This window comes from Ruminococcus sp. 210702-SL.1.03, assembly GCF_020559915.1.
In the GTDB taxonomy this organism is placed as follows: domain Bacteria; phylum Bacillota; class Clostridia; order Oscillospirales; family Ruminococcaceae; genus YE71.
In genome coordinates this window covers 57,672-102,494 of sequence record NZ_JAJCLZ010000010.1, presented here as the reverse complement: position 1 = coordinate 102,494, position 44,823 = coordinate 57,672, and the positions used below count along the sequence as shown (strand labels likewise).

55 protein-coding genes, 2 tRNA genes, 1 other RNA gene and 1 pseudogene (1 of these 59 cut by a window edge) are annotated in these 44,823 nt (G+C 44.9%); 6 read left to right on the top strand and 53 right to left on the bottom strand.

Going from position 1 to position 44,823, the window contains the following annotated elements:
* From LI114_RS07280 to LI114_RS07265, 4 genes and pseudogenes are all read left to right on the top strand, one after another.
* A pseudogene (locus LI114_RS07280) lies at nucleotides 1-2,121 on the top strand (tetratricopeptide repeat protein); the annotation flags it as partial.
* A gap of 26 nt (nucleotides 2,122-2,147) precedes the next feature.
* The gene (locus tag LI114_RS07275; protein WP_227220109.1) at nucleotides 2,148-4,649 is read left to right on the top strand and encodes a VirD4-like conjugal transfer protein, CD1115 family; all 2,502 of its coding nucleotides are present in this window, start codon (nucleotides 2,148-2,150) and stop codon (nucleotides 4,647-4,649) included.
* Nucleotides 4,636-5,379 carry a helix-turn-helix domain-containing protein gene (locus LI114_RS07270; protein WP_227220108.1) on the top strand — a complete coding sequence of 248 codons (744 nt, stop codon included), beginning with the start codon at nucleotides 4,636-4,638 and terminating at the stop codon, nucleotides 5,377-5,379. Before LI114_RS07275 ends, LI114_RS07270 begins: the two co-directional genes overlap by 14 nt.
* Nucleotides 5,380-5,644: 265 nt before the next feature.
* A complete protein-coding gene (locus tag LI114_RS07265) occupies nucleotides 5,645-6,817 on the top strand; it encodes a site-specific integrase (RefSeq protein WP_227220107.1) in 1,173 nt (390 codons plus the stop codon).
* 135 nt (nucleotides 6,818-6,952) lie between these two features.
* Here LI114_RS07265 and LI114_RS07260 read toward each other — a convergent pair whose 3' ends face one another.
* From LI114_RS07260 to LI114_RS07250, 3 genes are all read right to left on the bottom strand, one after another.
* The gene (locus LI114_RS07260) at nucleotides 6,953-8,113 is read right to left on the bottom strand and encodes a leucine-rich repeat domain-containing protein (protein WP_022126588.1); all 1,161 of its coding nucleotides are present in this window, start codon (nucleotides 8,111-8,113) and stop codon (nucleotides 6,953-6,955) included.
* Between the two features lie 869 nt (nucleotides 8,114-8,982).
* Nucleotides 8,983-9,058, bottom strand: a tRNA-Trp gene (locus tag LI114_RS07255).
* Between the two features lie 161 nt (nucleotides 9,059-9,219).
* Complete coding sequence (locus tag LI114_RS07250) at nucleotides 9,220-10,704, bottom strand: glycoside hydrolase family 43 protein (RefSeq protein WP_227220106.1); 1,485 nt, start codon at nucleotides 10,702-10,704, stop codon at nucleotides 9,220-9,222.
* A gap of 238 nt (nucleotides 10,705-10,942) precedes the next feature.
* On the opposite strand from LI114_RS07250, the gene LI114_RS07245 reads away from it, so the two are divergent.
* Entirely contained in the window at nucleotides 10,943-12,901 is a 1,959-nt protein-coding gene (locus LI114_RS07245; RefSeq protein ID WP_227220105.1) for a SpaA isopeptide-forming pilin-related protein, read from the top strand.
* Nucleotides 12,902-13,194: 293 nt separating this feature from the next.
* Here the strand turns inward: LI114_RS07245 and ssrA are convergent.
* Nucleotides 13,195-13,553: a transfer-messenger RNA gene (ssrA, locus tag LI114_RS07240) on the bottom strand.
* A gap of 3 nt (nucleotides 13,554-13,556) precedes the next feature.
* Complete coding sequence (smpB, locus tag LI114_RS07235; protein WP_022128015.1) at nucleotides 13,557-14,027, bottom strand: SsrA-binding protein SmpB; 471 nt, start codon at nucleotides 14,025-14,027, stop codon at nucleotides 13,557-13,559.
* A 214-nt stretch (nucleotides 14,028-14,241) separates the two neighbouring features.
* On the opposite strand from smpB, the gene LI114_RS07230 reads away from it, so the two are divergent.
* Nucleotides 14,242-14,317: transfer RNA gene (locus LI114_RS07230), tRNA-Ala, on the top strand.
* Nucleotides 14,318-14,502: 185 nt separating this feature from the next.
* On the opposite strand, the gene LI114_RS07225 is transcribed toward LI114_RS07230, so the two are convergent.
* The 48 genes from LI114_RS07225 to LI114_RS06995 form a co-directional block, all read right to left on the bottom strand.
* Complete coding sequence (locus LI114_RS07225; protein WP_227220104.1) at nucleotides 14,503-15,192, bottom strand: hypothetical protein; 690 nt, start codon at nucleotides 15,190-15,192, stop codon at nucleotides 14,503-14,505.
* Between the two features lie 2 nt (nucleotides 15,193-15,194).
* Entirely contained in the window at nucleotides 15,195-15,410 is a 216-nt protein-coding gene (locus LI114_RS07220; protein WP_227220103.1) for a hypothetical protein, read from the bottom strand.
* Nucleotides 15,410-16,369 carry a hypothetical protein gene (locus LI114_RS07215; RefSeq protein WP_227220102.1) on the bottom strand — a complete coding sequence of 320 codons (960 nt, stop codon included), beginning with the start codon at nucleotides 16,367-16,369 and terminating at the stop codon, nucleotides 15,410-15,412. Before LI114_RS07215 ends, LI114_RS07220 begins: the two co-directional genes overlap by 1 nt.
* Complete coding sequence (locus LI114_RS07210; protein WP_227220101.1) at nucleotides 16,366-17,403, bottom strand: siphovirus ReqiPepy6 Gp37-like family protein; 1,038 nt, start codon at nucleotides 17,401-17,403, stop codon at nucleotides 16,366-16,368. The genes LI114_RS07215 and LI114_RS07210 overlap by 4 nt, the downstream gene beginning before the upstream one ends.
* Nucleotide 17,404: 1 nt before the next feature.
* Nucleotides 17,405-18,253 (bottom strand): phage distal tail protein, encoded by an 849-nt coding sequence (locus LI114_RS07205; RefSeq protein ID WP_227220100.1) that lies wholly within the window; start codon nucleotides 18,251-18,253, stop codon nucleotides 17,405-17,407.
* Nucleotides 18,254-18,256: 3 nt separating this feature from the next.
* Complete coding sequence (locus LI114_RS07200; RefSeq protein ID WP_227220099.1) at nucleotides 18,257-21,373, bottom strand: hypothetical protein; 3,117 nt, start codon at nucleotides 21,371-21,373, stop codon at nucleotides 18,257-18,259.
* Between the two features lie 236 nt (nucleotides 21,374-21,609).
* On the bottom strand, nucleotides 21,610-21,933 hold the full coding sequence (locus LI114_RS07195; RefSeq protein WP_227220098.1) for a hypothetical protein: 324 nt from the start codon (nucleotides 21,931-21,933) through the stop codon (nucleotides 21,610-21,612).
* Nucleotides 21,934-21,964: 31 nt separating this feature from the next.
* On the bottom strand, nucleotides 21,965-22,582 hold the full coding sequence (locus LI114_RS07190; protein WP_227220097.1) for a major tail protein: 618 nt from the start codon (nucleotides 22,580-22,582) through the stop codon (nucleotides 21,965-21,967).
* A 14-nt stretch (nucleotides 22,583-22,596) separates the two neighbouring features.
* On the bottom strand, nucleotides 22,597-22,947 hold the full coding sequence (locus tag LI114_RS07185; protein WP_227220096.1) for a hypothetical protein: 351 nt from the start codon (nucleotides 22,945-22,947) through the stop codon (nucleotides 22,597-22,599).
* A gap of 3 nt (nucleotides 22,948-22,950) precedes the next feature.
* Nucleotides 22,951-23,388, bottom strand: coding sequence for a hypothetical protein (locus LI114_RS07180; RefSeq protein ID WP_227220095.1), 438 nt, complete (start codon nucleotides 23,386-23,388; stop codon nucleotides 22,951-22,953).
* On the bottom strand, nucleotides 23,388-23,741 hold the full coding sequence (locus tag LI114_RS07175) for a hypothetical protein (RefSeq protein ID WP_227220094.1): 354 nt from the start codon (nucleotides 23,739-23,741) through the stop codon (nucleotides 23,388-23,390). The genes LI114_RS07180 and LI114_RS07175 overlap by 1 nt, the downstream gene beginning before the upstream one ends.
* A complete protein-coding gene (locus tag LI114_RS07170; protein ID WP_227220093.1) occupies nucleotides 23,741-24,022 on the bottom strand; it encodes a phage head-tail connector protein in 282 nt (93 codons plus the stop codon). The genes LI114_RS07175 and LI114_RS07170 overlap by 1 nt, the downstream gene beginning before the upstream one ends.
* Before the next feature lie 22 nt (nucleotides 24,023-24,044).
* Nucleotides 24,045-24,461 carry a hypothetical protein gene (locus LI114_RS07165; protein WP_227220092.1) on the bottom strand — a complete coding sequence of 139 codons (417 nt, stop codon included), beginning with the start codon at nucleotides 24,459-24,461 and terminating at the stop codon, nucleotides 24,045-24,047.
* Between the two features lie 20 nt (nucleotides 24,462-24,481).
* Entirely contained in the window at nucleotides 24,482-25,804 is a 1,323-nt protein-coding gene (locus tag LI114_RS07160; protein ID WP_227220091.1) for a phage major capsid protein, read from the bottom strand.
* Between the two features lie 13 nt (nucleotides 25,805-25,817).
* Nucleotides 25,818-26,465: an HK97 family phage prohead protease gene (locus LI114_RS07155; protein ID WP_227220090.1), complete on the bottom strand. Its 648-nt coding sequence runs from the start codon at nucleotides 26,463-26,465 to the stop codon at nucleotides 25,818-25,820.
* Entirely contained in the window at nucleotides 26,458-27,588 is a 1,131-nt protein-coding gene (locus LI114_RS07150) for a phage portal protein (RefSeq protein WP_227220089.1), read from the bottom strand. Before LI114_RS07150 ends, LI114_RS07155 begins: the two co-directional genes overlap by 8 nt.
* Nucleotides 27,589-27,732: 144 nt before the next feature.
* A complete protein-coding gene (locus tag LI114_RS07145) occupies nucleotides 27,733-28,266 on the bottom strand; it encodes a hypothetical protein (RefSeq protein WP_227220088.1) in 534 nt (177 codons plus the stop codon).
* Between the two features lie 153 nt (nucleotides 28,267-28,419).
* Nucleotides 28,420-30,138, bottom strand: a complete 1,719-nt coding sequence (locus LI114_RS07140; RefSeq protein WP_227220087.1) for a terminase large subunit — start codon at nucleotides 30,136-30,138, stop codon at nucleotides 28,420-28,422.
* Nucleotides 30,132-30,458, bottom strand: a complete 327-nt coding sequence (locus LI114_RS07135) for a hypothetical protein (RefSeq protein WP_227220086.1) — start codon at nucleotides 30,456-30,458, stop codon at nucleotides 30,132-30,134. The genes LI114_RS07140 and LI114_RS07135 overlap by 7 nt, the downstream gene beginning before the upstream one ends.
* A 94-nt stretch (nucleotides 30,459-30,552) precedes the next feature.
* The gene (locus LI114_RS07130; RefSeq protein ID WP_227220085.1) at nucleotides 30,553-31,236 is read right to left on the bottom strand and encodes an HNH endonuclease; all 684 of its coding nucleotides are present in this window, start codon (nucleotides 31,234-31,236) and stop codon (nucleotides 30,553-30,555) included.
* A 39-nt stretch (nucleotides 31,237-31,275) separates the two neighbouring features.
* The gene (locus tag LI114_RS07125; protein WP_227220084.1) at nucleotides 31,276-31,704 is read right to left on the bottom strand and encodes a hypothetical protein; all 429 of its coding nucleotides are present in this window, start codon (nucleotides 31,702-31,704) and stop codon (nucleotides 31,276-31,278) included.
* 11 nt (nucleotides 31,705-31,715) lie between these two features.
* On the bottom strand, nucleotides 31,716-32,060 hold the full coding sequence (locus LI114_RS07120; RefSeq protein WP_227220083.1) for a terminase small subunit: 345 nt from the start codon (nucleotides 32,058-32,060) through the stop codon (nucleotides 31,716-31,718).
* Nucleotides 32,057-32,848: a GH25 family lysozyme gene (locus tag LI114_RS07110; protein WP_319638295.1), complete on the bottom strand. Its 792-nt coding sequence runs from the start codon at nucleotides 32,846-32,848 to the stop codon at nucleotides 32,057-32,059. The genes LI114_RS07120 and LI114_RS07110 overlap by 4 nt, the downstream gene beginning before the upstream one ends.
* 5 nt (nucleotides 32,849-32,853) lie before the next feature.
* Nucleotides 32,854-33,036: a hypothetical protein gene (locus LI114_RS07105; protein WP_227220082.1), complete on the bottom strand. Its 183-nt coding sequence runs from the start codon at nucleotides 33,034-33,036 to the stop codon at nucleotides 32,854-32,856.
* A complete protein-coding gene (locus LI114_RS07100) occupies nucleotides 33,026-33,244 on the bottom strand; it encodes a hypothetical protein (RefSeq protein ID WP_227220081.1) in 219 nt (72 codons plus the stop codon). The genes LI114_RS07105 and LI114_RS07100 overlap by 11 nt, the downstream gene beginning before the upstream one ends.
* 215 nt (nucleotides 33,245-33,459) lie before the next feature.
* A complete protein-coding gene (locus LI114_RS07095; protein WP_227220080.1) occupies nucleotides 33,460-33,669 on the bottom strand; it encodes a CopG family transcriptional regulator in 210 nt (69 codons plus the stop codon).
* Between the two features lie 100 nt (nucleotides 33,670-33,769).
* On the bottom strand, nucleotides 33,770-33,898 hold the full coding sequence (locus LI114_RS14150) for a hypothetical protein (protein ID WP_264468243.1): 129 nt from the start codon (nucleotides 33,896-33,898) through the stop codon (nucleotides 33,770-33,772).
* Between the two features lie 208 nt (nucleotides 33,899-34,106).
* Nucleotides 34,107-34,424, bottom strand: a complete 318-nt coding sequence (locus LI114_RS07090) for a hypothetical protein (protein ID WP_227220079.1) — start codon at nucleotides 34,422-34,424, stop codon at nucleotides 34,107-34,109.
* A gap of 376 nt (nucleotides 34,425-34,800) precedes the next feature.
* A complete protein-coding gene (locus LI114_RS07085) occupies nucleotides 34,801-35,184 on the bottom strand; it encodes a hypothetical protein (RefSeq protein ID WP_227220078.1) in 384 nt (127 codons plus the stop codon).
* Nucleotides 35,162-35,371, bottom strand: a complete 210-nt coding sequence (locus tag LI114_RS14365) for a Lar family restriction alleviation protein (protein ID WP_227220077.1) — start codon at nucleotides 35,369-35,371, stop codon at nucleotides 35,162-35,164. Before LI114_RS14365 ends, LI114_RS07085 begins: the two co-directional genes overlap by 23 nt.
* Nucleotides 35,368-35,610 carry a hypothetical protein gene (locus LI114_RS07075; RefSeq protein WP_227220076.1) on the bottom strand — a complete coding sequence of 81 codons (243 nt, stop codon included), beginning with the start codon at nucleotides 35,608-35,610 and terminating at the stop codon, nucleotides 35,368-35,370. Before LI114_RS07075 ends, LI114_RS14365 begins: the two co-directional genes overlap by 4 nt.
* On the bottom strand, nucleotides 35,607-35,972 hold the full coding sequence (locus tag LI114_RS07070; protein WP_227220075.1) for a Lar family restriction alleviation protein: 366 nt from the start codon (nucleotides 35,970-35,972) through the stop codon (nucleotides 35,607-35,609). The genes LI114_RS07075 and LI114_RS07070 overlap by 4 nt, the downstream gene beginning before the upstream one ends.
* Nucleotides 35,973-35,974: 2 nt before the next feature.
* Nucleotides 35,975-36,250 (bottom strand): DUF3850 domain-containing protein, encoded by a 276-nt coding sequence (locus tag LI114_RS07065; protein WP_227220074.1) that lies wholly within the window; start codon nucleotides 36,248-36,250, stop codon nucleotides 35,975-35,977.
* Nucleotides 36,237-36,359, bottom strand: a complete 123-nt coding sequence (locus LI114_RS14145; RefSeq protein WP_264468241.1) for a hypothetical protein — start codon at nucleotides 36,357-36,359, stop codon at nucleotides 36,237-36,239. Before LI114_RS14145 ends, LI114_RS07065 begins: the two co-directional genes overlap by 14 nt.
* A 2-nt stretch (nucleotides 36,360-36,361) precedes the next feature.
* Nucleotides 36,362-36,646, bottom strand: coding sequence for a hypothetical protein (locus LI114_RS07060; RefSeq protein ID WP_227220073.1), 285 nt, complete (start codon nucleotides 36,644-36,646; stop codon nucleotides 36,362-36,364).
* Nucleotides 36,647-37,244: 598 nt separating this feature from the next.
* Nucleotides 37,245-38,066, bottom strand: a complete 822-nt coding sequence (locus tag LI114_RS07055; RefSeq protein ID WP_227220072.1) for a hypothetical protein — start codon at nucleotides 38,064-38,066, stop codon at nucleotides 37,245-37,247.
* Nucleotides 38,067-38,263: 197 nt separating this feature from the next.
* Nucleotides 38,264-38,824, bottom strand: coding sequence for an HD domain-containing protein (locus LI114_RS07050; protein WP_227220071.1), 561 nt, complete (start codon nucleotides 38,822-38,824; stop codon nucleotides 38,264-38,266).
* A 2-nt stretch (nucleotides 38,825-38,826) separates the two neighbouring features.
* Nucleotides 38,827-39,384 carry a hypothetical protein gene (locus LI114_RS07045; protein ID WP_227220070.1) on the bottom strand — a complete coding sequence of 186 codons (558 nt, stop codon included), beginning with the start codon at nucleotides 39,382-39,384 and terminating at the stop codon, nucleotides 38,827-38,829.
* Between the two features lie 11 nt (nucleotides 39,385-39,395).
* Nucleotides 39,396-39,809 (bottom strand): hypothetical protein, encoded by a 414-nt coding sequence (locus tag LI114_RS07040; RefSeq protein WP_227220069.1) that lies wholly within the window; start codon nucleotides 39,807-39,809, stop codon nucleotides 39,396-39,398.
* Complete coding sequence (locus LI114_RS07035; protein ID WP_227220068.1) at nucleotides 39,806-40,021, bottom strand: hypothetical protein; 216 nt, start codon at nucleotides 40,019-40,021, stop codon at nucleotides 39,806-39,808. Before LI114_RS07035 ends, LI114_RS07040 begins: the two co-directional genes overlap by 4 nt.
* Nucleotides 40,022-40,041: 20 nt before the next feature.
* Nucleotides 40,042-40,242 carry a hypothetical protein gene (locus tag LI114_RS07030; protein ID WP_227220067.1) on the bottom strand — a complete coding sequence of 67 codons (201 nt, stop codon included), beginning with the start codon at nucleotides 40,240-40,242 and terminating at the stop codon, nucleotides 40,042-40,044.
* Nucleotides 40,243-40,259: 17 nt separating this feature from the next.
* Nucleotides 40,260-41,600, bottom strand: coding sequence for a ParB/RepB/Spo0J family partition protein (locus LI114_RS07025; protein ID WP_227220066.1), 1,341 nt, complete (start codon nucleotides 41,598-41,600; stop codon nucleotides 40,260-40,262).
* Nucleotides 41,601-41,623: 23 nt separating this feature from the next.
* Nucleotides 41,624-41,770, bottom strand: coding sequence for a hypothetical protein (locus tag LI114_RS07020; protein ID WP_227220065.1), 147 nt, complete (start codon nucleotides 41,768-41,770; stop codon nucleotides 41,624-41,626).
* A gap of 10 nt (nucleotides 41,771-41,780) precedes the next feature.
* On the bottom strand, nucleotides 41,781-43,148 hold the full coding sequence (locus LI114_RS07015) for a phosphoadenosine phosphosulfate reductase family protein (RefSeq protein WP_227220064.1): 1,368 nt from the start codon (nucleotides 43,146-43,148) through the stop codon (nucleotides 41,781-41,783).
* Between the two features lie 22 nt (nucleotides 43,149-43,170).
* Nucleotides 43,171-43,407: a hypothetical protein gene (locus LI114_RS07010; protein WP_227220063.1), complete on the bottom strand. Its 237-nt coding sequence runs from the start codon at nucleotides 43,405-43,407 to the stop codon at nucleotides 43,171-43,173.
* On the bottom strand, nucleotides 43,404-43,865 hold the full coding sequence (locus LI114_RS07005) for a hypothetical protein (protein WP_227220062.1): 462 nt from the start codon (nucleotides 43,863-43,865) through the stop codon (nucleotides 43,404-43,406). The genes LI114_RS07010 and LI114_RS07005 overlap by 4 nt, the downstream gene beginning before the upstream one ends.
* Before the next feature lie 45 nt (nucleotides 43,866-43,910).
* Entirely contained in the window at nucleotides 43,911-44,267 is a 357-nt protein-coding gene (locus tag LI114_RS07000; RefSeq protein ID WP_227220061.1) for a sporulation initiation factor Spo0A C-terminal domain-containing protein, read from the bottom strand.
* Between the two features lie 5 nt (nucleotides 44,268-44,272).
* Nucleotides 44,273-44,823: the 3' portion of a hypothetical protein gene (locus LI114_RS06995; RefSeq protein ID WP_227220060.1), read on the bottom strand. The gene runs 61 nt beyond the window's last position; only the last 551 of its 612 coding nucleotides appear in the window; the start codon falls outside the window, past its right edge; the stop codon is at nucleotides 44,273-44,275.

Below are 44,823 nucleotides of genomic sequence, written 5' to 3'. Positions count from 1 at the left end.
TCTGAAAAAGAAGTTGACATAGAGTATAGCTATTCAGAAGCCGACGTCCCGCCTGCTGATGATGAATACTATGCAGAAAATGTTCCGTATCTGTCTGAAAAAGAAGTTGACATAGAGTATAGCTATTCAGAAGCCGACGTCCCGCCTGTTGATGATGAATACTATGCGGAAAACGTGCCGTATCTGTCTGAAAAAGAAACAAGTAATGACTGTTATATAAAGTGGAGTAAAGATTACAAAGAAACAGCCCGACTGGTGTACAAAAAAGATTCGAGCGCAGAAGATATAAAGCGTGCAGCCGTACTGTATAAGTCAGAAGCCTCTAAAGGTAATCTGCTTGCTGTATTTGATCTTGGTAAGCTGTATGCCTCCGATCTGCTGCAACGGAAAGATGATGAGCTATCAGCTAAATATTACAAACAAGCTTTAGATGGATTTTTGAAAATAGAGCCTACTGCCGGCGATATGACGGCGTATATACAATATCGTATCGGTAAAATGTACTGCTATGGGTTGGGCACTGAAAAGGATCTTAAACAAGCTTTTGATTGGTTTTCAAAATCTGCTGTCAAGGGAAATAAGTTTGCGCAATTCAGCTTAGCGAATATGTACTACTACGGAAACGGAGTTGAAAAGGATCTTTCAGAAGCATTTCGATGGTACAGTAATGCTGATAAGCAGGGACAGCCATACGCAGCATATGCAATAGCTCAGATGTACAGTAACGGCGAGGGCGTAGCCGCGGATAAAGATCTGGCGCATATCTATTATCAAAAGGCGCTGAACGGATTTCTTGATCTTGAAAACAAAGACCGTGCCGACGATAATCTATTTTACAAGATCGGTATGATGTATAAAAACGGATTGGGAACTGAAAAGGATATTGCAAAAGCTGTTGATTACTTTAAGCGGTCGGCTTTAATGGATAATAAAAACGGTCTGTATGAATACGGAAAAACGCTCATAAGCAGTGACTACGAAAAGCGAGATGTTGAAAAGGGATCATCATATTTGAGAAAAGCAATAGAATATGGCAACATAAATGCAAAACGTTTTTATGCCATGCAGTATATCAGCGGAGAAAATATCGATCAGGATATAGACACCGGACTTAAAATGCTCCACGAGGAAGCAGATAAAAATGAAGCTGCCGATACCCCTTCTGCTCTTTGTTTAGGCAGACTTTATTTTAAGAATGACTACGGTATACCTTTAGACATTGATAAAGCAGAATACTACGCCATAAGAGCTGAAAAGGGCGGCAATGAGGCAGCATGGTATCTGCTCGGAAAAATCTATTCAGATTCAAACAGCAATAAATACGATATTGAGAAAGCGATCACATACTTTAAGAAGTCTGCTAAATGCGGAGATCCAAATGCACAATACCAGTTGGGAAAGATCTATCTTTCCGCAGATGACAAACGGACTGCTTATCAGTATTTTAAACAGTCTGCGGAAAACGGCAACACATTTGCAGCTTACTATGCAGGCAGGATCTTATTAGATAATAATGCTTCTGCAGATATAAAAACAGGTATTGAATTTTTGCAGCAGGCAGCGTTAGATAACTTCGACCCCGCTTTTTTCTTTTTAGGCAGATATTACAGCAAATTTGATGATACCGACAGCCGTTCTAAGGCTAAATACTACCTTGAAAAGTCTGCAACAGAACACAATAACTCAAATTCACAATATTTGCTAGGAAAGGTCTATCTGTCTGAAAATAAAACAGATAGAGCGATGGAGTATTTTAAAATGTCGGCGGAAAGGGGCAATCAGAACGGTCAGATCGCGTATGCGCTAATGTTGTATAAGCAAGGGCAGAGAATGGCTGCCACGCTTTGGATAAAAAATGCAGCGGATAATGGCAATAAGACAGCCAAAAAGATCATGCGCCAATTTGATAAGCAGAGGACATATGCCGTCGTGAGAAGCGCCAATATCGCTCAAACAGTGATAAGTAAAGGCATATCGCAATCATCAGTACTTAAACGCACTAACAATATGCTGCGCAGCACGCTAAAATCAGAAGAGGCTCGCACCGCTCGTCTAATGAGAGAGTTTGAAAAAGATCAGGAAAAACAGAAAATACAGAACAACAGCTCTGTAAGCCTATAACCCCATAATTGAAAGGAACGTCCGGTATGGAAAAATTAAAGAAGATAGTAAACGCCTTGATAGCCAAAGTATTATTTGTTTATGGCTGGATATGGGATCTTTGCATGAAGGCTCTTAACGCTGTAAGCAAAACACCGATAGAAACGGATAAGGAACGCCGAGACGTGCGGGTGAAACAATTTGCCACAGCCTCGATCATCTTTTATTGTGCAAGCAACAGCTGCCTGAAATTTATCATAAAATCATTGCATAAAGTAATGAAAAACAGCAGCTTTATATCAAGTCATTTTATGCCCTGGGATATTATCATACCGGCGAATATCCAACTGTTTATCCTGCTCGTGCTGCTCTCGCTTGTCGTTGGGCTTGGTGCTTCTGTCAAGCTGCACACGTTGTATCGTATGAAAAATGACAGCAAAAATATAAAGGGCGATAATAAATTCATGACGGAAAACGAGCTCGCGGAGCATTTCTATCCGGTCAAGATGGACGATATAAAGTCTGCCGAAAAAGCAGGACTGCTTATCGGTGAAAAAGACGGTGTTTACTATATCGAGCCTGATACGTTTAACACAATGATAGTAGGCGCTACAAGATCGGGTAAAGACGAATGCTTTGTACTTCCCTCTATGCGGCTGATGGCAAATTCAAAGGCGAAGCCCAGCATTATAGCAAACGATATGAAAGGCGAAATGCTCGAGCAGACATATACCGACTTTGTGCGCAACGGATATAAAGTTCTCGTGCTGGATCTGATCGATACAGACCACTCGCTGCACTGGGATCCGTTATTCATCATAAAAAGCGAATATATCTCAGCAAGAGAAAGCGACGGAGATCTTTCAGATACGTCAAAACTCGTTGAATCATATGCTCACTGCCTTACAGACGATGAAAAATCAGAAGCAGTATGGACTGACTCTTCCCGCTCGCTGCTCTGCGCCATGATATATTATTTTTTAGACAGAGGATATGAGATGAACAAAATGCAATTGGTAAATATGTTTAGCATCTATAACTTTTTCCTCGAATTTGGCACATACAACACCGTAATAACAGACGCAAACGGTCAGAAAAGAATGGCAAACGCGCTGGACGAGCTATTCAGTAAACTTCCTACCGGTTCGCTCGCAAAGCTGGCATACACCACCTCAAAGTTTTCTGAGGGTGAAACGAGATCATCTATTTTTACCGTACTGTCCTCAAAACTCGCAATATTCGGTACTGATATGGGCATACAAAAGATCACCGCTTTTAACGACATAGATTTCAACGACCTCACTAATGAAGAACGTCCCTGCATAATCTACCTTGTTACACCGCATGAAGAAAAGTCGCGTCATATCATAGCCTCCATATTTATCGACCAGTGCTACATGATGTTAGCGAAAAATGCTCGTAATCAGCCAAACGGAAAATACAAACGCAGAATAGAGTTTTTTCTGAACGAATTTGGTCAAATGCCGCTGATACACGAGCTTTCACAAAAGCTAAACGTATGCGCCGGCTGCAATATACTTTTTAATCTGTTCTTGCAGGATCTTGGGCAGTTAAAACGATATAAGAATGAAGAAGATTCGATCTCAGGCGGCTGCGGTATACAGATCTATATCAATTCTTTGTCTAACAAAACAAACAAGTATTTCAGCGAGGGACTTGGAAATAAAACCGTCGATTACTTGACGTTCAGCGGAGATGTTTACGGCTTTCTAAATCATCAAGGCGAGCGTATCGATGGGAAAGCCCTGCTGGACGCTTCGCAGCTCTCACGCCTAAAATTCTGTTCTGCCGTTGTTAAAAAGCAGCGCTGCGACCCTATCAATACCGTTATCACTCCGTATTTTAAGATCAAAGACAAGCCGGCTCGAATACCCAGAATGCAGATACCACTGAATGTATCTGACTGCAGTTTAGATACGATCCTGTTCCCGCTGGATAGTATATGGGACGATCTGGGCGATATAGGATTGCAGTATCGCCTCGATCAGCTGCAGCACAAAGCTAATGAGTATATCAATAAACAGTATGCGATCATGAGCCGTATCCGAACCATGCAGGAAAACGGCGACAACGTACCGGAGTCGATGTATACTGAGGCACTCGAATACGAGAAAAAGGCAAGCGCTGCTCAGCGCGACGTGTTCGTATATCAGGAAGAAATGAAAAACAAACGTGAATTTCGCGAGAACGAGAAGCGCAAGATCTTTGCTGACGCTTACGGCGAGTCTTTTGTTCAAAAAGCAGATGATGGCGATGAAGAGTACGCAGATGATTATGTAGCCGGCAGTCCCTATGAATACGGCGACGAACGCAGCTATACCGACGCCGAAGCCGCTGTAAGCAAGCTCAATATGCTTACCTCCGGCGAATTCCAGTATTATCTGGATCAGTCGCTGTACACCGATCTGCGAGCATACGTCAAAAAGATACAGAAACGTCCCACGATACGCAGCAACTTTACTGACGACGAATGGGCAGCAGTAGAAAAATACATAAACGACGAGGAAATGAAATATGCTGATACCTAATTTTTTCTTAGACAGATATACTAAAGCAACAGATCTGATGATAGCCTGCAAGTTTTACAGCATGATAGGCAGCTTCACAAAGCGCAACTCAAAGGGCTATGAATTATCTATCAAAGAAAAAACGCTTGCTGATATATGCGGCTGCTCAGTTGCTACTGTGCGCCGCTCTATGCAGCGTCTTTGCAACGATGGGTTAGTTATCTCCATGCACCGCCCCCACCGCTCAAACGGCACTCTGGGAACGTATATATACACAATAAAAGACTTTGCCTGCGACAGAGGTTATTTCTCCATAAACAAAAGAGCCTTTGAGCAGCTAAGCCCAAAAGCCTTTCAGATATATGTATGGTTCTGCCGACTCAGAGGCGGCAGCTGCAATAGTTTTTATCAAAGCCTTTCTGATCTGCAGCGTATCACCGGTGTCAGCCGCAGCCGCATATCAGCTATCATAAATGAACTGGTAAGGCTCAGACTGGTATACAAGCAGCGCAAGAAAACACGCTGCGGCGACTATACCGACAATACATATTTCGTTGTGGTCTACATTCGCAGCAAAAGGATATATAAAAAAATGAGCCATCGCCTTAGCGGAGCGATGACTCAAGCGTATAAGTCTATGACCTATACCAATAAGAAAAAACTTATATATTATGTTACAGATATTTGCAAGAAAAGTCTTGCTCATTATATTAAGTTTTTGTATATAAATAAAGAACGATGTAGACCATGATCTATATAGGGGTAGGGGCTGATCTGTAACCTCTGTTTGTAACCCACTATCTCTATATCTGTCAAAGAAAAAAAACATGATCTAAATTACTATACACAGTATAGATATATTACGTTCGGGCTATATATGACGCTTACTCTGCCGCCTATTGAATGAGCCGCGCGGGCTTTTTTCTTTTAGACAGATAATAAAGCTTGATTATGGTCGAATAAAGTGATATTATATCTATGTTTCACATTTTTTCAATTGTAGGGAGATATTGATAATGAAAATAAAAAGTTACATAAAATTATCGGCTTATATTTTAGAACACTGGCTGCCGAGAAAGAAAAACGAGATCAAAGCAAGTACATATACGCGCTACGAGGGACTTTGCGTGCGTATAACTGAATATCTGGGAGAAGAGCTGCTTTCAGAGCTTACGCCTGCCGACGTATATTATTTTTACGACGAGCTGAGAGAATGCAAACGTTTAGACAGCAGATTCATACCAACAAAAGAGTGCGTCCACATACTCAAAAGCCGCTATACAAGACCCGAGATAGTTAATAAAGCAGGGGTAGGCATGGGAACAGCCGATTCTTTGAGAGCGGGCAAGAAAGTAAAGCCCAAAACAGCCGAAAAGATCGCAAAAACGATCGGTATGCCGGCAGAGAGTCTGTTCACACAGCAGAGCGGCAGACTATCTCCACAGACCATAGTCCATTACCACAGACTGCTCTACTCTATAATCAAAGACGCGATGTTTGATGAGCTGATACAGGACAACATAATGCTGCGTGTAAGACCGCCGAAGCTTGACGAAGCTGCCGAAGCGAGATACCTTGAAGCCGACGAAGCCAAAGAGCTTATGCGGCTGCTTGACGGCTACGGAGCATACCCGTATGCCGCGATATTGAAGCTGATAATGTTTACAGGTATGCGGCGCGGAGAAGCCTGCGGTCTGGAGTGGCAGGATATAGACTTTGAGCACGGCTCGCTGAGTATCAGACGCACGAGCAACTATCTGCCTGCGAAGGGCGTTTATACCGACACTCCAAAAACACGTCAAGGCAGACGCACCATAGCCTTTGGAACAGCCGTCGCCAAACTCCTCGATCTTCATCGTGAACGCCAGAACAAGCAGCGCGCAGAATACGGCAGCGGCTGGATCGAAACAGGCAGACTCTTTACCACCGACGATGGACGTCCGATAAACCCAACGTCTGTAACGAAGTACTTTCACCGTTTTGTTGAGCGGCACGGACTTCCCGACTGCTGCGTACATTCGCTGCGGCACACTAACGCCTCGCTGCTCATTGCTGCGAACACACCGATAACAACGATAGCGGGCAGACTGGGACATTCAGATCCGAGTATTACACTGCGTATCTATTCGCATCAGCTCAGCGCCGAAAACCGCAAAGCCGGCAAAGCTATCGAAGGAATATTTGAATAAACAAAAAGTAAATGACAGTTTAATTTAAGACATGAAAAATGTGAAACACAAAAGTCGCTGACTGGAAGAATTGTCGGCGGCTTTTTCTTAGGCAACTTCTTCCCCAGTGGGGGAGAAGTTGATTATGTCAGCCTATCATTTCTTTTTCTTCACATTCACAACCGTACATATCACTATTACGGCTGCTAAAGTAAATATTGAGATTATCAGAACTATGTATATTGTATTGTTATCAGCCTTATCATCTGCAGCTTTAGAGCTTTCATCTTTAGTATCTAATCTATCAGTGGGTGTCGATCCAATTTCGGATACGCTTGTGATAATTTCAGAACTACTGCTATTTAATGACTCATTAGGCTCTGAATTATCGTTCAAACTTTCCGCACTATCTGTCACACTACTATCCATTACCACCGAATCATCTAAAACCTCATATGATAACTCATTCTCTACGGCATATTGCTCCGCCGCAGAGTCTTTATAACAATAAATCGTAAAATTGTCCAGAGCAGTACGAACACTTGCGGTCATTTCTCCAGAATCGGAAAGAACAAATTCGCTGCCGAATCCTAAATTTCCGAGATCACTAACGCTTTTAGGAACGGTAACACTTGATATATTATCAGAAGATGGGATAGCGGCGTTTGCAATTGTCGTTACATTATCAGGTATCACAACATCACCTGTGCACTGAGAACCGTCTATCAGAACCCCGTTTACCACAACAATGGGGTTTTCATTTATTCTTTCCGACAGCCATTTTGTCCTTTTAAAAGCACCGGCACCAATTTTTGTAAGACTTGCAGGTATTGTTATATTAGAGAGCGCAGCACAATTATAGAATGCTCCGTATCTTATTTCCTGCAATGTACTCGGCAATGAAACTTCGTTCAAAGAAGAACAGCCGAAAAACGCCGCCCCATCAATATCTGTAACGCCTTCCGGCACAACAACTTTAGTAATAGAATCTCTGATATTGCTGTTAAAAAACATTTTTGTTCCCAAAGTCGAAACCTTCTTGCCGTCAATGTTATCAGGTAAAACAAGTTCAGTATCAGAGCCGGCGTATAAATCGATCTTGACTGAATTATCCGGCATTAACTCATAATAATAATCTCCGGATTGAAGCTGATATGAGGTCGAAGCAGTCGTTTCATGGGGATCATAATAGGTGTTATTTGGATCGACCGCCACCATAGCGTGCGTCTTGATAATAGTGCTTCCGCCAAAAGAGAATAATATCCCTACTGCAGATGTCAGCGTCAAAAGCTTTCTAAATAATAAATATTTTTTCATATTGTCACACTCCGCTTAATTTTTACCACCTAAAAGTAAAAAAATATAATATTCCCCCTTGACATTCTAGGAAGAATATGTTACAATAATATATGAGTAGAAAACAAAACAGGCTGCTCAACGCCGGCAAGCGTCAAACAGCCCTTAATCTTCAACGGAATTCGCACTTCCGTCAAGACTTAGTTTCGGTATTACGCTACCCATTATAGCATAATATAGAGAGTTTGTCAAGGCTTCTTGTGCGTGTTCCGCTGAGAAGTCTTTGTCTTTCTACATAATACAGGTTCGCATTGCTTAACAACTTGCAAGCCGTAAGCAACTTGAAATTTGATATATATGAGCCTGCTCCAACAGGCATAATATCCATATGAAATACCCTTTCCTAAACAGAATGAAAGTGGAAAGTTTTCATCGAAATATTCATACTGTCCCCTGCCTATACAGAATGGGAGCGGCAGAGATCACAGTGTGTTCAGTTGTATCGAGTGTGCGATGATACACGCGGGTTCTTTCTTTATTCGACCGATAAGGCATTAAAATTTCAGAGATAACACCGGCGTGAGCCACAGCAAACCGAAAACCAACAGTATGGCGATAAGGCAAGCCGCCTATGTGCCGATACAGCGAAAGTCGATGAAATGTCATGCAAGCCTTTGAATACTGATAAACAAGGCTGTCCTTAGCAGACCGAAGCATGATGGGAGATCAACTAGCTAGATAACAATCGGCAGCGAAATCTGCCTTTATATACTCAGCCGTTCTGTCGGCTGAGATAGGTTCATAATTATTTGTGGATCTATCTTGACCGACAGACCTTGCAATAATAGAAATCTAGCGTGAAAGCATAGTGCTCTCACGCAAATTTCATTTGGCAGGGGCAGAAGGGATCGAACCCTCGGCACGCGGTTTTGGAGACCGCTGCTCTACCATCTGAGCTATACCCCTGTGTGATATTTAGTTCTCATTGGTACTTTGATATTATATCACAACATCGTGTTTCTGTCAAGCGTTTAACGATATATTTCAATTATAAACTTTATTAAAGCTTTATACACAAAAAAAGCAGACACCCATCTCGGTACGTCTGCTCAATTGCTATGTCTGTATTATTCGTATTTCAGCTCGAAATTCTTGAACTCTGCACGGCTGCCGCCCGCCGCGTCTGCCGCGTAAATACCCAGCATAACGCCCGTGAATCCGCCCGATACCTCGCTCGAGAGATACTTGCTCTGCGCAAAGCCCAACTCACGCTCCTCGCCGCCTACCTGAACGTAGAAATTGTAGAAAAGCTCGGCGCTGCGCACTATCAGCTTCGCCGAATCCGCGTTGCCAAGCGAGATCTCAGCCTGCGTGTGCTTTATGCCGCCGATGTTCAGCTTCAGCACCGCCTTCAGCTCACCGCCCTGCTTCCGCAGACAAAGGTCGTAGTGCTCGTTTTCGCAGGAATACACCGTAACGCCCGCCTCGCCGCCGTCAAGCGTGAGGTCTACGCTCAGCTGCGAACGGAAATCCCGCTGGCGCAGCGCTATGAATGTCGGCGAATCTACATCGTCCAGCGTGAGCGCGCAGCCGTGAAGCACCGCGCTGTTCTCACCCAGCTCGTAATTGCTAAGCTCCGGACGGCGCATATAGCTCCAGTCAACGTTCCACTTCGTGTTCTCAAACGTGTACAGCTTCTTCTCGCGCTGCTTAAAATCGCCCGCGATCTCGTAGCTTTCGTCCGTAGTGCCGTCGCCCGCTGTGAACCAGCCGTCCTCACCGAACTTCACAGGCGTAAGGAACACCTCTCTGCCCAAATGGTGGTACGGCTGCCATATATGTATCTGCCTGAAACCGAGCGTGAGTATGTGCCACTTGCCGTCCGCGCCGCAGATAATGTCGCCGTGGCCAATGCCCTGAATGATGTACGGCGCTTTGTTGCGGTTTGTCAGCACGGGATTGTTCGGGTTGCCGATAAATTCGCCCCATACCGACTTTGCACGCGCACAGGTCACCATATGTCCGTACTCAGTGCCTCCCTCAGCCGCCATGAGGTAGTACCATTCGCCAATTTTGTACATATGCGGGCTTTCAAGATATCTGCCTCCCGAGCCTTGCCATATGCACTTGCCCGCCGTCAGCTTTTTGCCCGTAGCAATGTCTATCTCGCACTGTATAACGCCGCTCTTGCCCTCATCGTCAACGCCGTTGCTGATGAAAAACGTCCTGCCGTCCTCAAAATAAAGCGAAGGGTCTATGCCGCCCTGGTCGACGTATATCGGGTCAGACCATTCGCCGCGAATGTCATCGGTATAGACGTAAAAATTCTGATGAGTGGTGTCGTTGGTAGTGACCATGTAGAATCTGCTGTCGTTGTAGCGGATAGTAGGCGCGAAAACGCCGCCTGAGCTGTTTATTTTATCCAGCATAACCTGATTTTCGCGGGTGAGCACATAGCCTATCTGCTCCCAGTTGATTAGGTCGGCGCTCTCAAAAAGCGGCACTCCGGGAAAATACTGAAAAGAGCTGCACACCATGTAATATTTGCCCTCAGCGCAGCAAACGCTGGGGTCGGGATAAAAACCCTTTACTATCGGGTTTGTATACTTCATAAATTTTCCCTCCAAAAAAGTTGTATCAGTTTTATAGTAACACAAAAGCGCACCCTTGTCAACAGCTTTTGCGCAATTTGAGCCGCTATATATTATATAAGGTATATTGTATAATATCATCATAAAACGGCACGAATATAAACAGCACGAATATTTAGCAAATTTCTGGCGGTATGCCGTTGACAAGCAGGCAGATTTATAAAAAAAAACAAAGCAGAAACACCCGCTGGTAAAACGGGTGCTCTCTTCCCTGCTTGCGGCTTCCATAGCTGTGGGCACATTCGCGGCAAACGCCTTTGCCGTTGGTTCTGACGACCGTTACGATAAGGCGTATACCATTGGCAATATCCTTAGTGACTTCCAATATTTCACCAAGGGCGACCTCAAAGGCAGAGGCCATACTGTCGGCGCAGCAGCCGTTGGCGGCACTATGGATAAAGGCAACTCGTTCGGAAACGGCGCGGTCACCCCCTCGTTCATCAACAAGATAGACCAAGCTACGGCGGCTTTCGGTTTGTACAAATTCGAGGGCAGCAACGATGTTCTCTACTACGTTGACGGCGTGGAAAAGCTGCAAAACTGGGGCAGCTCGCTGAAAACTGTAAAGTCAGACGGCAAGTACATCGACTTCGACGCGGCTTTCACGGCAGTGGAAAAGCAGTCGGAAGCGCTCGCGGCGGCAGGCAAGACCCTTAGCGAGGCGGACATCAACGACGAAAGCTCTGAGGCGCACTTCTACGCCTATAATGAGCTTGGTTATGAACCCGAAAAACCCGATGATTCGTCATCGGCGGACAGCTCTGCTGCGGATTCATCGGCAGATTCCTCAAAAGCTGACAGCTCGAGCGCTGCGGATTTTTCCAGCAGCGCGGATAATTCAAGCACTTCGGACACATCGAGCAGCGATTCTTCGAGCAATTCTGACAGCTCGCAGCCCTACAAACCCGACGTAAAGACCACAAGCGTGGAGTTTCAGAAGATAACGGACAAAAACATAGCGCTCGAGGGCGCGGTATTCGGTCTGTACAAGGACGGCATATGCTCAGTACCCGTTCAGAAAGACGGTGCGAACTATACTTTCCAATCGGGCGCGGACGGCATCGTAAGATTTGAGGGACTTGAAGCGGGCACATACTATTTCAAGGAGCTTCAAGCACCCGCAGGCTACGAAGTAAACACCAAGATCTACGGCGTAGAGGTAAGCTTTGACGCAAGCGGCAAGGGCACTGTTACCTTTATAGACGGCGAACAGGCAGGTCTGAACGACCTCAAAGTTCCCAACGACCCCATCACGGCGCAGACGGTAAAGCTTACCAAGACTTATGAAAACGCCGACCTTGCCGACCTTACGACGGCTCAGAGAGATGAGTTAGCGCAGGCAACGGAGTTCACACTTTATGCCGACGCTGAGCTTAGCGACGTTATCGCGGCGGCTTCGCCCATCGTGACCAACGGAAAATTCTCGGTAAGCTTCAATGACGGTCTGAGCGTACCGGCCGAGGCGGGAGCTTTCAACATCTACTACATGGCGGAGAGCAATGCGCCGAACGACTACAAGGTTAGCGACAGCGTTTACGTTTGCAGGATAGACAATTCGGGCGCGGCGGCTTACAGGCTGCTGGGACAGTCTGACGCGGCGTACAGCGCGGCTATCCCTGAGTGCGAGAACAAGCTTGACAAGACCACGGAGGACTCCGGCGCGGTGGACAGCTCCAGCCAGACCGATGTAGTTACCAGCGATACGGACAATTCGAGCGCTGCGGATAATTCGAGCGTAGCTGATACTTCTAGCGATGCAGATACTTCAAGCGTTGCAGACACTTCGAGTACAAACGATACATCTAGCGCCGCGAACGATTCCAGTGCGGCTGACAATTCGAGCAGTTCGGATTCGCGTGACGCGCTCGAAAGTACGTCCGACAATTCATCTTCCGCAGACACAAGCTCGGTAAGCGACGTTACCGATTCGGACGCTGAGCAGGATTCCTCGTCCGATACGGACAGCTCAGACAGTTCGGAAAGCTCCTCGGCAGATTCCGAGAGCAATTCGGACAACTCCGGCAACTCGAGCGCTGATAGCTCGACAAGTTCGGCGGCTTCAAGCAGCACCGGCACGGGCAATTCGACAAGCTCGAGCGCGGCGGGTTCAAACTGCTCATCGGCGAACGGTTCGGGCAGCTCGAACAATTCCACCTGAAATCCGAACACAGGCGTAAAGAGCACGCTCGACGTAAGCGCGGTGCTTATCGCGGTAACGGCGGTTTACGTCAGGAAGTATAAGAATAGATAATTTAAGATAAATCAAAACCTCCTGCGGTGTGGAAGATCTGCACTGCGGGAGGTTTTTGTTATGTGGATAAAAAGAAAAACGATCATTACACGGCACTACGAAAAAGTCTGTAAAAAAATGAGCGTTTCAGCTCGGCTAAGGCGTATGGCAAATAAAAAACCACCGTGATACTATCAATATCACAGTGGTATAAGATGGAAATATGGAGGCGAGGGGAGTCGAACCCCTGTCCGAAAACCTATCCCCACGAATTTCTACGAGTGTATTCTGTTATTTCGGCAATGCCCATTCCCTCAAAGCCGCGCAAACAGACACGCGCGACAGATCAGTAGACCGTAATACATCAAAGGGTCACAGCCTTCGCCCAATGACGTTCACCACTAATCGACGCCTTTACCCAAGCCGTGGTACTCAAGGGCAAGACGAGCGCTGACTTAAGCAGCAGCTAATTCAAAATTATCGTTGTCGTCTAATTTTAAAACGTACGCCGTTTAGAGAGGGTGCGCTCCTCTACTCGCTTATCATGCTTCAAGATCCCCGTCGAAACCTTTACGCCCCCGTGTTAGCCGCGGTTCTTGATCGCGCGCTCGATGTCGCGCTGAGCCGCCTTTTTCGCCATGTCGTCGCGCTTATCGTAAAGCTTTTTACCTTTACAAAGTCCCATGCAGAGCTTTACACGACTTCCTTTAAAATACAAAGAAAGCGGTATCAGCGTAAGCCCCTCCTGCTGAACTCTGCCAAGCAGCCTATGAATTTCCTGCTTGTGCAGTAAAAGCCTGCGTTCGCGACGCGGGTCGCGGTTAAAAATATTACCTTTTTCGTAAGGAGATATGTGCATTCCTTTAACAAAGCACTCCCCGTCCTCGATCGAGCACCAAGCGTCTTTCAGATTAACGCTGCCGTTTCTAATGCCCTTGACTTCGGTGCCGCAAAGCTCTATCCCGCACTCGAATTTTTCAAGCACAAAATACTCATGGTAAGCCTTTCGATTGTCAGCGATCTGCTTTGTAGACTGGTTTTTGCTTTCCGCCACATACCTCACTTCCTTTCGGGTAGTATTAAATTATATCATAGTTAAGACAATTTGTCAATAGGCTAGCAACTTATTTTACATTTAATTCATATATGAATTTGCAGGCAGATTCACCCATCGAATAATTAACAGTATATTTTTAATTTATTACTCATATATTCATTTTAATACTTGACACAGACAAGATTTTGTGGTAAAATGTTATTGTCAATTCGGGGCATTAGCGCAGTTGGTAGCGCACAACACTGGCAGTGTTGGGGTCAGGGGTTCGAATCCCCTATGCTCCACCAAATATTAAACCCTTGGTTTTACTGGTTTTCAGCAAAATCAAGGGTTTTTTATTATTTTCAAAATCAAAATAATGTTCAAATATTCAATTTCTTATACTATTTTTCAGCATTTTTTTGACGCGACTTGACAATTATTTGACAACTCGCCAATCTTCTATACTTACATTTCTGTAAATATACGTTAATTATTCTTTTAGCGCGAACACGCCGTTGTAAACGTATTTCGTGCCGGATATGTCGATAGTACCCCAGCACAGATTACTATATTGCGAAAACGGCGTTGTCACGACTTTGTCGCAATATGTTTTGACATCCGAAACGATAGGCACGAGTGCCGTCATGGAAGCTGATAATGCACCATTTATACGATGCCGTGCTAAAGGGTCAGAATTGTTGCTGCCCTCAGTTTTAATAGAAGCCAGCGAATTAAAATCAAGAAACTCCGCCCAATTGCTAGGAGAATTTAAATTTGGACTATCAGGCTTTAACACTGCAAAAATCAAATCGCCATTATTATCTTTAGAAATAAAAATAGATGATTGAAAAGCATTCGTTTGATTATTACAAATTGCTATTCCGTTGTCAGTCTTGTACCCATAGCGCCAGCAGCATTTGTTATGAACGTATCGATACCCGCTGTTTATATTAGCACCATTTTTCGCGGTTACTTGAAAAGAGCGCTGAGTGTCATAATCGGTTCCCCAATCGAGTTTAAACGCTGTTACATCGCCGACTTTACAGCTTACCTCTTGCCCGCCCGACGGAACATCAATTGTATCAAAATAGTCAACCGCATTAGCCGTCAGCCACGCTGACACCTCAGCGTAGTTCGCTGCGGCGGTCGTACCTGTGAAATATGTTGTTTCTATTGCCATTACTATTCCTCCTCAATTTTTGTCGCGTTTCCAACTATGCCCACTACCCCCTCCGCCACCGCAGAGGCTACCTTTGGCGTTCCGCCCCCACTGATATAATCAACGTATGATCGGAATGGTGTTTCGTCCGTTATTTTCGCCCCTTTCGGGTCGATTTTCTCGCGAAGCAACTGTTTTGTTGCTTTGAGATATTTTAATTTCGTCATGTCACAACTCATTAAATTACCTCCCCGTTTATCAGATCTATTTCGTTTGACAAAATGCCTTCGCCGATTACCGACTTAATCACAATAATAGCGATTGGTATTCCGTTACTTCCTGCTTTAAGCCTGTTCGGGAAACTTATAATATATTCCGTGCCGACTTTGGTTATTATAAATTCCGTTCCCTCAACAAGCAGCACGCCGCCGATATGCAAGAAAATAATATCGCCTTCCGTGTATTCGCTTATAGGCATTGTTATATTGTCAATATATCCGCTTGCATCATTGATCGTAGCCGAATACTGATATTTAACTATTGACGTGTCAACGTGTAATTGCTCTGTTAACGTTGAAAACCACGAATTAAACGCCTGCTGCTGCTGCAACATATACGCGTCAAATTTCGTCGTCATTTCTTCGTAGTAGGTTTCACACGCCGTTTTATACTGCGCGAATAGCTGCGCCGTGTCTACTTGATCTATAAGCCCCGTAACGTAACCACAATAGGCAGTACCGCGCAGATCTGAAATTAACGCCTGCGATATAGCCGTAGTATTTGAATTGATCGTAACGCGGGCTAAGAACAATTCTTTTATGTTTTCCGTCCACGTCCTAGCGGGAACGGTCGGGTTAGTCGCTGCCGCCGTGCCTTTTTTGACTACAAGGGAAATAGCGCGCCCGCTTTCCGTCATATCCAGCCGCAAGGCTATTACGTCGTACCGCTTTTTTCCGACTTCGGCGGGGTCTATCGCCAGCGTTTCCGTAGCGTCGTTATTAACCCATTGACAGTCAATAACCGCCCTGCCGCTTGCAACGTTTACAGCCATTCCGCTTCCTGCGGTTACTTGTAGTTTTCCGTCAACGTTTTCAAATACGCCGTCAGAAATTAGCCCGCGAAGATACATTGACATATCACGCGCATTATATGTTCTGTCGCCGTCCACGCTGTTAAAAAATCCGCTTGTTATGCTCATGCCGTTACCTCCCAATTCTCGAAAGTCGGTATAGCGGTATACATTTTGTCCGCGCTCCAGCTTTCAATCATTTCAATTATTCGCGTTTCCGCTGTAATTCTATATTCGTTTTCAACCGTCACAATATCGCCGACGTTGTAATCAGTTTTATATTTATAAATATCTGATATTACGCTTCCCGAAAAGTCTTGCGTGATTGGATTTTCTGCTAGCTTTTCGCTTCCTCGCTGATATAGCAAATTCATATAGTCGGGCAATGAAATTGCACCTTCATTGCTTGAAACGTCGCGCGCGTCAACATACATTTCGCGGCGGTTCATTCCCTGCGGCTGTTTAGTCGGGATAGGGCGGCTTTTTCGCGCCGTTCCCTCTCCTTCGCCTAGTGCATACGCCATGTTTTTATAGTTCGTCGCGTTGATAACATAATCTGTGTTAATCAAATTATCAAATTCGGGCGAAAAGTGAACAAGCGGGCGCGATACACCTACGAATATTTCGCACGTCAAATTCGTTCCGCTGCGGGTGATCTTCCAGCCGTAGCCGTATGTTTTACAAACCTCAACAATGTAGTTATATAGCACGTCGCCCGTAACTTGCGCGTTTATAGTGTCCTGCGGCGGCTGCGATATTGTAGCCGTTTTGAAATTCGGGAATTTCCGCGCCGCTTCCGCTGCATTGCCGCAGATCGTATTTATTAGCGAATATAATTCCGTTAGTACAAGCCCGCTAATATTCTGCTGCGGAATAATTACGCGGCGGTCAAGGATTGATTTTAAATCACGCCCCGACGCTATAATGTAATTTCCGTTTTCCGTGTCGGTCTTGATCTCCAGCTTTTCAATTATCATTGTGTTTTCGTCGCCGCCGCGTTCAACATAATTTCCTATTTGCAGGATTTCAAGCGCGGTTTCTGTCGCGGGCATATATAATTCAAAATCGCCGCTTTCGTAGTAGCGCGTCGTCCATATTAACGATTGATAAACGTCAATAACCCCGATTTCTTTAAAGCTGGTATTTAAAATATATACATCCATATTACAGCCCCCAATAACACGCCGCAGAACGAACGTTAACGGCTAGGTTTTCCGCGCCTTCGTCGCAGCTATACGATATTTCGTTTTCTCCCGAAATAAGTTGCAGCCACTTAGAACCGCTTTGACGGCTGCTAATAATGTTGCTTATAGCGCCGTTATGCCGTAGCATTACCGCCTTTTCGCCTGCATTAGTGTTGATCGTTACAACGTCGCCCGCGTCTAGGTCAACGTCAAGCCCGAAAAATTCGTTTGTCGTATTGTTGTAGATCTTCGGGTTAAGTATCTGCGACGTTCGCGCCGTCAGCGTGAATATAGCGCCCGTCGCGATTTCTCCCGCGTTTATAACAACATTTGAACGTTTTGTAATTTTTGAAAACTCTATGCCCGCCGCGGGAATACTGAACGGAAATTCAAACAAGCTTATAGTATCGGAAAAATTAACGTTTATACCCGCCGCACTCTTGAAATACGGGTTAGGGCAGATTATAGATATTTGCGATTGCTGACTTCGCGTAAATAGCCCGACTTCGTTCGCTTCGGTGTAGCCGTCAATATATACGCTTTTGCTGTCGGTTTCAAAATATAGCCTTACCGCCGAATTAGGCGCGAAAAATCTATAAATCATGTTTCGATTTTCTTCAATAGGCGGCTTGTAGCACAATGTTATAACTATGTTACGCTTCGGTATGCGTCCGCTATTGTAGCGGCTGCCGTCCATTCCCGCCAATTCGGTGAAAATAATGCTTGCTGTCTGAGGGTTAAGACCTGTTACGTTCGTTATGTCGAAATATTCGCTATTTGTTAGCTGCAATTTCTCGCCTTTGTAGTTCTCTACGCTAACGCTAATCATTCTTTACCCCCTCGTACTTAACAGATTTTTTGTTTGCCGATAGATTTCTAGGCGGTCAAGCGCCTGCGGGCTGTTATTGGTTTGATAGAAATTGTATACGTTGCTTGTAGCTGCGGCGCTCGCTGCGCTAACGCCCGCTATGCTTCCGTTATACTGCAAGTTATCATTAACGCCGCTTACAATGCGCTTTGCAGGCTCTAAAACCTTCTTGCCCATTGTTTTTACTGCGTTTACTGCGTCTTTGGTCTTTTCCTTAATGCCGACGGCTAAACCCTGCGGCAAGAATTTTCCGACTTCATCGCGCATTACCCTTGACGGCGAATTGATGCCGAAAAAGTCTTTCAGCCCGTCTAATACGTCTTCGCCGAACCCGCTAATTTTATCTTCAATCCAGCTAGTCATATCTTTAATGCCGTTCCATAAGCCTTCTACAATGTCTTTGCCCAGTTCGCCCATTTTTTCAGGTAGCTTTTTTATCTTGTCTACAATGCTGTCAAACAAATCCCCCGCGGCTGTCTTGCCCTTCTTCGCAAGATCAGAACCCCACGTTACAATTTTAGGCAAAACGTTTGCAAGCCATTTCGCCACCTTGCTAGGCAGTTCCGTTATTCTGTCTTTAATCTTTTTGATAAAATCCGCCGCCGCCGTTCCCGCGTTGCTAACCATACTAGCGCCCCACGATACGACTTTAGGAATTACTTTTGAAAGCCACGACGATATTTTACTAGGCAATTCTTTTATAAACTCTATGATTTTATTAACAAACTCGGGGGCTTTTTGCGCCGCCGTTGTTACCATGTCGTTAAAAAATCCTAGAATTTCGTCAAGTACATTACCGCACCATTCAATCAGCTTTGGCAGCAGTTCGCCCAGCGCCTTCATAATCGCCGAAACGATATTAGGCACGTTCTTTGCAAGCTGTACAACGATCTGCGGAATAGCCTTCACTATCTGCATGAAAAGCTTTGCGGCTGTTTGCAGCAATAACGGCAGATTGTCAAGCAGTACGCTTGTTATTGTCGTTATTATTTCGGGTAGCTTGCTAGCAAGCGCGGTTACGATTTGCGGAATAGCCTTTACTATCTGCATGAAAAGATTGATTGCCGCCGATAAAAGCGTAGGCAATGCCGTTGTTAATGCTTGCATGATTGCGTTAATGATCTGCGGCAGATTAGTTATTAACGCGTCAAGGATAACGGGTATAGCGTCTATGATCGCATTTAATAGCGTTATAGCGGCTTGCAAGATCTGCGGTACTGCCTGCACGATAAAATCAACAATTGTCGTTATCAGATTAGGCAACGCCTGCATAAGCTGCGTTATAATCTGCGGTAATGCCTTTATAATAGCGCCGAAAAGCTTTAGCGCCGCTTTCAGCAAGTCGGGCAACGCTGCAAGTAGCCCGCCTATAATATCGCCTACAAGCGCGTTTATCTGCCCTATCAGATCGCTAACTATCTGCGGCAACGCTTCAACGATTACGGTAAAAAATTGTATCGCTGCTTGCAAAAGCTGCGGCGCTAGTAAGATTATCTGATCTATAATCTGATAAACGATATTGATAAAATCAGAAATCAACTGCGGCGCTGCTTGCGTCAGCCCGTTTACAAGCGCTAGTATAACGTCTGCTGCCGCCTGCAATATAAGCGGGGCTGCGTCTTTAAGCGCCGTTGTAAGCTGCGTTACAAGCTGTATAGCGGCTTGCACAATGTCGGGCAATGCCTGCATAAGCCCCGTTATAAGATTAGTAACTATCGTTGTGCCAACCGTTACAACTTGCGGCAAGGCGGCTACAAGTTTATCGGTAAGCTGCGTTAATATGCCGCTTACCGCTCCGCCCAGCGCTTCCCCTGCGCCGTCTACGCCGTTTACAAGGTCTGTAAAGCTTTGCCCTAGCTGCTGTATATTCGGCATTAGGTCGGTTAGTATATCCGCGCCCAGCGTCTTAAAAACAGTAAGCACGGGTAACGCCGCTTGCCCTACTTGCGCCATAGCGTCGTTTAATTCAGCCTGCGCCTTGTTGTAGTTTATAGTCGCTTCGTTGTTTTTGTTGTATTCGTCGGCAAGGTCGCCGTAAAGTCCGTTAAGGGTATCAACAACAAGTTGTTGCCGCTCTTGCTCACTCGAACACGCGGCTAGCTTTTCGTTAAAATCATCTTCCGAAACGCCCGCCCAGTTCAACGCGTCCGCAAGGTTTCCCGTAACCTGTCCTACTCTCGACGTTTCATTGACGCTTTCCGCCAGTCCGTCAAGCGGTATACTGTCGCCGTACTTCGCCCATATGCCCGTAGCTGAATTTAAAAGGCTGTTTAAATTCTCCTGCGATGTGTCCATAGCCATGAAGTTAGAAACTGCGGTATTTGCCGCGGTTTCGTCGCCCAGTACGCCGTAAAGATCGTTAAACTTTTCTTTCGCAAAGTCCGTTGAAAGCCCCGCGCTACTAGCAGCACTTTCCAGCTTCGTCATGTTCGCAGTCCACTCTTGCGACGCTTCGGCGCTGCCTAGAAAGCCCGCTATAACGCCGCTCGCGGCTGCGCCTATGCCTACTAGTGCGCCTTTAGCCGCACCGCCTAGCTTCTTTAGCAGCCCGCCTACTTTGCTTTCTGCGTCCTTTGCGCTGTCGCCTACGTCTTCGATAGCGTCAGCGGCTTTCTTGCTTCCTTTGGCTGCGTCCTTTCCGCTGTCGCCTACTTCCTCGATAGCGTCGGCGGCTTTCTCGCTGCCTTCGGCTGCGTCTTCTGCTCCGCGGTTTAAGCTTTCAAGTTCGTTCGTATACTTGCCGATCTGCTTTTCAACGCCTATAACGGCGGCTTTCTGATTGTTAAGCTTTACTAACAGTTCTTGCGCGCCTTTTGAGTTCGCGCCCTGCTGCTGTACTGTTAATTCGTACTGCTGTTCTAGGCTGTTAAGCTTCTGCTTTTCAGCGTCTAGCACGCCGTTAAGCTGTTTCAGCTTCGCGCTTAGTCCGTCCGCATTGCTAGCCCAATCGTCCATGCCCGCGGTAGCCGCTTTAAATTCGGAATTTACTACTTTTATGCTTCGCTGCGCTTCTTGAAACGCCGCTTTTAATTCCGATATATCGGCTTTAAATTTTGTTGTGCTTTCGTTGTTGCTTGCCATTTTCTCACCGCCTTAATACCACGTTGTAGCCTTAACACGCTTAGTTCTTTCACGCTGCGGGCGTTCTTTTCCGTCCTGCTTTTCTCTGCAATACTTCGTATAGCGGCGCATTAGCAGAAATGCTTCAACCGCCTTATATTCGCGAAATTGTATAGGGTTCATGTGAAATTTTTCACATAAAGAAACGGTAATATCAAAGAGAATATCAAATAAGGGCGGCTGCGCGCCGCCCTCGTCTAGTTTCCCTCGTTGTCCGCTCCCAGCGACGATATTTCATTGAAAGCAAACTTGAACGCCTGCACGAAAACGGGAATAATCTCCTTAACGTGTGTGTGTCGGATTTCTTCGTCTGTCAGCCCGTCGAAAATCTCGCAAAGCAGCGGCTTAATCTGCGGCAGCAACTTTACTACCATTTTACCGATTTCAAGATTATCGTTAAGTTTATCAAAGTCAACGATTGATACAAGATCTTCTATCATGCCATATGACAGATCAAAAGTTTCTGCCGTGTAGGTTTTTACAACCTCTTTTTTATCGTAGATGTTAAGCGTCATGCTCATTGAAATTTCCTCTTTTCTGATGTGTTATTGATTAGACAGCCTTTTTCTTTGCGGCTACCTTGTCGGGGTCTTGCACGGCGGCGAAAAAGTCCGCTTCGGTGTATGTAGTTAAGCCCTTAGCCATTTCAAGGTTTACAGCCTTTGCGGTCTTGCCCGTCTTTTCAAACTTATGCTGCGTGTTAATTCCCGTAAATGTTATTTCCTGTCCGTTAGCGTCCGTGCCGTCTGTCTTGGTCTCGTGTGTGCTGGACGGGATAGAACACTTAACTTTCAGCCGCCATACAAATACTTCGTTTCCGTCTGTGTCCTCGGTAATATAGCCGATTGCGAAATACTTTGATGTTCTTTCGCCCTCGATAAACATTCCCGTTTCTTCGTCGTAGGTCTGCCCCGTAAGCTTGGAAAGAATATCAAGCGGGATAGCCGAAACGCTCGCCGTTACTGTGTCCGCGCCCACGCTGTCAATAACGATAGCGGGGATATTGTCGTAATAATGGCTTTCGCTGCTGTTTTCAGTTTCCTTTGACAGTTCGCTAGTTCCTGCGACTTCAAACGGCGTGCCGTAGGTCAAGCCGTTTTCTTCGTTAGTATCTGTAAGCAGTTCAGCCGCTACAAGTCCGCGAATACCTCTATACTCGGTAATTTTCATGTTCGTACCTCCTGTTATAGTTTCTCGACGTATACGCAGCTTATGCCGCGCCCGTCGTGCGTTTTTTCGTCACTAGCAATGTCGTGCCCGTCGCCCGATATAATAAAGCCTGCTGCTTTAAGCTTCTTGATCGCCGCCCGTAGCGTGCTATATACGGCGGCGGGGTCATTGCTGTAAAAATTAACGTCAAAATCGTAAATGAATGTATTTTCTGCGTTGTCGTAAAATCTTTCTGAAATACTGCTGCTATTCCAAAAAGTGAAAAAATTGTCGGGGTACGGCTCGTTGTCTAGCAAGCTGCCTTGCCGTTTCACGGGAAAATTAAAGGTTTCCAAAACGCTTATTAAAACGTCTTCGGCGTTCATTCGTTACCCCTCCATTCTCTTTTTTATTTCTTCGCTAAATACTTCTTCTTGGATTTTCTGAATTTCTTTTTTTGTTGCCGTGCCATAAATGGCATTTTTTAGCCCGCTCATTGGCTTCATTCTCGGTGTGCCGTACATAAGAAAAATTGTGTCAAGCCCGCTGATTTCAAAGTCAAATCCTACGTTAATGCTTGCTGTCGTGCCTTCCCACGTTACTGCGGCATTTTCGATAATACTTTTCTTTGTGTCACCGCTCGCATATTTTCCCTTTGCGGGGAATTTGCTGTTTTGTACTGCCGAATTAAGCTTGTTGGAAACGTGATCGCCCGACTGCTTCAACGCCTTTTCCGCCGTGCTTGCAATATCACCGCCCACCCTGTCAAGCCGTTCTGCGTATTCTTCAAATCCTCCGAATTGCAGTTTGATTTTATTTCTTGGCATTACGCCCCGCCCCTTATCCTGCGAACCTTGAATTTTAAAAACTGATTTCGCATATTGATATTTTCGGGCGTGCCTAGCACTTCGTAGCGCGTGCTAGCGTCTTCGGCGCTCTGTAACGTGCAATTAGCTTTTATGTCGGGTCTATACCACGTTTCAACGGTCGCCGTGTCTTCAATCACTATGCCCGCGTCGGTCTTTATTTCCGTGCCGCCGAACGTCTTAAAGCTGCACCATATTAGCCCCGCGTCTTTGTCGGGTAGTTTTTTTGTGCTGCCTTTAACCGTTCTGTATTCGGGAATAAGCAGCCTAAACGGAACGTTAAACGGCGTATTCGGTTTATATGCCTTTGCCATTATCCCGCCCCGCTTTCTGCTGTGGTGCTGTCCTTTAACTTCAACTGTATTGCACGCTGCATAAAGTATTCACTTAACGCGCCTTCGCCTGCGCCGTAATTCCATAGATCAGCTACGCCGCGGGTTATAACGCCAACGGCGGCGGGGCTGTCAACGGTTTCGGCTTTTACGCCCGCGTCCGTCAAAAAGGCTTTCACTTCGTCTATATACAAATTTAAAGCCCCGTCTTGATAGTTGCCCGTAATGCCTAGCCCCGTTTTTACGTCGTCCAAAATTGCCACGCCGTCAGCCCCCTTTCTGCCATTAGCCTAAATTTGCGTTAACCGTAGTTTTACCGCCTGCGACTGCACCGCCTGCGCTGTCAGTTTCGCAAACTGTAATATAAATGCCGTCTTCCGCTTCGATTTCGTCCGAACCGTTCCACGCCGTCCAGCCTGTCAGCTTCTCGCCGTATTCGGGCAATGTGCTATTGTTCAGCTTATAAACTAGCGCGCCGCTGCCGTTGCCGCTAACTTCGATCTTGGTCTTTCCTGTCGTAGTGCCTGCCGTGCTAGTTACTGTAAGCGCGCCCAGCGTCTGCGGTTCTTCGCCTTTATACGCTGCTGTTATCGCGTCAATCACGGCGGCGGTAGTGTCGGCGGTCAGATCGTCCGCCGTTGCTCCGCTTCCCTTGATTGCCGCCCATAGCCTTTTAAGCGCGTTAACGTTTGTATCAGCCATAGTTTGCAACCTCCGTTATATTACTTCTTCTTGATGATATAGCAGCCGCTAGTGTCAAGGATTTTGCCGTCCACGATAACAAGCAGCTTGTTAATCCATTCGTTCGTATCTTCGTCAAAATAGCGCTTAATACCAAATTCCATATTAGTATTGATTGCATAATCGGACGGGACCCAATAAATGCCGATTACGTCGCCCGCTGTTGCTGTGTCGTAGTCTGCTACTACGTCGGGTTCTACAAGGGTTACAGTTCTGCCGTAGAATGTGCCAGCCGTTGCCGCTTCGCCGATTGTAAGTTCTGTTGCTTCCTTAAAGATCGGGCGATTGTTTGCGTCCTTGATTGTCAGCAGGCAGCCTTCAACGGTCGCGCTGGTAAAGATAAATTCGCCCTGTCCGCGCTTAGCAAGCGGGATTTTTGCAAAAAGCTTCTTTCTCCATGCCGTCCAGTCAGACAGTTCCGCTTCGGTCATTTCAACAACGTTAGTAACGCGGTCGTCTTCGGTAATTCCTAAAAGCTGTCCGCTGCCCGTGCCGCTGATAATGCCCTTATCCATTGCTTCAACATATGCCTCGGTCATAATACGCACGATTTCATTTTCAAAAATATCAAGTGATACAACCTGTGAAAGCAGCGTCTGCGCTACGCGGATTTCGCCGATGTTGTACGAAAATTCGATATAGTCCTTAATATCGCCCGCTTTCTGCTTCTCTGATACTTTGGCTTCGGTTATCCACTTAAAATTAGCTTTAAGCTTGCTGATAGGGAATTTCACGCCGCCCTTAACGTTAAGCTTGCGAACCTTAGAATAGATCTGTCCGTAAACCTTTGAAACGTCCTTGATAAATTCGGTCATGATTGTAGTAGGGATAATAGCGCCAATATCCGCCGCAACTGTTGTGCCAGTATCGCCGCCCGCTCTCAGTTCTGCGGGGATTGCTGTACCCTTCTGTACATAGGCTTTAAATGCCTGTCTGTATTCCATTGTTGCGTAGGGGTCGGCTGCTGCCCTCTGCTGCGGCTGCATCAGTCCGTAGCTAGCAAGGGGATTGCCACCCCTAAACTCTGCACCCGCGGGAATACCGCCGCTTCTGCCCTCGTCGCCGTTTCCGTTGTCGCCGCCGTTTCCGTCGTCGTCGCCGTTTCCGTTGCCGTTGTCGCCCTGCTTGTCAAGCTTTTCAAGCTGCTTCTTGGCTTCTGTGAGTTCGTCAAGTACGGCGTTAAGGGTTTCGCCCAGCGCTCTTACTTCGTCCGCTGTTGTTGCGTCTTTAATCTGCTGTCTGATCTCCTTTGCGCGCTTTTCCTTTGCGGCAATAAGATTTCTAAGATATGTACCAAAATTCATTGTTTTTTCCTCCTTAGATGTTAAATAAATATTCTGCTTTCAGCTTTTCAAGTTTTAACGCTTCCGCAGTATCCACCGCGTGCGCTCCGCGTGCGTTCTCCAACGCTCCGCGTGCGTTCTCCAACGCTGCGCGTGCGTTAGCGCGTGCGTTAATCTCCGTCGCTTCGTATGCGGGTAACGTCACGGCTGATACTTCAACAACCGTTCCGATAGCCTTAATGTGTCGGGTCGGGTGTTCGCCGTCTAAGCCCTCCCATTCTTCATTGTCAATGGAAAACATAAACGACATACCCGAAATATCGCCGCGCTGCACGGCGCTATATAATGCGCGGGCTTCGGCGTTATTTTCTGTGTCAAGATTAACGCGTATTCCCAGCCCTTCATCATCAACCGATAATTGCATAGTGCTATTTTTGTTGTTTTTGCGGCTGCGCGCTAGCGGTATTCTTGATAGATCGTGATTTACTAAAAATCTAACGTCTTTCAAATCCGTTTTATCTAGCGCGCCACTGCAAATAATCTCGTCAAATTCGCCTAAGTTCGTGCGGCTGTTATATACTATCGGTCTGCCCGTTATAATGCTGCCGCCGTCTTCGTTTTTGTCGGCTCTGACTTCAAAATTATACTGCCGCTGTTCAAGCGGCTTTTTGCCGTTACTCATTGTCGCTATTTTCGCCCCCTGTGTTTCCGTCGTTGCCGACTTGGTATTTATTCGCTATTGACGCGTCAACATAGTTCAGACTTTGCAGCCGCTTCCCTTCCAGTTCGGGCAACGGTCTAAGTCCGAACGCTACGCGCTTTTCGTTTTCATACAGCGCGCCGCTTGCGCCTAACAGATTTACCATTTGCAAGGTTTGATCTGTTGACATGAATATTAAATCTTTTGGATAAAATTGTATTTTGTTCCCGAAAGATTGTTCGCGCTGCGTGAAAAGCCCTTTTGTGAAAGCCTGCGAATAAGCAATAACAAGCGGCTCTATTGTTTTTTGATAAAATGCTTCATACTGTTGCTTTGTGTAATCGCCCGTAAGTATGGGCAGCGGTACGCCGAAATGACGCAGGATTTTTTCGTCAATAAATTTCAGCGTGTCAGCGTCAACAAGCTGGATTTTATTTTGTATCGGCGTAAACTCTCCCGAAATGTCAAGCGGCAAAAATCCGCTTTCGTTATTTTGCAGCTTCTTTTCAAGTTCCTTTAACGCGGCTTCGGTCTTGCCGTCGTCCATAAGCGTTTTATACTTGACAACGCCGTTAATCGCATAGCTTGCTTTCATAGCCTTTGCAACGCCGTTTAATAGCGTATCGTTAATGCTTAACGTTTTAAGCAATGCCGCGTTATCGGGCTGCCCTGCTTCATTTCCGCCCATATAATCGCTAACAGAATAGCGGTAACGAATGTGTATCACGTCGCTATATTTCAACGTTGTTTCGTAGTTGTTTACAAATCGGAATTTTACATAAAGATCGTTTTTAGCGTCTTGGATAAAATCGACTTGCGCGGGCTGTACTGGATATAGCCCCGTATATCTCCGCTGAAAATTGCCTTTATCGTCCTCCCATGTGTAATAGGTCGGAATAATGAACGAATTGTAATTGAAAAAAAGTTGCCATGTGATTTTTTCCAAAAAGTCCGCGGCGGTCATTATTTCGTTAGGCTGCCGCAAAACTTTTTGAATGTCGCTGTTAACGCTTGTTACGTCCGAACCGCTTTCTATGATCTCGCGTATGTGCTGCGGTCTTAACTTTTTGATTTCCGAAACAATGCAATTAATAGCCTGCTGCACTACGTCCGACGCATATATATTACTACCGAATTGCGAATAAATCGGGGTAAACCCGTTAAGTATATCGGCATACCCTGTTTTATTCACGGGTTTTTTAAATAGCTTATCTTTAAGCCACCCCAATTTTTTCACCGCCTTATTTAATCAGATACAACGCACATAGCCCGCGAACGCTTCGCTTGCTGTGATTACAGCATATCCGCCTTGCACTTCAAGCCCTGCGATTACTCTTTCGTAATTGCTGCCGTTCGCTCTGAATACTGCAACGGGCGTGCCGCTTGCTCCAACGCCGCTATATACGTTGCTTGATAGTTTGATCTGCGTATTGCTGATTATTTCAGCGTTACACATAAATAGGTTCATGCCTTCAAACATTTGCGTATAATCTGCCTGCTGATTTACGGGCTTGAAAATTGTACCGATTGACGGCTTACGAATAATTATGCTTGCGTCGCTGTCTTCTCGGATAAATATTAGCCCGTCAAACTGTGTAATGTTTGTATTTGCCGTGATCGTTACGCTTGTGCCGTCCTCTTTTGCGGGGATTGTAGCCGAACCGCTATAAATCTGCTTAACGCTAACGGGGCTATGTGTCAGCTTCCCGCTAATTTCCAAAAAATTGGCGTTAAGGTTTGTGAAAAACGTTTTAAGGCTTTCGCCCAGTTTTAAAACCGTCATACGGGTATTTCCTCCAATCCAACTTTAAAAATTGTCGGCTCGTTAACGGTCAATAGAAAATCACCGTTTGACGCGATCGTAAAACTATTCATAGCACTTTCTAAAAAGTCGTTTGAATAAAGCGTTTTGTAGTAGAACAATTTATCGCCCCCATTATTTCAGCATTTGCATAAACTCAGTACGGCAGCGGCGAAACGTTTCATATAAAATAACTAGCGTTACCGCGCCGTCAATTCGTCTTATGCGTTCTTTTTTCACTAATAGCGCTTTTCCTTTTCGGTCAAGTTCTATTAGTGCGTTTTTTAAGCACCACGCGTCAACCTCGTTTTCGTTATAGTTGATTAACTGATGTTTAAAGTCAGCTTCACATAAATTGATCGCCGTTGAAAGTGTGTCCGCGTTCTGTAAGATCATGATTAGATCTTTGCTTTCGCGTGTCCAACCGTATTCGCCCATTCTGCTTATCCAGTCCGTAGCGAATTTCTGATCGTAGCCGCATTTGAAAAGCTTTATTTTATAGTCTTTGAAAAGGCTGTAAAACCAATCTGCAACTATTGATAAATCAACTTCGTTCCCGTCTGTGATTGTCAATAGCCCCGCCTTAGCCCATTCTTTATATTTTGCGCCCGCTGCCGCGTCGTCCGCGTTTTCTAGCTTGCCTTCGGGTATAAAGTAATGACTATATATGTATTTCGTCTTATCGTCTTTTCGCATAAGCAATATTTTTGCGTTTGTCAAGTCCGTTGTTTCCGCAAGGTCAACCGCTCCCAAACATACGCAGCCGCGAAAATCTTCTAAATCATATACAGCCTTATAGCTGTAATCTTCAATGTTTAGCCAGCTTTCGGCGGCGTTCTGCTTTATGTTAAAATCTTTCGATAGTACGAAAATACGATCTGATTTTGAATTTTTCGCAAGGTCTATTTGTTCTTCAAGATAGCCCCATTTCTTTATAGCGCCTAGCGTCGGATTGCTTTTAACCCATGTCCGCGGGTCTTGCCATATCTCCGCTTCGCTGTCTTGCGTATAAAGCCACGGTAAAAACCTTTCGGCAGCTATTCCCGTATCTTCCCCGCTTATGATTTTTCGGGCTTTTCTTAGCTCCTCGTCTAAATAGCCGTCAACTACAAATCCTTCCGTAGTGATATTTATAAATTTCGGGTTATCTTTAAGGCTCTGCGACTGCTCAATAGATTTCGCTATAACGTTAGTTGTCATTTCGTGTGTTTCGTCAATTATTGCAAAATCTATGTTTCGCCCCTCTTTATTTCGCGTGCGATCTGACAGTTTAAAAATCTTGCTGTTTGATATTTTATTCAAAATAAACCGCTGATTTCTTTTTGTGTCAAGGTCGCGCGGGTCTATTAGCTGCCGCATAGTGTCGATAGCGTCATAGACTATTGACGCTTGATTGTCGTCGTTACTGCTACATACTATATCCGCGCCCGCATTGCCTATAAACAGTTCTGTTTCTGCTAGTCCGCTGCACGTTTCGGATTTCGTATTTTTTCGGGCGATCAGTAGCAGGATTTTTTTAAATCGGTCGATAGAAAATCCTTTTTCTGCGCTTTCCTCGGTCATTTTGAAACTGTAAATAGTTTCTATAAATGCTTTCTGCCATAACATTAAGATCATAGGCTTATTGTAGAAAGGCGATTTTGTCAGCCTTACACAATGTTCCATGAAGTGCATACGCTTTAACGCGTCCGCGGTATCATAAAAGTAACGTTCGTTGCTCATATCGTCCGCAAGCCGCGTTAATTCTTGCCACAATTCACGCCCTACCAGTATTTCACCCGTTTCAATTCGTGCTTTATATTCCAATAGCGCCGAATTATCGGGGGTATATATCTTTTTTTCGTTAATCAGCAAGCGTTTTCACTTTCCGAAAGGCTTCTGAAATATTCCCGTAGCGGGCTGTCTTCGTCTGCGCCGTCTTTTCCTGCTGCACGCAGTAATATTTTGATAGCGTTTAGATATTGCTGCATATATTCTTTATACAGCTTCGCAGCGGGTAATAATTTTTGCTGCGTCGGGTCTTTAGGGTTAATCTTGATCTTTGGTTTTTCCCTCAGATCTGTTAAAACGCCCTCTAAATAAACGACATTTTCAATTACGGGCAAAAGATTTTCGTCTTTGCCAATATATTCAAAAAGTTCAGATCTTCTATTCATTTTTTCACCATTTTTCAAAATCAAAAATCTTGATTTTTCACTTTCTGCGCGAAAGCAGTTCCCCCTAACAGTTCCCTAAATGCTTGGTGCAAAAATTTTCGGGGGGCTATTTTCACGCGGAAAAATTTTCAAACCATTTTTTTATAAAGGTTTTCCAGTCGTTTATATTCCTTCCGTCGTTACATACTTCAATCCGCGACAAACATTCTTCTTCTGTCGCTTCAATAAAGATCGGTCTTGCGCCTAATTCCTTGCATATCCTTTCACGTTCGCTAATCAACGGATAGCCTCCGATAATATAGCAATTAAGCCAGCGCCCGCGCCGATATTTAACGCCCTCTAGCAATGTATCGCGCACGCTGAAAGCTATATCATTTAGACAAGGCGGCTTAATATATCGCTGCTGCCCGCTTATACATTGCCATATATTATCCATGTCTATTATCAAATCACCTCGTTCGGCGATCTCTGAAACATAGGTGTTCTTTCCGCTGCACGGCGCGCCATATATCAGATAAACATTTCTAGGTTTATAGCCTAGCTTGTTATGTATTCTGTTATGGCAAACGTGATGTAATAGCGCTATGTTATCGGGGTTTAACGCTATGCTAGCGTCATTAACATTCTGTTCCGTTAATTCGATCTTGTGATGTCCTATGCAGTCGTATTTCTTCGTTATGGGCTTTCCGCAGTATTCGCATATGATTTCGCCGCGGGCGTTAGTGCGCTGCATTTTTAATACAGCCATAAACTCCGCCCACGCTCTGCCAGTATAGAACCATGATAAATTAGCCATAATATCACCGTCAGAATTTAATTTATGGAATTTATAGAATTATGAAAATCGCGCATATGCGTACATTGTTATCTTTTCGGCTGTATTGCTAAATGAACCGAAATAATTCCATGTTCCATAGCCTAGCAGTTCGTTAATGCTACTTTCGTTCTCGTATCGCTGAAATGAAAAGAAAATGCCGTTAACGGGTATTTGCATAGCCTGTTTAGCGCTCTTAATCTGCATAGCTAGCGAATATCCAACCGTTCCAGCTAATGCAACCCCCGCTAGGCTTCCCGACGGCTGCGCCGTGCTGTCCGTTAGCTTAACGTGTCCGTAGTTTGTCGCCGTACCTATGCCGTATGTTGGCTGATTGCTCGCGTGGTTACTGTCTGCTTTCCCGTCGTATCTTTCGTTTGCTTCGTCTTTGCTAAATACTTCAACTTGGCATTTATCTTCGCAAATTCCGTAAACATTGTTATGTGCCATTATATCACCTCTTACCAGTCGTCGTTTTTAAACATCCCTTTGGCCTTAGCCAACAGTTCAGACGCTTTCAGGCGGTCTTTTAGTGCGTTTCCCGCGTCGCTGAAAACTGCCGTCCAAAATGCCTGAATATCTGATACATCTGCGATAATCTTTTCATCGTCAGTTTCGGCAAGCGTGTTGATATACTTGATATATTCCTGCACATCGCTTCTTGCCAACAATTTATGACTATTGCCCCTAGCGTATGATCTCGAATACCCCGCGGCAATGGCTGATTTTTCAGCATTTCCCGCGCATTCGCCGCAATAATACTTTGCAAACAATTTATACTGCGGTTTAATTTTAGGTTCGGTCATATTATCAACTTCTGTCCGACGTAGATAATATCAGGGTTTTTAATGCCGTTTTTCTTAGTTATTGCAGATACAGTTGTCTTGTACTTAGCCGCTATCGCGCTGAGCGTATCGCCTTTCTTGACGATATATGTTTTCTGCTTCGGTTTCTTATCGGTCTTATTTTCAGACGGGTTCGACGTTTTCTTATATCCGTTCAAGCCCGCTTTCTTTATTGCGGTCGGGTAATCAACATAGCAGTTGTTACAATCAACATTGCCGTTTATACCGTCGATCTTCCCTGCTGACGTATGCTGCCACATTCCAACATCACCCGACCAGTTGAGTTTTGAGCCGTATTCCGCAAGCCATAACGCGTAACGCTTTGCAACGTCCGCAGTAAGCATGGTCTGAGCTGGGCTGCGGCTCATGTAAATTCCCGCGAAATAGCCCGCCTTTTCAAGCTCCTCGCAGAACGCCTTGCACATTGACGAAACGCCGCTGCGTCCTACAAGTGACTTACCCTCAACGTCAAAGTAAATGGGGTATTCAAACTGTTTGCCCTTAATAGCAGCTATACAGCACTTTGCTTCCTGCCGTGCTTCATCGGCAGTCGTCGCGTAGCTGAACCAGTACCCGCCGCAGGGTATGCCGTGCTTCTTGCACTCGCTGTAATTGCGCGCGAAAGTCTTGTCTATCTGCCCCGCGTAACGCCCGTAACCTATCTGCATTATCACGAAATCGACCGCGCCGCGCACTTTTGAGAAGTCAGGCGAGCCCTGGCAATATGAAATGTCAATGCCTTTTTTCATTTTAATCACTCCTTATCCGCTTTCTTTTCTGTCTGCGTTCCGAAATAGAACGCTATGACCGTAGTGAATATCGTGAGAAAATCACGTCCGCTTATTACGCCGTTCACCGACAGGACGCAAAAGACTACTGATAACATGATTGTTACTATGCTTTTTACCGTCAGTAGGTTTATAAGCTTATTTCTCATGCTTCGCCGCACCCTCCAGATCTGCTATACGATGTTCTTCAACTTTCATTTTTTCTTCCAGCACGGGAATACGGCGGGCGAAATTATTGTGCTCCTCGACCTTTTTTTCTAGCTGCTGAATGCGATACGATGTAAGTTTCAATCCGCTGTAACTTCCGACCAGCGTTCCCGCAAAACTAAGCAGCGCGACCCATATTTCGCTTGACATTTGTTCACCCCGTCCCGTTATTTATTAAGCCTATTATACACGCACAAATCAGATTAGACAATATACTAAAATGTGCCGCGAATGTGCCGCGAATGTGCCATTATGCACAAAAAAACACCCGCTGAATTTCCTCAACGGGTGCTAGTGTAGATATTTGGTTATTATTTTTCAGCTCACGCTATCAAGCGAAGCGTGACGGCATAGCTGTTTTGCCATCAGTGTAGATCTTCGGCGCTAGCGTCTATATTCGCCTTTACCAATGCTATTCCTCTGTGTATAACTTCTGCCTTAGTTATATTGAGAATTGCCGAACATTCTTCCAGTGTAGAATACGTTTCTTCCGAAAGCCTTAATTCAAATCGCTTATCTCTTTTTTCGGTGGTTGGTCTGCCCATTTTTTTCTTGTTGTTTTCGATTTTTATCACGCCCTATCTTGACATTCGGGGCAAAACGTGATATATTAAAAAATAAGATAGGCGGCGGCAGAACCGCCCGTCTTAGTTTTCTTCCATTGCTCCGGCTTATTTAGTCGGAGCTTTTTTTGTTTTTGGTTTCCTCGAGAAGCCTTATCACTTCTTCGGTTTCACCTTTTTTCAGCATTGAGAGTATCAATGAGATCAACAAGTCAAATTCCTTTGCGGTCATCTTGCTCATATTTCCTCCTTTCTCGTTCTGCCCCGTGACTTGTAAGCCTTGCTTACTGTAATCTTATTATAACATATGTACGTACAAAAATCAAGCCTTTTTAATAAGTTTTTATGCGAATTATTGCACAAAGTTTTCGCGTAAAATTCGTATAAAATAACAAATACCCTCTGAAAATCAATCTCAGAGGGTATTTATCAATTGCTTGCACATTCTGTTATAGATCTGATATTATATCATCTATCGTTTTTATAAATTCCTCTCTTGTGGAGGTTTCCGCTTTTGATTTTACCATCTTCAAAAAAACTTTAAACTGATAATTTGTCATACCCGTTTCGCCATCGGTGAGATCTTCGGAGTTAGCAGCTATATCTTTACGAATGAGTTTCTTTATATATCCTGCTTTATTGTCGATACTCTCCAGCTTCTCGTAAATATCGGGTTCGGTGTTTTTCATGACCTTTACCGCATAAGTTTTTGTATTCTCTTTATCGTATTTCTGCTGAGGTGTCATTTTTTTCTCTGTGCCACTCATAAAAACAAATCCTTTCTTGACATTGCATTTTAAATGTGTTATATTATAAACATAAGATAGGCGGCGGCGACCGCCGCCCGTCTTTGTGTTTTACTGTTTAGAAGTCTTATTCATCGAGTAAGGCTTCTATTTTTTTCACAGCTTCCTCGGTATTTTCGCTGTCCTTAATGATCTGAATGACCATTTTAATTACTGAGCGAAACTGTTCATTTGTCATGTTCTCACCTCCCTTGCTCTAATTATAGTATAACATATGTTATACATATTGTCAAGCCTTTTTAATAAGATTTTATGCGAATTATTGCACAAAGTTTTCGCGTAAAATTCGTATAAAATAACAAATACCCTCTGAGATTGATTTTCAGAGGGTATTATATTACATATCAAGCATTTCGCGGACAAAATCTCGCGTGAAGATCATCGGTCTAAGCTGATCTATAAGCTTGGTTCGACGTTTCGATATTACCGATACATCTACGCCGAAATGTTCTGCTATACGTTCATGTGTCCAGCCGCGGAAATATTTCATTTCAATAAGCTCAAAATACGGATCATCAGATATTTTGTCAAGCGCGCGGTCGATCTCCGCGACAAATTTGCGTACCTCTTCATCATCACTGCGACATAACTCGGGATATTCGTACAATATCCGTTCCGTTTTTTTAAAGCTCCCGAGCCTGCTCTTACTGAGCATATCTGATTGTTTCAGCTCCATTACAACAGCCCGCGCCGTTTTATCAATGATTTCGGTCACTGTCATTGCTTGTCGCCCTCCTGTTCCATGCCTGCGACGCTCGCGGTTCATGCTCCGCGCCATAGAAGCATACATCAGCCCCGCAGTTGTCGCACATAAACATTACCGTTTGCTGTAAAGGCGATATGAACTTTCTTACCTTTTCTCCGCAGAAAGGGCAAGTTTTTAGAGTTGGTTTCTCTACAGCTTTCATTTGATCTCACCACCTAACGACCGTATCTTACTGACGTGCGAGCATTTGAATATGCAGTTGCCGCAGAGTATTCCGCAATCATCTACCACGAAGTAGTACTTTTTTGGCAAATACAGATTGCAATTATTTTTGAACTGCTCCTCGCCAGTTTTGTGCAGAATACCACTATATGTATCACCATCGAAGATTGTTATTTCAACAGTTTTGCCTAAGAATTTTTCAAGTTCTGAATGTTTCATCTTTCTTCACCGTCCATTCTAGCACCGCAATTCGGGCAGAACTGCGATTTTCTGTTATTCCACATATCACAACAGGAAGATACAACACCCTCTTTAATTGTCGTGCCACTTCTATATTTGTTCTGCCAATATCCGTGCTTGACTTCCTGCACGTCGGCGGCAGGCAGCTCACCCACCCTTCTATTCCACGCGTGAACGGATTTTTCTTCGCTGTTGCTGCCAGGATAATTAAAAAAGCCCTGTGCTGTTGCGTGGCATTTTGTGCATATCGCATAGCACAAATAACTGTCCTCAATATGTTCTATTTTTGCTTCCCCACCGCAAAACGGGCAGCTTTTTAATTCTTTTTCAATTGCTTTCATCGTCACACCTCCTCGATTCCCAGTACGACATAGCCGTTTTTTATCCCCCAGCCATTGAGAATATATTTTATCTTGTATGTGCGCTCTGATATTTCGTGCTTGGCGTGTTCTATTGTTCCGCCGTCCAACTTACGATGAAAGATACCGTCAGTCGGTGTAAATCTTATTAGATCACCCGTCTGAAAACCTCTGTCATTCTTCCGCACCTCGAATGTTTTCTGCTTGTTTAGAACAGCGTCACAAAATTCTATGTCAAGTTTAAGCTCATGCGTTTTCATTTTCCTCGTCCTCCTCATTCTCAAAATCTCCGTCAGTTCCCGCCGCGCACAGCGCCCACAGTATACCCGCTATGGCGGATAATATAACGGTAATTATAATTGCAGCCATTTTCATTCTTCTTCCTTTGCTGATTCATCAAAACTATATTCACTGAATATATTGTCTGTAAATCTGATAGCCGTCGGGTCGGTCACGCGCAGAATTTGACCATCTTCACGTTCGACAATGCCGATAACTCCACTAACGACCCCGCCGTTATGTCCTCCCAGAGTGATTGACGGCGGTATGATCTCAGAGCGATTTTCCCAACAATGGAATATCGCTTTAAGCTCACCGTTCACAACGCATGGGCGTTTTTCCATTCTTATTACGATTTCGCCAAAATTACTTTTCATTTGATAACCTCTTTTTGTATGATTTCCTGCTTGCTTTGCGCTGATAGTCCATACACTCAGCACAAAGTACATGATCTTTTGCAGAACGTGATACACCGCAACGCACGCATAGCCCCTTAGCTTTCCTATACTTGTACCTTTCATGCAGTTTATTTCTTTGCTTGGAATCATAGCGTTCATGAGCACGACGGCGGCAGGCTTCACAAAGTACCTTACCATTGGTAGCTTTACATTGCCTGCATGATACACATATCCCGTGTGATTTGTACCAACGATAATTGTAATTATCGTTCATGCTTTTTTGCTCCTTTCTTCTAACTTCTTTAAATATGATTCTCTGCCGGCAGCGCGCTGATATTTCATACACGTAGCGCAGCGAACACGACCTTCAACGGGGCGCGATATACCACAGCTCACGCATACGCCCTGCGCTTTACGCTCCTTATACTGCTGACGACCCTTAGCACAACGTTTACTTCTGTTATCTTTATACCATTTGTGTATCTTCTCCTGGCACACGCTGCACAGTGTTTTTCCCTCTATGGCTCTACGCTGTCCGCAGCGTACACATATGCCGTTATCTTTGTACCAGTAATAACTAGCTCCCATTATATCCCCTCCTGTTCCGCTTTCGTCGTTCACAAACACGCCGCATACGAACAGATATATAAAAACCGCCGTTGATCTCGTTATAAAGCGGACGAGCATATGAAAACACATAATTCGGATATAATCTCTCGTACTCTTTGCTGCCGTCATTGCCCAGCGTGTATAATTCGTATGCCTTAGATTTGCTTATCCGTCCGTCACGTTTTGTGATTTTCGGCTGTACTAAATTCCTTGAACTGCTCCACGCGTTCCCTAACCTTTTATCCTCGCTTTCGTCTGCTGTATTTGGCTGCTTTTTCTTGCAGAAATACTTTGCAAGCCCCGCGACCCCATCGCTATCAAATATAACGAGTGAAGCATACGCATATCCGTTGCCCCACAGTTTATCAAGCGCTGATACTGACATATCCGCGCAGTTTAAGATAAGGTGATGATGATAACGCCCCGAGCGCTTACCCTTTTCCGTCGTGGCTATGTATTTAAGTTCCGGCAAGCCATTTCTCTTGCGGTATCGTTTTAGCCGCTTAAAAAAATTCTGCAAAGCCCGCTTTGCTGCTACATCATTCGGGGGTAAATTTTCATCATTGTACGATGGGTTATAAAACACGGCTTCGCCCTGCTTGAAATTCGTCATAACCAAACGTTCAAGCTTCTTAACTCTGCACTGGTGATTATATCGTTCCTGCGTCAGTGATGTAGGTTTAGACTTCTTAGCGCGCTTACCCTTGCTGCTGTGTTTCAGCACTGGGAATATATCTATATCAAGATAATCATTACAATCATGCCTTTGTTCTCGATACAAAACACGCATAGCTTTAACCTCCCTTGCTTTACTAACGCAGGGGGAACGGGGGAAGTTTCCCCCTTTTCCCCTGCAACCCCTTTGCCCCCTCGAACAGGTCTTATAATCACGGGCACAAAGTTAATATACATTACAAGCCCTTAACGCCTGCGAAGCAGACTGTTTTAAAAACGATACTATTTACAATGATAAACGTGGAATACCTATCATGTATCAAGTATTGTGCTCGCTATCATATCCGCCGTGTGCGTATACAACACGTTCGGGAATTGCGTAATAGCATATCTATAATTGTTCCAGCGCTCCTTGTCGTCAAACGCGCCCATATGCCAACGTATGCACGCTATTTCCTCGTCTGTCAACATTCCGTACAGAAGTTTTTGTGCAATTATTACCGACTTATCGCCGTGGCCGTCAAGAACCGTGTCCCTGACATACTCAAAATGTCCACCCGATTTATCGCCGTTAGAAACGTACTTGTATGTATCGCACTTGCAGAGATCGTGAAACATACCGACAACATACGGACTGCTCGGGTTTTGCCATTTCAGGCCTAGCTTATCAGTGAGGTCTACGAGCTGCTGCGCTACAATCTTTGAATGGTCGAACAGCCCGCCGCTATATGCGCCGTGATATTTAGTTGACGCAGGCGCAGTGAAAAATCCCATTTTGTCAAGCTGATCTGTTATATTGCGAGAAACGGCGTTAGCCATGATGGCCTTAAACTCTGCTATCCGTATAGCTTTGTTTTTGGTATTCTTCTGCATGATCAACCCTCCTCGTTTCTGTTGCCGTCAAGCAGCTCCGTTCGGCGACTCAATATGAGATTATCAGAATTAAATAAACAAACCGGGGCGAGCCCGTGACTGCTGCGCGCACTGTAGTCGCTGATAGCTCCTGTCGGGATGACGCCACGCACGCTGCAAGCGTCGCCGGTGTCGCACCTCCACGGAGTAAGCGTCCACATACATTCTTCAAAGAGCGGCACATAATCTCTATACTTGCGGTACTGGTAGCAAGTGAGCAGCGTTATATAATCTTCACACGTTCCGTAAGCTTTATCGCCGTTATCGGCAATAAGATCAGACGTTTGCTTTACAAGATGTTCCGTGTTAAAATGTTCCTCGAGTACATCTTCGTTAAGAAAGCGGCGGAGAGTGGATTTCTCCCAGTTGTTGCAGCCGTCCTTGTACTCCTCGTTAAAACGCTTTTCACACCAACATTCAGCCGTTATCGCTAAGTAGTTGCCGTCGATAATGTCGAGGCAAATAAAACGTATGTTGTTATACCAAAACTCCTCGCCTGGTCTTAAATTGATTTCATGCATTATGATTCCTCCTATTCAAATATTATTTCACGCAGTTCTACGTCTATATTTTTCAGAGAGAAGTAAACCTCCTTAGCTGTTTCGTAGAAAATGTTCATTCTGCACTTGTTCGCTACATCTTCATCGCCGAAATAAGACAACACCTTGTGCGTTTCCGTACCTTCTAAAACAATATCTCGCCGCCGTAAGCAAATCGGCTCTCGTAAGCAAATCGGCTCTGCCTTACTAAGGCACATTCTTAGAGCGGCTGCAAGTGTTTTCCCTGCACGCCTAGCAAAAGATATTTCCTTTGGCAATGGCTTATTGTAAAAAATGTAGCCGATTTGCCAATCGAAAAGAGATATATTAAGGCATTTGTTGATTTTCTGAACTGTTTCTTCAATCTCTTGTGGATATTCCCTCATTGGAACAACTTTTACTTTCATGAAATTTCCTCTCTTACGGTATCTGGTTTAGCTATCGTAACGCTATTTGTGCTTCGGTCGGCAAGCTCAACCGATAAAGCAGGCTTGCCATTGACCAGCCTATAAATAAGCGCTGATATACACTTGTAATGAATATCTGACCTCGCCGAACGGTTACGTTCAACTACGCTGCATTGTTTCAAAAATGCTTGCTTTGCTTCTTCATCAGTCATTTTATCAACTCCTTTAGATTTCAAAACGGACACGGCATTTTTTCATCTAGCTCTTGTTCAATTTTTTCAAAGCCCGCTTTAACGTTTTCATTGTTCTTATACTGCCTTAACAGTTCTTCACAAACTTTATAAAGACTTATGTAATCGTCAAGCGTTAATTTTAGGCGTTCAGCTAAACGCCTATTTTCCGCTATTATCTCCGCAGTTCTTTTTTCACTCACGATGTTTTCCTTTCCTATCAAAGTCCGGAAAAACACTCATGAGCGCCTGATAACAACCTGCGTTCGTCACTGCCCATCATGTAACCGACTTTGGTAAGCAATGCGTACCAATTTTCAAGCCTTGAATTGCGGCTGTATCTGCCGTAATAATCGTGAAGTGTTGTCTTATTTGTGCTTATGCCCTCATATATCGTGCAGAGCATTACAAGCATAACTCTTTCGGGGTGTTTTTTTACGCATTCGCGATATTCCTTGCACTTAAAAAAATCCCCCAGACTTTCTGCCTTTTCGTATTCCGTGCTAACGTCAAGCATTTTTGCAACATCATCATATATAATATCGTAAAGATAGGGCTCAGCAAGAAAAGCTTCTGTAAGTGTTTTTATATGCTCCTTATTTGCAAAGCTCTTTACAAAATCTTTGCGTAGCTCTTGCGCCTGCTTTTCCAACTTGCTTACTCTGTCTACACGTTCTGCGCGGCGGGCTTCTTCCTCTTTTCGCTTTGCTTCGGCTTCTCGTTCTTCCTTTGTCAACGTCTTGCCGTCATCATAGACAGCTACCCACGCATATGATGATATGCCGTAGTATTTTGCGCCGCTTTCGATTTGAGTTTTTAGCCAATCCGCGAATTTATTAACGTCCTGGGTAATTGATATACTTGTCAGCATTCTACACTTAACGCTTTCCTTGTTATCTATCTGTTTAAGCTTGCTGTCAAGTAACGCTTTGTTCGCAACTGTATTAAGCGCTTCTTTTTCGGCTCGCGCTAATCTCTCTACGGTCCACTTGAAGTTCGCTGTACCCACTGCTTTTAACGCTTCGTTTTTGCTTTTCGGGTCTTTGATTTTTTCAAGCTCGATATAATCCGAAAATGTAGCCTGCCGTTCCTGTGCCTTGCGAAGCTCCTCTTGGTCGAGTTCAAGCAATTTAAGGCGGTGTCTGATCGTGGATTTGCTAAAGCCTGTCTTTTCTGCTATCCCGTCTTGCGTTTCTCCAAGGTCTAACATCATTTGAAAGCCTTGTGCTTGCTCGTATACGGTGAGATCGGAGCGCTGCATATTCTCGAGCAGCATTGTTGCCGCCTGCTCTCGCTCGTCCATTTCAACTACCATACAAGGAACTTGCTTTAAGCCCGCTTGCTTAGCTGCCGAAAGCCTGCGGTGTCCTATGATAACGGTGTAATCGTCTGCCGTCGGCGCACCTTTGCCGCCCTTTATAACCGTGAGGTTTTGAAAAATGCCGTTTGCTTTGATACTTTCAGCAAGTTCTGCTACGTCCCCGACGTCCTTTCGCGGATTGTCAGGGTGTGGATAGATCTTGCCTATTGGCAGATCTATATTTCTTGATACTACTTTCATTTATAATCACTCCTTGTTTTTTACTAGAAAGCAACAACTAGATTGAGAATAGCCGCTGCGAGCCAATACACACCGCCCCTAATGTCTTTACGAATAAAGCAGACGATAGCGGCGAGGACGTTTATAATAATAAGAACAAGCGGCAATATCTGCTCCGGTTTGATCTTCATTGTTACCCTCCTATATCCACTTGAATTGACCGTCATTCTGTATAGCTATTTCAGCGTCGTACTCGTTTTCAAGGCCTGTTCCCGTCAGATCTACAAGCTCGCCAAATTCATCAAAGGCACATGGACGGGTATCTAGCAACGCTTTTGTACTGCCGAACTTCGAGATCATGCGCGAACTTGTACCTTCGTCCGTGAAACTGTCAAATATGTTCACGTTACGCTTCAAGCGGAACAGCTTGTACAACTCTTCGCGATAACCGAAGCTTTCCATACAAACCCGCCAGGCTCGGGGGTGCGTTTGCCGCAAGATAGATAAATGGTTATCCCTGTACTGAATATCTGTACCGCACATGATACAGCCGTTGCGCGTGATATGCTGTTTGTTTCCGTCGGCGTCCGTGTACTCAATATCGTAAAGCGGCGAATACTCGAGATCATACTTGTGGATATATGCCCACACGTCATCATCAGTCCAAAACGCAAGCGGGTTGACGTGATAAAATGCGCCGTCTTCAATATGTGGTCTATGACTTGCGAAGATATGCCCGCGTGTTGCAATGCTGGTAAGTCTTGAATGGCTCTCGGCAGCCATAAGACCTTTGAATATAACGTCAACGTCTAATTCGGCTTGCAGGCGCTCGGACGGCTCTTTTTTCAGAAGCTTGCAGCAATGCTGCGAAAACTTGCATTGTTGAAGAATGCCGTAATACTCTTTCAGATCGTCCTTTTCTGATAACGAGTTTGAGTATTTCAAAAAACATTCGATGTTGATTCTATGCGCGTCAAGCCTACTCGCCGCTTTACCGAGCAGCGGCGCGCCGTATTGCTCAATGCAATACGCAAACGTCTTTCTATGCCCTGCGAAAAAACAATTGCTGTGATCTAGCCGATAACAGCGCTTTTTCGCGGCAGCTATCAACGCTTTTTGCCCTTTTAACTTGCCGTCGGGCTTTAATATCTCATCAAGAGCGCCCTCGTCTTCCAGCTCCTCTACAAGTTCGCGGGCGAAATCATATCGCAATTCATCTTCTTCAAGCCTTGACAGCTCCGTTTCGTGAAATCTGTCGGCGAAGTGTTCACGCCCGTATTTGCGCGCAAATTTCAAACTTTCGGGGAACTCTATACCCGTGTTGCCGAAAATGCAATGTACTCTTTTGAACTCTTCGGGAAAATATCTCTCAATAAGATCTGCGACAACCTCACTATCTTTTCCGCCCGAAAACGCGATCGCGGCTTTATGTCGGCAGAGCTTTAACGCTCGCTTTATTACTTCAACTGATATTCGTTCCTTTGTTTCAAGCGAAAGCTCTTTTGTATATGTGTTGATCTCCTTGAACGAATATGACGACCTTATATAGCTGTCTATATCCTCAGACATTGGAATCACTCCGTTTCAACTCTTACTTTTTGAATAGTTCCTCAATAGGTATATCAGGGAAGAACTTTTCGTGAATGATAATGGCCTGCGCAAGCGTGAAATTTGCATTTCTCTTCCCGTGAAGCTTCACTGAAAGCGAACATTTAGATATTCCAAGCGCTTTTTGAATAGCCTTATGTTTGATCTCTCGCTTGCCTATCTCGTTTAGCAGGCGGGTATATGGTCTTTCGATGGCCTGCTTTTCCACCTTAACGCTCACTGTTTTTCCTCCTCGAGAAAGGCGGCGAGTAAGTCAGCTATATAAAGCGGTTCTGTGTCGCTCCAATCAACTAGCGACGAAATAGCGTCGAAAACTCCCGCCCTAATGTGTTTCGATTTCAGGTTCAGGTCGAAGTATCCGCCATTCCCGCCCCACATCTCAAGCCCTTTTCTGGGGCGTTCGGTGTACGCGTATACCTTGCCGTCGCTGTCCTTTGCGATGTATCTGAACCCAAGCAGGTTCAGCGCCTTAAATATCTCGACCTGCTTGTCTGTCAGCCTGCTCTCGGGGTGAGCGTCCGACCATGCCTGCACGCGCTTGATGTGTTCGGGCGTGATGTCGTCCAATTCGCAGCCCAGACCGTGTAACGGGCAGTCGAAGCAGCCTCCTCTGTATGTTCTGCACATACGTGCTGCTTCGTGCACATAGTCCAGCGTGTTGTTACAGTTGTATTTCATGATTTTACCTCCTAAATATAATATCTCTCCTGGTATATCATATTATCATGATATACTAGATGTGGTATTTTCAACGCCGTAGCGAAAATAATTCACTATCGCACATATAAACTGCTTGTTAGATGGTCTTTCATCATAGCCAAACATTTCTTTGAATAATTCGGGCTTGCGATCATACGCGTATTCTATTGAACGCTGTATCATTTTCTCAACGTTATTTCTGCTTGCAGAATTGTTTTTTCTGTTGAGATACTTTTCGCCGACCGTAGAGAATATATCCCCCATATTATTGCTTTTGCTTGTATCTGCCGAAATCGCAGCTTCCATGATATATTTGAATCCATCGTGTCCTGCGGGAACGCCCAGCTTTACAAGCAGCTTATAGATCTCTGCCTTGTTCATGATATTCACCCCTCTTCCTTTTTCGGAACGTTTTCATTCGTCCATCGACGAAAGGCTTCAAGGCCTGCTTTAGCTTCGCGCGATTCCGCAAGGCTGATCTTCTTTTCCTTTTTGGGCTTTAGCTTTGTATAGTCCATCTGTCCTATGTCCCATTCGTTTTCAATGCCAAACGCCTTTATCTCTTCAAGGGCATTGATGCGACTTGTTGTAAGCAGCGTTTTTATAAGGCAGCCTAACCGCTGTTTTCCGAAGCCGTAATCGCACGAAAGCTGAACGAGAGCAAGCTTGACATTCTCAGCTAACACAGCGGCGTTTTGCCAATTATGATTTTTCAAATGTTTGCGCACGATCTTTATACAAATGTCCTCGTCTATCCCGCATTCTTCAACGAACTGCTTCATCTTGAAATCATACGCGCCGTCGTTCTCGTAATCGTTCATCATCTTGCAGCTATCGGCGAAATCCTCTAGCCATTCTTGCATTTTCTTTGCGTAGAAAGTCTTTGGGTAAAGGTCGTGAAGCGTAAGCAGTATGATACAGAGCATTTTGTAATTAT

Bases quoted from the DNA above. Each gene is read 5' to 3' on its own strand.
- LI114_RS07050 (WP_227220071.1), bottom strand. From the start codon at position 38,824: ATGCAGAAGAATACCAAAAACAAAGCTATACGGATAGCAGAGTTTAAG.
- LI114_RS14145 (WP_264468241.1), bottom strand. From the start codon at position 36,359: ATGGCTGCAATTATAATTACCGTTATATTATCCGCCATAGCGGGTATA.
- LI114_RS07175 (WP_227220094.1), bottom strand. From the start codon at position 23,741: ATGGCAAAGGCATATAAACCGAATACGCCGTTTAACGTTCCGTTTAGG.
- LI114_RS07185 (WP_227220096.1), bottom strand. From the start codon at position 22,947: ATGAACGCCGAAGACGTTTTAATAAGCGTTTTGGAAACCTTTAATTTT.
- LI114_RS14150 (WP_264468243.1), bottom strand. From the start codon at position 33,898: ATGAGCAAGATGACCGCAAAGGAATTTGACTTGTTGATCTCATTGATA.
- LI114_RS07055 (WP_227220072.1), bottom strand. From the start codon at position 38,066: ATGCGTGTTTTGTATCGAGAACAAAGGCATGATTGTAATGATTATCTT.
- LI114_RS07200 (WP_227220099.1), bottom strand. From the start codon at position 21,373: ATGGCAAGCAACAACGAAAGCACAACAAAATTTAAAGCCGATATATCG.
- LI114_RS07090 (WP_227220079.1), bottom strand. From the start codon at position 34,424: ATGAGTGGCACAGAGAAAAAAATGACACCTCAGCAGAAATACGATAAA.
- LI114_RS07045 (WP_227220070.1), bottom strand. From the start codon at position 39,384: ATGCATGAAATCAATTTAAGACCAGGCGAGGAGTTTTGGTATAACAAC.
- LI114_RS07040 (WP_227220069.1), bottom strand. From the start codon at position 39,809: ATGAAAGTAAAAGTTGTTCCAATGAGGGAATATCCACAAGAGATTGAA.
- LI114_RS07205 (WP_227220100.1), bottom strand. From the start codon at position 18,253: ATGATTAGCGTTAGCGTAGAGAACTACAAAGGCGAGAAATTGCAGCTA.
- LI114_RS07270 (WP_227220108.1), top strand. From the start codon at position 4,636: ATGCTGATACCTAATTTTTTCTTAGACAGATATACTAAAGCAACAGAT.
- LI114_RS07190 (WP_227220097.1), bottom strand. From the start codon at position 22,582: ATGAAAATTACCGAGTATAGAGGTATTCGCGGACTTGTAGCGGCTGAA.
- LI114_RS07220 (WP_227220103.1), bottom strand. From the start codon at position 15,410: ATGAGTTGTGACATGACGAAATTAAAATATCTCAAAGCAACAAAACAG.
- LI114_RS07165 (WP_227220092.1), bottom strand. From the start codon at position 24,461: ATGGCTGATACAAACGTTAACGCGCTTAAAAGGCTATGGGCGGCAATC.
- LI114_RS07075 (WP_227220076.1), bottom strand. From the start codon at position 35,610: ATGAAACATTCAGAACTTGAAAAATTCTTAGGCAAAACTGTTGAAATA.
- LI114_RS14365 (WP_227220077.1), bottom strand. From the start codon at position 35,371: ATGAAAGCTGTAGAGAAACCAACTCTAAAAACTTGCCCTTTCTGCGGA.
- LI114_RS07225 (WP_227220104.1), bottom strand. From the start codon at position 15,192: ATGGCAATAGAAACAACATATTTCACAGGTACGACCGCCGCAGCGAAC.
- LI114_RS07215 (WP_227220102.1), bottom strand. From the start codon at position 16,369: ATGAGCATAACAAGCGGATTTTTTAACAGCGTGGACGGCGACAGAACA.
- LI114_RS07085 (WP_227220078.1), bottom strand. From the start codon at position 35,184: ATGACAGTGACCGAAATCATTGATAAAACGGCGCGGGCTGTTGTAATG.
- LI114_RS07275 (WP_227220109.1), top strand. From the start codon at position 2,148: ATGGAAAAATTAAAGAAGATAGTAAACGCCTTGATAGCCAAAGTATTA.
- LI114_RS07005 (WP_227220062.1), bottom strand. From the start codon at position 43,865: ATGAAATACAACTGTAACAACACGCTGGACTATGTGCACGAAGCAGCA.
- LI114_RS07145 (WP_227220088.1), bottom strand. From the start codon at position 28,266: ATGACGGTTTTAAAACTGGGCGAAAGCCTTAAAACGTTTTTCACAAAC.
- LI114_RS07260 (WP_022126588.1), bottom strand. From the start codon at position 8,113: ATGAAAAAATATTTATTATTTAGAAAGCTTTTGACGCTGACATCTGCA.
- LI114_RS07195 (WP_227220098.1), bottom strand. From the start codon at position 21,933: ATGAGCATGACGCTTAACATCTACGATAAAAAAGAGGTTGTAAAAACC.
- LI114_RS07070 (WP_227220075.1), bottom strand. From the start codon at position 35,972: ATGAAAGCAATTGAAAAAGAATTAAAAAGCTGCCCGTTTTGCGGTGGG.
- LI114_RS07210 (WP_227220101.1), bottom strand. From the start codon at position 17,403: ATGGATGTATATATTTTAAATACCAGCTTTAAAGAAATCGGGGTTATT.
- LI114_RS07130 (WP_227220085.1), bottom strand. From the start codon at position 31,236: ATGGCTAATTTATCATGGTTCTATACTGGCAGAGCGTGGGCGGAGTTT.
- LI114_RS07125 (WP_227220084.1), bottom strand. From the start codon at position 31,704: ATGGCACATAACAATGTTTACGGAATTTGCGAAGATAAATGCCAAGTT.
- LI114_RS07060 (WP_227220073.1), bottom strand. From the start codon at position 36,646: ATGAAAAGTAATTTTGGCGAAATCGTAATAAGAATGGAAAAACGCCCA.
- LI114_RS07120 (WP_227220083.1), bottom strand. From the start codon at position 32,060: ATGACCGAACCTAAAATTAAACCGCAGTATAAATTGTTTGCAAAGTAT.
- LI114_RS07025 (WP_227220066.1), bottom strand. From the start codon at position 41,600: ATGAAAGTAGTATCAAGAAATATAGATCTGCCAATAGGCAAGATCTAT.
- LI114_RS07000 (WP_227220061.1), bottom strand. From the start codon at position 44,267: ATGAACAAGGCAGAGATCTATAAGCTGCTTGTAAAGCTGGGCGTTCCC.
- LI114_RS07020 (WP_227220065.1), bottom strand. From the start codon at position 41,770: ATGAAGATCAAACCGGAGCAGATATTGCCGCTTGTTCTTATTATTATA.
- LI114_RS07105 (WP_227220082.1), bottom strand. From the start codon at position 33,036: ATGAGAAATAAGCTTATAAACCTACTGACGGTAAAAAGCATAGTAACA.
- LI114_RS07160 (WP_227220091.1), bottom strand. From the start codon at position 25,804: ATGAATTTTGGTACATATCTTAGAAATCTTATTGCCGCAAAGGAAAAG.
- LI114_RS07110 (WP_319638295.1), bottom strand. From the start codon at position 32,848: ATGAAAAAAGGCATTGACATTTCATATTGCCAGGGCTCGCCTGACTTC.
- LI114_RS07100 (WP_227220081.1), bottom strand. From the start codon at position 33,244: ATGTCAAGCGAAATATGGGTCGCGCTGCTTAGTTTTGCGGGAACGCTG.
- LI114_RS07180 (WP_227220095.1), bottom strand. From the start codon at position 23,388: ATGCCAAGAAATAAAATCAAACTGCAATTCGGAGGATTTGAAGAATAC.
- LI114_RS07250 (WP_227220106.1), bottom strand. From the start codon at position 10,704: ATGAAGTATACAAACCCGATAGTAAAGGGTTTTTATCCCGACCCCAGC.
- LI114_RS07065 (WP_227220074.1), bottom strand. From the start codon at position 36,250: ATGAAAACGCATGAGCTTAAACTTGACATAGAATTTTGTGACGCTGTT.
- LI114_RS07265 (WP_227220107.1), top strand. From the start codon at position 5,645: ATGAAAATAAAAAGTTACATAAAATTATCGGCTTATATTTTAGAACAC.
- LI114_RS07155 (WP_227220090.1), bottom strand. From the start codon at position 26,465: ATGAGTAACGGCAAAAAGCCGCTTGAACAGCGGCAGTATAATTTTGAA.
- LI114_RS07015 (WP_227220064.1), bottom strand. From the start codon at position 43,148: ATGTCTGAGGATATAGACAGCTATATAAGGTCGTCATATTCGTTCAAG.
- LI114_RS07035 (WP_227220068.1), bottom strand. From the start codon at position 40,021: ATGACTGATGAAGAAGCAAAGCAAGCATTTTTGAAACAATGCAGCGTA.